Source organism: Marinobacter sp. C1S70, assembly GCF_000475355.1.
In the GTDB taxonomy this organism is placed as follows: Bacteria; Pseudomonadota; Gammaproteobacteria; order Pseudomonadales; family Oleiphilaceae; genus Marinobacter; species Marinobacter nauticus.
The window spans coordinates 1-56,418 of sequence record NZ_AXBW01000018.1 but is presented as its reverse complement, the minus strand read 5'-3'; the positions used below and the strand labels follow the sequence as shown (position 1 = coordinate 56,418).

Below are 56,418 nucleotides of genomic sequence, written 5' to 3'. Positions count from 1 at the left end.
ACGCAACTGGCTGCGCCGGAAGCGGCCATTGCCAGTTATCTGGATGAGTTGCTGCACACCGCCACCAGCACTGCGTTGCAGGAAGAGCAGGTACAGCCTGAGCCGGAGCCGTTAGTGGCGCAACCGGAACCGGAGCCGCCGAAACCGGTAAAAACCGAAGCAAAGCCTGTCACCAGAGCCCGTCCTCGCCCAATCGTTCAGGCACCTGTGGTGGAACAGAAAGCGCCGGAGCCGGTTCAGACGGAGGCGCCGGTCACGGCCCCGGGCAACGATGGCGAGGTGCCACCGGCGCGCCCGGACTGGTCGGAAGAGCCGTTCGAGTGCCTGATTTTTACGGTGGCCGGGCTGCAGTTGGCGGTGCCGCTGGTTCTGTTGGGCGCCATCCATCGTATTGAAGAAGAGATCCGGCCAATTCCTGGCAGTCCCCGGTGGTACATGGGGATACGGCCGGATCGGGACCACAACCTGCGGGTTGTGGACACCGCCGAGTGGATTATGGCTGGCCGGGTACCGGCTGGTGCCCGGGACAATTATCGGTTTGTGATCCGGCTGGATGACAGTGAGTGGGGGCTGGCCTGTGACGATGTGGCCCAGTCTTTCACGCTGCGGCCGGATGAAGTGCGCTGGCGCACAGCGCGCAGCAAGCGCCCCTGGCTGGCGGGCACCGTGGTTGACCACATGTGTGCGTTGATCGATGTGCGCACCATGGCGCATCTGCTGGTGCGGGCAGAGCGTGAACACCATCTGGATCTGAGTTAAACAGGTCCGTTACTCAATGAAACCGTGTGAGGCTGGCACGGTTTGTGCCCTTAACTATAGTATTGGGCACTGATGATGAATTTTTGACGATCAGGTTGCCCGCCGGGCAGCCGAGAAGGAGAGAGTGCTATGGCATCCCCGAGCGGACAGCAAAATCAGGCCCAGGACGATCAGGTACTGCAGTACGTGACTTTCCGCCTGGATGACGAAACCTATGGCATCAACGTGATGCAGATCCAGGAAGTGCTGCGTTACACGGAAATCGCGCCGGTTCCCGGAGCCCCGGATTATGTGCTGGGGATCATCAACCTGCGGGGTAACGTGGTTACGGTCATCGATACCCGTCGCCGGTTCGGGTTGGCGGACGCGGAAGTGACCGATGCCACCCGGATTGTGGTCATGGAGTCGTCCAGCCAGGTGATGGGCATTCTGGTGGATTCTGTGGCAGAGGTGGTCTATCTCAAGGCCAGTGAAATTGAAACTGCACCGAACGTGGGGAACGAGGAAAGTGCCAAGTTCATCCAGGGCGTGTGCAACAAGAACGGCGAGCTGATCATTCTCGTCGAATTCGACAAGATGCTGTCAGACCACGAGTGGGCTGAAATCGCGTCGCTGTAACCGGCTTTTCACAGCGCAGTGATGGACGTCTCCCGGGGTCACCAACAACGGAGACGTCCATTATGAGTTTCACCATTCCCTCCTGGCTCCCCTGGGGCCTGACCGCTGCAGCCATCACTCTGGTTCTGGTTCAGGGTGTTATCCATGGCCGGCGTATCCGGGCCTTACAGGCTTCTGTCAAGCAGCGTTGCGATACCCTTGGCCGTGAACTGCATGCCACTACCAGTGGCAGCCTCGGCGTGGGGCAGCGCCTGGTAGCCTGTGAGCGGCAGATTCATGAGCTCAAGAACACTCTGGAAGAAATGCGGCAGAATGATCCGTTGCGAATTTCCTACGACGAAGCCGCGCGACTGGTTGATCTTGGCGCGGATATCGACGATCTTATGAATACCTGCGGAATTTCCCGTCCGGAGGCCGAACTGGTATCTGCCCTGAAGCGGCGACAGGCGGCCTGATCCGGCGTTTTATCGGATGCTGCTGAATGAAGAAGCTCTATCAGAGGGCCGTTGAGGCCCTCGCTGTTGTTTCCCGCCCTGATTTTGTTTCTGGTGCCGATCTCGTCCCCTCCATCACCGGCCACTCAATACCCAGAGAAGAAACGGTTCGCCACCTGCTGAGCCTGATGCCAGAGATCGAGCCTGACCAGGTCGTCATGCACGTTGGGGGCGGCTCAGGTTATGTGACCGCCGTGCTGGCGGATCTGGCTCACCGAGTGGTTTATGTTGACCGCAACCCGGCACTGGTGGAAAAAGCCCGCGAGCGCTTTTTCAAGCACGGCGTCCATAATGTGGATGTTGTTCAGGCCTCGGCAGATACCGGGCTGGAACTGGACGCGCCCTGTGACCTGATTCTGTGTACGACCTTTATCCAGGATCCCAAGGCGCTTCTGCCGAACCTGCGCGAGGGCGGGAACCTGGTGTGCCTGGAGGGTCGGGCGGGGCCGGTGCCCAGTGTCGCCATGTTCCAGCGCAGGGGCGACAAGCTGGAGCGGGTCAGAACCCTGGGCTGGGTGGATTTCAACCGTAACTCTGAACAGATTCTGATTGATCTTGGCGTGGTCTCCGAAGCGGCACTGGCAGATGCCCGCACCGAGGCGGCGACCAAAAACGAACGGGTACTGGATGTCCTGCGTCGCCGGTTGAATCTGGAAGAGATTGATCTCTACCGGTCTCTTGCCCAGCAGCGTGGCATGACGTTTACCGATGGTGATGACGTACTCAGTCATCTGAATACGGACCTGTTCCGGCGTTTTTCCCGAACCTTTCTGGATCTCTCCCGCGTGATCCCGGTGTCGGAAGAGGACAGCACGTTGACCGTGGTCACCGACGACCCGGATGCACGTACCGATCAGATGGAACGGCTGACACCCAAGCATCGAATTGTCTGTCTGCTGGTGACACCGACGGACTTCCGGCGGATCTGGTCGGCGCTGGATCTGACTGTCAAAGGCAGCCGCTTTGTGGCGGAGCATGGCGTGTCGGTGGGCAGCACCGAAAAACCGGATACATCGGGCAAGGATCTGCTCGGCAAGGACAGCAACAAACACATCAGCCCGTATCTGGTGTCTGTGTATGAGGCTATTCTGCTGGATGCCGTCAGCGAGAAGGCCAGCGATATTCATATCGAACAGTATGAGAACCGGGTGCGTATTCGCTTGCGGGTGGATGGCGATCTGCACGATTTACCGCAATACCAGTTGTCGGCCCGGGAAATTCGTGGCGTTATCAACGTCATCAAGCTCCGGGCGGAGTTGAATATCGCTGAGCACCGGTTGCCTCAGGGTGGGCGTTCCAGGCTGCAGCTCGGAGACACCTCCTACGATTTGCGGATCCAGACCCAGCCCTCACTGCACGGTGAGAATGCGATTATCCGCCTGTTGCCGCAAACCGGTCGAGCAATGACCATCGCTGAGTTGGGGATGTCATCGGCCATTGGTTCCCGTTATCAGCGCCTGCTGGATAACCCGGCTGGACTGGTGCTGGTGGTCGGGCCGACCGGATCTGGTAAATCCACCACACTCTATGCGGGCCTGCAGACCCTGGCTGATGATGGCCGCCGTAAGGTGATTACCGTGGAGGATCCCATTGAGTACTCCATCGACAACATCCAGCAAACCCGCGTACGTTCTGAAATCGGATTCAGTTTTGCCGATGCCATGCGGGCGTTTGTTCGGGAAGACCCGGATGTCATCCTTGTCGGTGAAATCCGGGATCAGGAGACCGCACTGGAAGCCATTCGCGCCTCTCAGACCGGTCACGTGGTGCTCTCCACGCTGCACTGTAATGACGCCGTGGATTCCCTGCAGAGACTTTACGACCTGGGCGTTCATCCCAACTCCATCGCCGGCGAATTGCTGGCAGTGATTGCGCAACGGTTGGCGAAGCGAATCTGCAAGCATTGCCGCAAGCCGGCCAGGCCCGATCCTGCCATTCTGGCGGAGGTTTTCCCGGACGGTGCGCCAGCGGATTTCCGGTGTTTTGAAGGGGAGGGTTGCGACAAGTGTAACGGCCGGGGTACCCAGGGCCGGGTTGCGATTGTGGAGTACATGGAGGTGGACTCGGACATCCGTAATGCCATCTCCAGTCAGCCTCCCATTGGTGAGCTGCGTTGGCGAGCGCTGGATGCCGGCCTCGTGACCATGCGGGATAGTGCCCTGGATCATGTCATCGAGGGCATCATTCCGCTGGCTGAGTTGCCCCGCATTCTGCCCAGGGAGCGCATGGCTCCGGAAGTTCGTGGTGGCCGCAGGAGTATCGGATGAAAAATACCAGATCCAACAACAAGGCAGCCCAGCGCGAGCCGGCAGAAGTAACCTATCGCGAGGAAATGGACAAACTGATGTCCATGGATCCGGGCCCGATGCCTCCTGGCTGGCTGATGTCGCCCCGGGGCGTCGAGAAGTTTCTGCTGGGCGATGAAAAACTGGGTATAGAGCGTAAGTTTGTCGCCGACCGGGCCATGGTGGTCCGGATCATCATTTCCCTGTGTACGTCCCGGGGGTGCTTGCTGGTGGGGGAGCCGGGTACGGCCAAATCCTGGCTGTCGGAGCTGCTCGCTGCGGCGATTTCGGGTAATTCCACGCTGACCTTGCAGGGCGGCGCCATCAGCCAGGTCAGCCAGTTGCTCTATAGCTGGAACGAAGCTCTGCTTCGTACCGAGGGCCCCAGCCGAAAGGCGCTGGTGCCAACCCCGCTGTTGCGGGGCATGATGGAGGGGCAGCTGGTCCGGTTTGAAGAAATCGCCCGCTGCCCGCAGGCGCTGCAGGATGCCATGCTGTCTGTACTTTCCGACAGGGTCGTGGTGATCCCGGAATTGCCGGGGGAAGACGGCGTTATTCTGGCACGGGAAGGCTTTAACCTGGTGGCCACCTCGAACAGTGTTGATGAGGGTGTTCACAGCATGAGTGCGGCCCTGAAACGACGGATGGACTTTGAGGAAATCCGGCCGATACGGCACCTGAACGATGAGATCGATGTGGTTCTTCGGGAAGTGGCCAGAGCCAACCGGCGTGCCGGAATCGATGTGGCGCTGGAGCAGTCGGTGGTGGAAGTGCTGGTGACCATCTTCCACGAATTGCGTAACGGTCAGACTCTGGACGGGCGAAGCACCGACCGGCTGGCAGGGGCGGCCCTGTCCACCGCCGAGGCCGTATCCGTGGCCCACGCCGCCAGCCTTAATGCGTGGTATTACGGTGGCGGCGCCATGACCGTTGAACACATGATGCACCACGTTATAGGCTCGGCCCTGAAGGATCAGCCGGAGGACCGCCGACGCCTGAAGCATTACTTCGATACCACTGTGGCGCCACGCAAAGGTGAGCATTGGCAACAGGCCTGGGCGTTACGTTCCCTGATCCACTGACGGGTTATCTTCTTCTGGCCGGGCATCTCCGGGTGTCCGGCCCCGGATGTGGAAAGCAAACGCCAGAATCTCCGCGATCACCCGGTACAACTCTTCCGGAATCTCTTCATTCAGCGACAGACGCGCCAGAATGCCGGCAAGCTCGGCATTCTCGTACAACGGAACATTGTTGTCGCGGGCAATCCGGATGATTTCCTCGGCCAGTTCCCACGTGCCGGTTGCCGAGATAACCGGTGCCCGTTCACCGTCGTACTTGAGGGCGACAGCGGCCGGGATATTGTTCTGTGCGTTTTCGGTCATGCCTTGGTATCCACCAGTCGGTGCTCCAGCCGGGTTTGCATCTGCTGAGGGCTGCCCCTGCGACAATCCAGGTCAGCAACTTCCAGCCCGAGGTCGTTCAGGCTCTGGCGCAGCAGCGGCAGCTCGCGATGCACGGTTCTCAGGGTGGTCTGGTTTTCAGCCCAGACCATAGCGCTCACGGACGGCGGCCGGAAGGTGACATCGAAATGCAGCGGGCCCGCATCGTCCAGATCCATAGACAGGGACAATCGCCACTCACTGGCGCTGGTCCGTTCCGGTCGTTTGTTGCCGTCTTTCTCCTGTGAGTACTGTTCCAGTCGCAATTGTGCCGTTCGGGGTTCCTGTTGCGGCGTTAACCATGGCAGTTCAATCAGCAGAGTGTTCACGGGCGCGCCAGGTTCGCCGCCGGCCCTGGCATTCAAGGTCTGGCTGTGCAACTGGTTTACCGTAATCCGGTTCAACATGCCTGCAAGCAGTCGCAGGGTCTGCCCGACTGTGGCAGGCTCCCCGGTGTTCTGAGAGGCCGCTGGCGCTGGTGCCCTTGGAAACTGTAATGGCGCCTGTAGCAAATCCTGGCTGGCCAGGGGGGGCAGCCGGTTGAATTGCTCCGGCCCCTGGTTCTGGCTGGTGAGCAAAGCCGACACCACCTTTGCGAGTACCAGTTTAAGATCCGGTTGGCGGGCGGCGGAAGGGCCGGTCTGTAGCAATCGAGCCTCGGAAAACAGGCCGCTTTCAGACAACCACTGCCGCACCTGAGTGGCCATGGATTCGGTCTTGCCAGCGCCTGGCGCCAGGGCGTCAGCCTTGGGTAACTGGTTGATCAGCTGTTGCAAGGCCTGCTGTGCGGGCGCTGGCAGAGGCTGTGCGCTGGTGGTAGATGGCAATTGCCCGGGTGGGGGTGGCAGTTTCAGGCCCTGGCTCAGGGCACCGAACAGTTGTGTCAGGCCAGCCTGAAGGCTCTGTTGCCAGGGTAGTCGCTGGGCCAGGGCCCGGGCTACGGCACTCTCCTGGCCCGGCGCCAGCTTGCCTATCAGCTGCAATTCGTTACCGGCCCGCATGACCTTGATCAGATCGCCCACGGACAGATCCGGTGGCTGGTTGCCGGCAGCGACTTTCAGGGATTGTCCGCGCAGTTCCAGCAACAGCTCATGGCCCCCGCCTTTCTGCCTCAGGATCTCGGCCACTTTGGCCAACGCTGTCTCCCGATCAGCCAGCTGTAACTGGGCCAGTTGTTGTCTGGCCGAAAGCGCAGCCCCGGGCGCCGTGCTGGTGCCGGGAGTAACCGTGGCCGGACTCCGGGGGGACTGGTCCGGCGCGGGCTGTTTCGGGGGTAAGGGTGGTGGTCCGCCGTTCAGTTTCATTGGTGTCGATTTGATGTCGGGCAAGAGTAATATGCTGGCGCTTTCGTTATAATACGCCGCGCTGGCAGTGAATGCCCTGATTTCATGTTGGCACCTGTGTGTCCTTCATTACATGCACCTGATGCCTGCTGCGCATCCATCGCTCTGAAACGGAGCCCTGATGTCCGAGCCGTTACTACAGGCGATAGATCTTGAGTGTGAACGGGACGAGCGCCTGTTGTTCCAGAATCTGTCCTTTTCCATACTGCCCGGTACGGTTACTCGTGTCGAGGGCCCCAACGGTACCGGTAAGACAACATTGCTGCGAATCCTTGCTGGCCTGAACGACGCCTGGTCGGGTCAATTACTGTGGTGCGGCGAGCCCAGGGCCCGGCAACGCGAGTCTTTTCTTCGTAACACCCTTTACATTGGCCATCGGCCCGGCATCAAACCATTGCTTACCCCGGTCGAGAACCTGAAAGCGCTGATGGCCGGTCGTCGGGAGGTGAGCGACGAGGTGCTGGTTCAGGCACTGGCAGGTACCGGGCTGGCAGGATTTGAAAACGTACCATGCCGGAATCTGTCTGCCGGGCAGCAACGCCGTGTGGCATTGGCCAGGTTGCTGATTGCCGACGAGCCACTCTGGCTGCTGGACGAAGTCTTTACTGCGATTGATGCAGACGGTGTCCGAGCGATTGAGTCGCTGCTACAGCAACGTGCCGCGGAAGGGGGGGCGGTGCTGGTGACGACCCACCATGAACTCCAGTTGCCAGGTATGAAACGCATCACCCTGGGTGCCGGAGGTGTGCATGAATGCTGATCGGCGGCCGGCACTGAAGCCGGTGTCTGAATCGGTTGGCCCGATAGCCGCCATGGCGGCAGTTTTTGCCCGGGATGTCCGGGTGGCTTTCCGGCAGCGTCAGGATCTGCTGAACCCGTTGCTGTTTTTCATCATGGTAGTAACCCTTTTTCCCCTGGGAGTCAGCCCGGAAGTGGCATTTCTGAAACAGTCCGGAGCCGGTATCCTTTGGGTAGCGGCTTTGCTGTCGGTGTTGCTGTCGCTGGACCATCTGTTTCGTCACGATTTTGACGATGGAACCCTGGAGCAACTGGTACTTCAGCCCCAGCCTCTGTTTCTGCTGGTGCTGGCCAAAACAGCCGCACACTGGGTGTTGACGGGCCTGCCACTGGTGCTGTTAGCCCCGGTTTTAGGCGTTATGGTGCACCTGGACGGGAACTCTATTGCAATTCTGTGTCTAACGCTCCTGATCGGCACCCCGGTACTGAGTATGATCGGAGCTATTGGCGCCGCTTTGACCCTGGGATTGCGCTCGGCAGGCGTGCTCTTGTCACTGCTGATCATTCCGCTGTACATTCCCGTGCTGATTTTTGGTACCGGCACGGTAGCGGCGGCAGCTGAAGGCGCGCCGGTTGGCGGATACCTGGCTCTGATGGGCGCGTTTCTGGTTCTGGCGGTAACCCTGTCGCCTTTCGCCTCGGCAGCGGCCCTGAGAATCAGTCTTTCGAACAGCTGATCGGTTCTTTGGGGCCGGCAACCAACCAAACGATAACAGTGAAGATGGTGACCAACTGATGTGGCAATTCTTTCACAAACTGGGTTCTCCCAAATGGTTCTTCGGGATTGCAACCCGGTTTATGCCGTGGTTGCTGGCGATCGGTATCATTCTGCTCCTTGCCGGCCTGGTCTGGGGTCTGGCGTTTGCTCCCAAGGACTATCTGCAGGGCAACAGCTATCGCATCATTTTTATCCACGTTCCCACTGCCTTTCTCGCCCAATCCATTTACATCATGATGGCGTCCGCCGCCATCGTTACGTTGGTCTGGCGCATGAAACTGGCGGATGTCTTCGTGAAAGCCGTGGCGCCGGTTGGCCTGGTGTTTACCTTCCTATCGCTATTCACCGGCGCCGTCTGGGGTAAGCCTACCTGGGGGACCTGGTGGGTGTGGGATGCCCGGCTGACTTCCATGCTTATTCTGCTTTTCCTCTATGGCGGTGCTATCGCCCTCGATCGGGCCATCAATGACGAAAAATCCGCTGCCAGGGCGGTAGCGGTGCTGGTGCTGGTGGGGGTGGTAAATATCCCGATTATCAAATACTCCGTGGAGTGGTGGAATACACTGCACCAGCCGGCCACGTTCAAACTCACCGAAAAGCCCTCTATGCCCGTTGAGATGTGGGTTCCGCTGCTGCTTTCGGTGCTCGGGTTATACCTGTTGTTTGGCTGGCTGGCGTGTCTGCGCATGAAAACCGAAATTGTCATGCGGGAGCAAAAAACCCGCTGGGTGAGAGAGCTGGTGATGGCGGGGAGAGGCTGACCGATGGCGTTTGATTCTTTTTCAGCATTTATCGCAATGGAAGGCCATGGTCCCTATGTCTGGACCTGTTATGGCGTGTTCGCCGTTCTGCTGGTTGGCCTGATGATCTGGTCGTCCCGGCATCATCAGGCGGTTATGGCCAGTTGCAAACGCCGTTACCAGCAGCAGGAAAGCAGCAACAGTGCCCGGCCCAAACAGGCTGCTACGTTCGCCCGTGTCGAAGTTTCCCAGGAATAAACAGCAGGTAATCCATGCATCCGATCCGAAAAAAACGACTGACCATTGTGCTCTTTCTGGTGGCCGGTATTGCCATTGCGGTAGGCCTGACCACCTATGCCCTCCGACAGAATATCAACCTGTTTTACGATCCTACGGAAATTGCAGCGGGTAACGCGCCGGTTGATGTCCGGATCCGGGCCGGTGGCATGGTTGAAGAGGGCAGTGTGGCAAGGGATACCGACAGCCTGAAGGTGAACTTCCGGGTGACCGACTATGCCGCGTCGGTGCCGGTACAGTACGAGGGCATACTGCCTGATCTGTTCGCCGAAGGGCAGGGCGTGGTTGCCATGGGGCGGCTGAATGAACAGGGCGTGTTCGTGGCCGATCAGGTTCTGGCCAAGCACGATGAGAACTATATGCCACCGGAAGTGGCCGAGGCGCTGGAGCGTTCTTCCAAGGGGCAGCACAAGTCTGCTGATGTGGAAAAAGCCGCGGAAACCACGGCGTACTGAGCGCTCAATTCATTTCTGACGTTGGAGAAACCCGATGTATCCGGAACTCGGACAGCTTGCACTGATTCTCTCGTTGCTGCTGGCAGTACTTCTCTCCGTGGTGCCGCTTGCGGGCGCTCTGACCGGGCGTGACAGCCTGCAGGCATTTGCCCGGCCACTGGCGTCCGGCATGTTTGTGTTCACCGCCCTGGCGTTTGCGATCCTGACCCACGCCTTTCTGGTGGATGACTTCTCGGTGGCCTATGTGGCCAATAACAGCAACAGCATGTTGCCCTGGTACTACAAGTTCAGCGCGGTCTGGGGCGGCCATGAGGGCTCGTTGCTCTTGTGGATACTGATGCTCATAGGCTGGACGCTGGCCGTTGCTATCTTCAGCCGTAAACTGCCTTCGGTGATGGTCTCCCAGGTGTTGTCGGTTCTGGGCATGGTCTCCGTTGGCTTCCTTCTGTTTATCATTCTGACCTCCAACCCGTTTGACCGTCTGCTGCCGAACGTACCGGCAGATGGGCAGGATCTGAATCCGCTGTTGCAGGACATCGGCCTGATCATGCACCCGCCCATGCTCTATATGGGTTATGTTGGTTTTTCGGTGGCCTTTGCGTTTGCCATTGCGGCACTGATCAACGGTCGACTGGATGCGGCCTGGGCTCGCTGGTCGCGCCCCTGGACCACGGTTGCCTGGTCCTTCCTGACTGTGGGCATCGCCCTGGGCAGCTGGTGGGCCTATTACGAGCTTGGCTGGGGCGGCTGGTGGTTCTGGGACCCGGTTGAAAATGCCTCACTATTGCCCTGGCTCTCGGGTACCGCCTTGATGCACTCGCTGGCAGTCACGGAAAAGCGCGGGGTCTTCAAAAGCTGGACCGTGTTGCTGGCTATTGTCACTTTCGCACTGAGCCTGCTGGGTACCTTCCTGGTTCGTTCCGGTGTGCTCACCTCCGTTCACGCCTTCGCGTCGGATCCGGAGCGAGGCAGTTTCCTGCTGGCGTTGCTGGGCATTACCATTCTGGCCAGCCTGACACTCTATGCCTTCCGGGCGCCGGTAGTGCATGTCCGCTCCCGTTATGGCTCCCTGTCCCGGGAGATCTTCCTGCTCCTGAACAATGTCTTGCTGGTATCGGCCACGATGCTGGTGGCCATCGGCACGCTTTACCCGCTGGTGCTGGATTATCTGGACCTGGGCAAGCTGTCTATTGGTGAGCCGTTCTTCAATACCACCTTCAGTCCTCTGGCGGTGGCAACCGGCCTGCTGCTGGGCGCGGGGATTTTCTCTCGCTGGAAGAAAACCGACGGCGGCTGGCTGGCCCGCAAACTGCTGTGGCCGCTGGCTGTCAGCCTGATTGCCAGTGCCGCGGTGATGATCGGCTACGGAGGGTTTGCACCCTGGGCCTTCCTGGGTGTGTTTGCGGCCATGTGGGTAGCGGTGGCCACCGCCTGGGATCTTTGGGATAAATCCGCCTCCCGCAAAGGGCGCTGGCATGGACTGAAGCGCCAGTCCCGCAGTTACTGGGGCATGGTTCTCGGGCATCTGGGGCTTGCCATGGTGATGGCCGGTGCGACGGTGGTTTCCAACTACGGGATTGAGCGTGATGTGCGCATGCAGCCGGGTGACCGCGCTATGGTGGGGGATTATGAGATTGTATTCACCGACATTGGTGAGCGTCGTGGCCCCAACTTTACCGCCCAGTACGGCAGCTTCAATGTCTACCTGGATGGGGAGCTGGTGACTGACCTGCATCCGGAAAAGCGGCAGTATCCGGTTGGCATGAGTGTGATGACCGAAGCGGACATTGATGCCGGCCTGTTCCGGGATATATTTGTAGCCATTGGTGAGCGTATCAGTGACGATGCCTGGGCTATCCGGCTGCAGTATAAACCGTTAGTGCGATGGCTTTGGCTCGGATCCCTGGTGATGGCCATTGGTGGTTTCCTGGCGATTGCCGACAAGCGATACCGTATTCGTGTGCGCGATGAGGAAGCCGTGAAAAGCGGCGAGCCGGCAGCGCCGGGTAAAGTGGCGGAGGCGTCCTCATGAAGCGGGTATTGCTGTTCCTGCCGCTGGTGATTGCCGTCGGCGTGGGGATATTCCTGTTTGCCGGCCTGGGCAAGGACCCCACCAAACTGGAATCCGTGCTGATCGGCAAGCCCGTTCCCGAATTCAGCCTGGAGTCTCTGGACAATCCGGAGGTTCAGCTGGATCCCTCAGTGTTCCAGGGCGAAGTATCCTTGTTGAATGTATGGGCCGAGTGGTGCCCCTCTTGCTGGGATGAGCATGAATACCTGATGTATCTGGCCCGGGAACAGGGAGTTCGCATTGTGGGCTTGAACTACAAGGATCAGCGGGAATGTGCCTTCCGGTTCCTGAACCGGCTGGGTAATCCCTACGAGACCATTATCTTCGACCCGAAGGGAACGCTGGGTTTTGACCTGGGCGTGTATGGCGCGCCGGAAACCTTTGTTATCGACGCTGAGGGAGTGGTGCGCTATCGCCACGTAGGTGTTGTGAACCAGAAAGTCTGGGATGAAGTGCTCTTGCCGGTTATCGCTCGGGCCCGGGGGAACAGCTGATGCGTTTGTTGCCTGCTTTCTTTGCCGTGTTGATGATGCTCTCGGTGCCGGCAGTTGCCGAGGTGTCTGAAGTCTATGACTTCGATACCCGGGCTGAAGAACAGCGTTATCAGCAATTGATCTCAGAATTGCGCTGTCCCAAGTGTCAGAACCAGAACATCGCCGATTCCAATGCGCCGATCTCCAAGGATATGCGAGACGAGGTCTACCGCATGATGCAGGATGGGGCCTCCAATGAACAGATCGTGGGTGCTCTGGTCGACCGTTTCGGCGAGTTCGTTCAGTACAAACCGCCGGTGGATAACCGCACCATTCTACTCTGGGCCTTTCCGGCGATTGCCACCATTGGCGGTTTTCTGATTGTGGCCGGTGTGGTGTGGCGTGCCCGCAGGCGTGAAGACGAACCGCCCCTGAGTGCGGAAGACCGGGCCCGGGCAGAGCAGATTCTGGCCAGTCAAAGTGACAAGGCTGATCGCCGATAACTCCCATTCATTTCGAGACGTGACGATATTTCCATGACCGATACTTTCTGGATTGCCGGGACCGTACTCATTCTGGTGGCCCTGGCCTTTGTGCTTTATCCAGTCTTTTTTCATAAACCCCGGGCCCGCCTGGAGGCGGATCTGCGAAATCAGAATCTTCTGGCCTATCGCACCCGGCTCAAAGAGCTGGAGAACGAGCATGAGGCCGGCATACTGGATGACGAGAGCTACAAGCAGCTGAAGGAAGAGCTGGCGGGCGCCATGCTCGATGATGTACCGGAGGAGCCCGTTACCCAGCGACGAGTACCCGGGCGGCGTAGCGCCATGGTTGTCGCCTTGCTGGCGATCCTGGTCTTGCCGGTGGGCACCTATTTCGGGTATCAGGAATGGGGTTCCATGGATCAGGTGGAGCAGTTCCTTGCGATGCAGGAAATGAATGCCACGCAAGGCGACCAGACGGCCCGCATGGCGGAATTGGCCGACCAACTGCGCAAGCGACTTGAAGAAAGCCCGGACAATGCCGATGGGTGGGCGATGTTGGGGCAGACCTACATGCGTCTTGAGCGCTATGAGCAAGCGGCCGAGGCCTATCGCCGTCTTGCCGATGTGGTATCCGAGGACCGAAACGCCAGCGCGGTGGCCCTGGGGCTGGCTGCACAGGCTAACTATTTTGCCAGCGAAGGCGAGATGACCCCGGCGGTTACCGATGCCATTGCGGCTGCCCGGGCCCTGAACCCGGATGAGGTCAATGCACTGGGGCTGATGGGCATCAATGCCTTCGGTCAGCAAAACTACCGGGAAGCCATTGAATACTGGCAGCGTATTACCGAGGTAGCGCCGGACCATCCACAGCTCGGGGCCATCCGTGGAGGTATCGAGGAGGCCTACCGACGCCTGGGCGAGACCCCGCCTGAGGGAGTTGCCTCCGAGCCTCAGCAGGCTGCTGGACCGGGCGTGTCCTTACGGGTATCGCTGGACGAAGGTTTGCGCCAGCAAGTGGCTGACAATACCGTGCTGTTCATCTTTGCGCGGCCAGCGGCTGCGGCGGGCGGTGCGCCGGTTGCTGTTGCCAGGATGACAGCCGGCGATTTGCCCGCCGAGATCCGGCTGGATGATCGTTATGCCATGTCCCCTGAATCTGCGATTTCTGCACAGCAAGATGTGGTGGTGGTCGCCCGTTTGAGCCGCTCAGGCAGTGTTAATCCGCAGCCGGGAGACTGGGAAGGCCGGGTTGAGGCAGAGGTGCTGCCCCCGGCGGAAGCGGAACCACCTGTCGAGTTGGTGATTAACCAGGAACTGACCAACTGAAATTGAAAAGCCCGTCACTTCGACGGGCTTTTTTCTGGGCCGGAATCAGCGCGAGAGAGACGCGGGATACAGCGGCGGCAGGTCTGGCGATGACGCTTCGTTGTCCCGGGCGGTGTTCCGGCGCAGGCTATCCAGTGCCTGTTGCAGTTGTTGCCTCGCATTCTCTTCGTGGGTATGGTGCTGGCCCGAATACAGTCCGGCCTGAAAGCGGTCAAAGGCGGTTTTCAGTGCGCGGTCTTCTGTCAGTTTGAACAGATCCGAAACGGAATCAAATGAGAGCCTTGGGAAGCGCAGTCGGGCCCAGCGCAGCAGCAGCGTAGACGTTTCCCCGGAGCCTCGTTTGACCGCAGCCTGAAGTGCTTCAAACGCTTCACGTTCGTTGTCGATGCCGCCATCGACGGGTTCTTTGGAGCCCGGTGCTGAGGTTTGACGAGCCCGCCACCAGAGCGCCAGGGTCAGCAACCAAAGGGCCGCAAACACAACCGTAGCCCAAAGCCAGAGGCGGTTTCCGTATGGTTCTGAGCCCTCGGTTGTCTCCGGGGTTACCGGTGAACCTGTGGGCCCCGCTGAATCGTCCGTTATCTGTGCGGGCGGCGCGGAGGTGGCGTTATCGCCGGTAATCCGGAAACGGCGCTCCGGCAACACGGCGTGCTCCAACTGGTCGGTGTCGGTGTTCCACCAGGGTACACGAAGCGCGGGCAGGGTGGTTTCGCCCGCCTGGACAGGCACCAGGGCGGTCACCTGCTGCAGTGTGGCGCGAAGTCCCTCCGGAGTGGTTTCGGTATTGCGCAGGGGCTGTTCCGGGTAGCTGCGGATGGCGTCCGGTAGCTCCCGGGATATAGGCGGCAGGGCTTCGGCGGGCAATCCTAGCGCCTGCAGGGTCACTTTCCGGCTGAGATTGCTGCCGACGGCGAGTTCCTGGGTAGAGGGCAGGCCTTCGTCGCTCAGGGTCAGACTTCGTGCTGGTAACCAGGGCTGATTGTCCGGATATCCGGCAGGTACGGGTTTGACCGGAACGTCATAGAGTTGCTGCCGGTCGCGAAGGAAGCGCAACTGGCCCGAGGCATCCCTGGCCTGGCCCTCAAACCGGATAGGCTCCAGGCTGAGAGTGCCCGGTGTTTGGGGAAAGATGGCGTAACGCCGCTCAACCACCCGATACCGGATTCCGTCGCGATAGCGGGTAAACTCACGCTGTTTGCCCAGTGACTCGATGATGGCGTCCGGGTGCTCAGGCTCCGACAGCTCTCCCCGGATCAGGTTGCCGGAGAAGAACAACTGTATGGTCAGTACCAGCTGTTCCTGAACGTACACTTCCGCCTTGTCTGCGGACAGCTCGATAAAGCTGTCACGGCTGGCCGCCGGTTGATCCGGCGGGGTGCCGGAAATAACCTCGATGTCGACCGGGTCGGAAACGGAATCCTTGAACGTCAGTTCGGGAATTGTCAGTGTACCGGTGCTGGTCGGGGCGAGCTGATAGGTCCAGGTTATTTCGCCTACCATTTCGTTGTTGACGGTTTGCACGCTGTAGCGCTGGTTGCGGGCCAGGATTTCGAAATCCGGCTCGACCTTTTCGATATCTGGCGACGGCAACTGTGACAGATCGAAGCTGAACAGATTGCTCAGATTAATGTCGATTTTCATGGAACCCTTGACGGTCAGGGTCAGTACCTCACCTTCGTAGAGCTGGGTTCGATCCGGTTCCACCACCAGTCTGTCGGCAGCGTGACTGACGGCTGACAGGAGCAAAAGAATGAGTGTCGCGGCAAGGGAGAGAACGCGCGTTACCATGGTGTGTCGCCCTCATCGGGTGTTGTCTGTCGTTGTTGGTACTGTTGCAGGAACTTGCGTTGCAGTAACCCGCCGGGGTTGTCCGGTATACGGCGCAGCCACTGTTCCTGGCCCTGGCTCAGGGGCTGTTCTGATATTTCGGCGGGCGCACTGGCACCACTCTGGCGCTCTCCGGAAGGCCCGTCCGGGCCTGCCTGGGCATTCCGCTGTTGCTCCTGTGAGCCATCCTCTGGTTGTGTCTCTCCGGCGTTATCCTGTGAACTTTCGCCGTTCTCGGAGGGCTGCTGTTGCTCGCCAGGCCGGGGATCCTGATTCTCGCCATTGTTGTTTGCAGAATCCTGCCTGGCGCTGTCCTGGCTGTCATTGCCCTGGCCCTGGCCGCTGGAGCCATTCTGCTGTCCGGGATTCTGATCGTTGCTTTCCTGGTTGTTGTCGCCTTCTCCCTCGCCCTGAGACTTCTGTTGCTGGTTCAGGAGTTGCTTAACCAGTTGCTGGTTGAAGCGCGCATCTTCGAAATCCGGCTGCTGTTCCAGTGCCTGTTGATAGGCGTCAATGGCCTGTTCCAGTTGGCCGGCCCGGGCCAGGGCGTTGCCCCGGTTGTAGTCGCCGGCGGCCCCCGGTTGATTGGCAAAGGCTTCCGCAGCGTCACTGTACTGGCCATCGCGATAGAGCGCTGAGCCGCGCCAACCCGGCTGCTCCAGAATGGTAGCGGCCCTGGCCGGATCCTGCTGGATAAGATTTGGCCCACGCTGGTCTTCTCGCAGCCACAGGCTGCCCCAGTCCAGAGCCTGAACCGGGCGCGGAGCGCCTGCCAGCGGAATCAGCGCGAAGGCCAGAATGGCAAAGGCTCCCCGACGCCAGCCCAGAATGAGTAACGGCAGCACCAGCCACAGCAGCCAGTAGCCGTCGTCCTGCCAGCGATTAACGGTCATGCCGTCCTGTTCGTTCTGCCATTCATCGGTTTGTGATGGCTCCAGGGCCAGGGCGCGAATATCCCGGTCATCCAGGGTCAGTTCGTGGCTGGTTCCGCCGTTGACGCTGGCCAGTTGGGCCAGGGAGTCTGGTTCGGCCTGGCTGATGACAATCCTGCCGTTGTCCCGAATGAATCCGCGCTTTGCCAGGGGAATGGGACCGCCTTCGCGGGTGCCCACCACCAAGGTGTTCAGGGGATAGGGAGTATCTGCCAGTTGCTGACGGATTGCACTGTATTGCTGTTCCGGTACCGCCTCGGAGATCAGCAGTATGCGACCCTGGCCCGGTGCGCCCTGGTCCAGCAGGTCGACCGCCTGACGCACGGCCAGATCGGCGCGGTTGCCCTGGGCAGGCATGATGGTGGGGGCCAGCACGCTGAGCATGGCCTCAATGGTGCGGGTGTCGCCGGTAAGTGGCGTTACCGTGTGGGCGTCGCCGGAGTAAACCACCAGCGCCGTCAAACCGCCTTTTCGCTGCGTGAGGATGTCGCGGACCTTGCGCTTGGCCAGCGTCAGCCTGTCTGGTTCTACGTCGGTGGCCAGCATCGAAAGCGACAGATCCAGAAGAATGACCAGGCTGTCCTGGGTTTGTTTCAGGGGGGTGGGTGCCTGTCGCCAGCTTGGGCCGGCGAGGGCAATTGCGAGCAAAACCAGAGCCAGACTCAGGGGCAACAGGGGCGATCGGGTGGTGCCAGTGGTCTCGTTGGTTCGGGAACGAATCAAGGGCTGTAACAGGTGAGTGGGGATGTATCGGGCCCATCCGGTCTCACCCTGGCGAAGTTGATGTCGGGCCATAAACAGGACCGGAACCGCCAGCAACAGAATTAACCACAAGGGGCGCAGAAAATGGAAGTCAGCCATGGCCAGCCTCCGTAGCGGTGTTTTCCTGATAGCGGTTGGATGCCAGTCGCAGGGCAATCAATAGCAGCCAAAGCCCGGCGGCCATGCTGGCCGGCCAGGCGTAGAGTTCTGTCACCGGCCGGTAGAACTGGCCTTCCTGTTCTATCGGTTCGAGCTGATTGATGCTGTCGTAGATCATTTCCAGCTCTGGCAGGCTTCGGGCCCGGAAATACCGGCCACCGGTCTGTTCTGCCATGCGCGTGAGCAGTTCCTCATCAAGGTCCCTTGAGGGGTTGACCCGCCTTGAACCCAGCAGCCCGCGCTGGATCATGGTATCGGCGCCGATGCCGATGGTGTAAAGCCGCACGCCGGCTGCCTGGGCAATTTCCGTGGCCTTGTCCGGGCTGACCTGGCCAGCGGTATTTGCCCCGTCTGTCAGCAGGATCACCACTCGCTGTTCCTGCGGGCGTTCGCGCAGACGTTTCACCGATAATCCGATGGCGTCCCCGATGGCGGTGGCCCGGCCTGCCATGCCCAGGCCTGCCTCGAACAGGAGGGTCCGTACCGTTTCCCGGTCGAAGGTCAGTGGCGCCTGAACGTAAGGTTCGGTGCCGAACAGAATGAGCCCCAGCCGGTCGCCCTCACGCTGGTCTATGAAATCATCCAGCACCCGTTTCACCGCCTGCAAGCGGTTGATGCTGCGGCCCTGAAGCACCATGTCCTGTTCGTCCATGCTGGGAGAAATATCGACCACTAACATCAGATCGCGGCCGGTTACGGGCATCTGGATTTCTTCGCCAACATGCTGAGGGCGGGCCAGGGCTACCACCAGGCACAGCCAGGCCAGCAATAGCAGAAGCTGGCGCCAGAGCGGCGTTGATCTTCCCCGGGAGCTCACGCCCGGCATTCCGGACAACCAGTGCCCGACGGGAATGACCGGAGCATCCACCGGTTCGCTCTGGCGCTTGCGGTTACCAAGCAGCAGCGGCAGCAATGCCAGTAACAGCACCCACGGGTAAGCCAGACTGATCATGACTGGGCCTCCAACCAGGTTCTGGCGAACGCCAGCGCCTGTTCAGTCTGTGCGCCGGGCCGTGGTTGCCAGGTGCTTGTGACCATAGCCTCAACGACGGGACGGGCGGCGATGCGGTCTTTCGGCGCGGTTTCCAGGAGGAAGTCGATCCACTGCTGCCCGGTCATGGCCTCTGGATGCTTTTCCGGATGACTCTGCCGCGCCGCTCGTTTGAGCAGGGCATTGAGCGCCGCGAACCATTCCGGCGCAGGCCGGGCCTTGGTTTCAAGCTGTTGCAGTTCGGACCAGGCGCTGCGTTTCCAGCGAAGCTTTCGGCGCTCACGGCGCCACAGCCACGCAAATACCAACACAGCGGCAATCGTCAGTATCGCCAGCAGCCACCAGCCAGGGGCCGGGGGCCACCAACCACCGGTAGCTGGTAACTGGATATCACGAAGCTGTGCCAGGGGATCCTGAGGGTTCATCCGATGCGACCTCCCGGGCCCAGCAGCAGGCGCAGGGCCTTAGCCGGATCCTCTCCGGTCGACAGCGTTGCAGAAGCCACGCCGGATGCCCGAAAACAGTCGGCCAGACGTTGCTCATGGGCGTCGATTTTGCCTTGCCAGGCCTGCTGGAAGCGAGGATTAGAGGCATCGAACCAGATCGGGCCGTCCGGGCCGGCAACGGCAAACCGGCCGGAAGAAGGCAGTGCCTTTTCCAGCGGGTCCTGAATGCGGATGGCACTGACCGAGTTGTGCCGGCTCATGGCGCCCAGCAGGGTAGTGGTCTGCTCGGTGATATTCATGAAGTCACTGATGATAAAAACGCGGGAACCGGTGTGTGTGACCCGGCGGGCTTCTGCCAGCGCTGTGTCCAGCCCATGGCTGGAGTCCGTTGCAGGGGGCGGTGGTGTTTTGCCCTGGTGCTGGTGGTTGGCCAGGTGATCCAGAAGGCGCAAGACGGACTTACGGCGCCGGGCGGGCCGGAGTACGGCCAGGTCCCGGTCATTGAATACCAGGCCCCCCACCTGGTCACCTGCCCAGAGTGCCAGCCAGGCCAGCAGAGCCGCAACCTGGGCACCCCGAACCTGTTTGTAGGCGCCGGCACTGGCAAAGAACAGGGTCGGCCCGAGATCGACAATCAACAGTACCGGTCGCTCCCGCTCTTCCTCGTACAGCTTGGTGTGTGGTGCCTGGCGCCGGGCCGTTACCCGCCAGTCTATACTGCGAATGTCATCACCGGGTTGGTACTGGCGCACTTCGGAAAACGTCATTCCGCGCCCTTTCTGCCGTGACTGCCGTAGCCCGGCCTGGCGTGCCCGGACCGGTTTTACCGATGGCAGCTTCAGAGCTCGTGCATCTGCCTGCAGGCGCACCAGCTCTGGCAGGGTAATGAGAGTGGCTGGGCTGGAATCTGCCATGACGCTGTGATGGTCTCCTGTCAGCAACACCTCAGGCGGCAACCGGAACCCGGTCGATCAGCCTCTGCAACACGGAATCGGCGGTCATGCCTTCGGCCTCGGCTTCAAAGGTCAACAGAATCCGGTGGCGCAGCACATCGTAAGCCATGGTCTGAACGTCGTCCGGTGTCACGTAATCCCGTCCATCGAGCCAGGCCAGTGCCCGGGCGCATCGGTCCAGTGCGATAGTGCCGCGGGGGCTGGCGCCGAAGGCGGTCCATCGAGCGAGTTCAGGGTCCAGGGTTGCGGCATCGCGGGTGGCGAGAATCAACGCCAGCAGGTACTGCTCCACAGGTTCCGCCATGTAGATATCCGAAACCGCCTGCCGGGCGGCCATCACTTGTTCCTGGGTTAGACGAATGTCTACGTTCGGGATTCCCTGACGGTAGTCACTGCGCGCAAGGTGCAGAATCTCACGCTCGGCATCGGCAGAGGGATAGTCAATCACCACATGCATGAGGAAGCGATCAAGCTGGGCTTCCGGCAGCGGGTAGGTGCCTTCCTGTTCAATCGGGTTCTGGGTCGCCATCACCATGAACAGTTTGGGCAGGGGAAAGGTTCTCATGCCAACACTGATCTGGCGTTCGCCCATGGCCTCGAGCAGGGCCGACTGGACTTTCGCCGGTGCCCGGTTGATTTCATCGGCCAGCACCAGGTTGTGGAAAATGGGGCCGCGCTGGAATTCAAAGGTGCCGGTCTCCGCGCGGTAGATTTCGCTGCCGGTGACATCGGAAGGCAGCAGATCCGGAGTGAACTGGATCCGGTGGAAGTCACCCTCCAGATGGTCGGCCAGTGCTTTCACCGCGGTGGTTTTGGCCAGCCCCGGCGCGCCCTCAACCAGAAGATGGCCATCGGCCAGAAGGGCAATTAGTAGCCGGTCGACCAGTTTGTCCTGGCCAATAATACGCTTGGCCAGCTGTGCTCTGAGATCACCGAACGTTTGCTGTAACGACATGAAAATAACTGCTCTTGATGTATGAATGCCTGCGTAAGTGATTGCCGCAGTTTTGGCGTCTGGCCGGCAAAAATCAAGGGTTTGACTATGCTTATGTGACGATACCCTGATTACGTTTCTTTCACACAAACCAGAGGTCGGATATGAATGCGCTGACAATCGCCAGCAAGGATCAGTTTTTCGAACAGTTGGCCGATGCGTTCTCAGAAAAGATTGCAAAAACCGAGGCAAAGAAGATCGCGGATTTTGCCAGACAGCATTATGCTCATATTCCTCTGGAGGAGCTGGTCAGTCGCCGCTTCTCGGATACCTACGGTGCCGTCCTGGCGGCGTGGCAATTCCTGCAAAAACGCAGTGCCGATGAAACCCCGGTTTCGGTGTTCAACCCGGACCTGGAAAGTGACGGCTGGCAGTCTACCCACAGCGTTGTTTTCATTCTCCACCCCAATATTCCGTTCCTGATTGATTCACTGCGCATGGCCATCAATCAGCGGGAAATCGGCACCCACTCCATTCAGCATTCCATCCTGCGAGTGGAGCGGGATGACAATGGTAAGCTGAAGAAACTGCACACCACCAAAAAGGCATCGAAGGACGCAAGCTACGAAGCGTTCATCGTGCTTGAAATCGACCGCCACAGTGCCCCGGAAGACCTGCGCGACCTGGAGCAGACTCTGCAGAAAGTGCTGCATGAGGTACGCATTGCGGTGGGTGATTTCCCGATTGTGAAAGAGAAGGTCAGCGAGATCGTCAAGGAGCTGGATGCCACCACGGCTGGAATCAGTGAGGAAGGTAAGGAAGAAGCCCGGGCTTTTCTGTCTTGGCTGGTGGATGACCACTTCACATTCCTGGGGTACGACGAATACGACTTTGCCAAGGACAAGCAGGGCATGGTGGTACGCCGGGTGGAGAACTCGGAGCTGGGTATTCTTCGGGTCAACAACGAACGCCCGGATCGGGTTCGGCTGAATGAGCTGCCACAGCGTACCCGCCATGAAATGACCCGTTCCGATGACATCTTCATCTTCGCCAAATCGGCGCAGCGGTCTCGCGTGCACCGGCCGGCCTATCCGGATTACATTGCGGTCAAGAAATTCAACAGCAAGGGCGAAGTGGTGGGTGAGCGCCGCTTCCTCGGTCTATACACCGCTCGAGTCTACAACGAGCGTCCCGATGAGATTCCGCTGTTACGGCGCAAGTTCCAGAGCGTGATGAAGCGATCCGGCTTCCTGACCGACGATTACGCTGGCAAGGAGCTGGAGCAGATCCTGACGCTGTATCCGCGGGACGAGCTGTTCCAGATTGAAACCGACGAACTGCTGCGTGTTGCCAAGAACATTCTGTACATCCAGGAACGTCGCCGGATTGAGCTGTTCATGCGGGAGGATGTTTACGGCCAGTTTGTAACCTGTCTGGCCTTCTTCCCCAGGGACATCTACAACACGGAGCTGCGCCTGAAGGTGGAACAGGTGCTGCTGGATCGCCTGGAGGCCGAGGACATTGAGTTTGTTACTCATTTTTCCGAGTCGGTGCTTGCCCGGGTACAGTTCACCATCCGGGTGCCACAGGTGGAAAACCGCCAGTTGCCGCTGGCGGAGATCCGCGACAAGGTTATTGAGCTCGCCCAATCCTGGCGAGACGGCCTCTACGAGGCATTGAGCGAAGCCTATGGCGAAGAGCAGGGCAATGAGCTGTATCGCGTCTGGGCAGGCGGTTTCCCGGCCAGCTACACTGACATGTTTTCACCCCGCCGGGCGGCCATCGACCTGGAGCACATCACTGCCTCTGCCCGCGACGATGATCTGGCCATGAGCTTCTATCGGGCCCTGGAAGAAGACGAGAACACGCTGCATTTCAAACTGTTTTATCCGGACGAGCCGCTGCCACTGTCGGATGTGATGCCGATTTTCGACAATCTCGGTTTCCGGGTGATTGGCGAGCACCCGTTTGAGGTGATTGATCGAACGGGTAAAACGGTTTGGATTCATGACTTTACCCTGCAATCCCACACCGGCAATATGGTGGATATTCACCGTATTCGCCCGATTTTCGAAGAGTTGTTCCGCCGGGTCTGGCACGGTGAAGCCGAAAACGACGCCTTTAACCGCCTGTTGTTGTCCTCCTACATGAGCTGGCGTGAGATCGCGTTGCTGCGTACTTACGCCCGCTACATGCGCCAGATCCGGTTCTCCAACAGTCAGACGTTCATTTCCAACACGTTGGTCAACCACGTCAACCTGACACGGATCCTGCTGGAATACTTTGAGGTCCGATTCAACCCTGAGCGTTTCAAGAGTAAGGGTAAAAGCGAGGCGGCCCAGCAGAAACTGGAAATCGAATTCAACGCCGGCCTGGATGAGGTGGAAAACCTCAGTGAGGATCGGGTGCTACGGCTGTATCTGGAGCTGATGCAGGCGACGTTGCGCACCAACTACTACCAGCCGGATGGCGAGGGCCAGCCCAAGCCCTACATCAGTGTGAAATTTGACCCGTCGCAGATTCCGGACATGCCGCTGCCATTGCCCATGTTCGAGATCTTTGTGTATTCCCCTCGTGTGGAGGGGGTTCACCTGCGTGGTGGCAAAGTGGCCCGTGGTGGTTTGCGCTGGTCGGATCGGTTCGAGGACTACCGTACAGAAATCCTGGGCCTGGTAAAAGCGCAGCAAGTGAAGAACGCGGTCATTGTGCCGGTGGGTGCGAAGGGTGGCTTTGTGGCCAAGCGCCTGCCCGATCCGTCCGACCGGGAGGCATTCCAGGCAGAGGGTATTGCGGCCTACAAAACATTCATCCGGGGCTTGCTGGATATCACAGATAACCTGGTGGATTCCGGCATCCAGCCGCCGGAGCGGGTCATCCGCCATGACGAAGACGATCACTACCTCGTGGTGGCGGCTGACAAAGGCACCGCCACTTTCTCCGACATCGCTAATGGCCTGGCCGCGGAATATGGCTTCTGGATGGGAGATGCCTTCGCCTCCGGTGGCAGTAACGGTTATGACCACAAGAAAATGGGCATTACCGCCCGGGGCGCCTGGGTCTCCGTGGAACGGCATTTCCGTGAGATGGGCATCAACCCGGCCGTGGATGAATTTACCGCCATCGGCATCGGTGACATGGGGGGCGATGTGTTTGGTAATGGCCTGCTGTGCTCGGAAAAAACCCGGCTGGTGGCCGCTTTCAACCATATCCACATCTTCATTGACCCGACCCCGGACGCCGAACGCAGCTACAAGGAGCGTAAGCGCCTGTTTGAACTGCCGCGTTCCGCCTGGACCGATTACGACAGCAAGCTGATTTCCAAGGGCGGTGGCGTATTCAGCCGGAATGCCAAGTCTATTCCGGTCAGCCCGGAAATGAAGAAACTACTGGGTATCAAGGCGGACCGAGTTCCGCCCAATATGCTGATCAGTCACATCCTCAAGGCCGAAGTGGACCTGCTCTGGATTGGTGGTATTGGCACTTACGTGAAGGGCAGCGGTGAAAGCCACTCCGACGTGGGCGACAAGGCCAATGATGGCCTGCGGATCAATGGTGCCGAGCTGCGCTGCAAGGTTGTAGGTGAGGGCGGAAACCTCGGCTTCACCCAGATGGGGCGGATTGAATACGCCCTGAAGGGTGGTCGCCTGAATACTGACTTCATCGACAACTCGGGCGGCGTGGACTGCTCTGACCATGAAGTGAACATGAAGATCCTGCTCAACCGGGCGGTAGCCATGGGCGATCTGACTGGCAAGCAGCGCAACATCATGCTGGAGGAAATGACTGATGATGTTGCCTCGCTGGTGTTGAAGAACAACTACCGTCAAACCCAGGCCATCAGTATCGCCAGCGAGGATGCCGCCACCCGGCTGGAAGAGTATCGTCGGCTGATGAATACCTTCGAGAGCGAAGGCAAACTCAACCGGGCCCTGGAATTCCTGCCGGATGACGAGACCCTGTCAGAGCGCAAGCTGGCCAAGAAAGGGCTGACGCGGCCGGAACTGTCGGTGCTGATTTCCTATGTCAAAGGGGATCTGAAGCAGGTGCTGATCGACAGTAATCTGCCGGACAATCCTCTGCTGGCGGGTGAGATGTACAAGGTCTTCCCGCGGGATCTGACCAAGCGTTTCTCGAAAGAGCTGGGTGAGCACCAGCTGCGACGGGAGATCATCGCAACCCAGATCGCCAACGACATGGTTAACCACATGGGCATTACCTTTGTGGAGCGCCTGAACCAGTCTACCGGGGCGGACGCAGCATCCATTGCCCTGGCCTGGATTATTGCCCGGGATGTGTTCCGCATCGACAGCTGGTGGGACAAGATTGAAGCGCTGGATTTCCACGTTTCCGCGGATCTGCAGATGGAGCTGATGCAGGATCTGATGCGTCTGATGCGTCGGGCTGTGCGCTGGTTGCTTCGTAATCGCCGGGCAGAACTCAATATCCAGAGTCACATGGAGCGGTTTGCCGACAGCGTCTGGGCCATTACCTCGGGTCTGCCGGAATACCTTGGCGACCAGGCTCGTGCCAATTGGGAAAAACGCAATGATCAGCTGATGGCTGCGGGTTTGCCGAAGGAACTGGCGTCGGTGCTGGCAGGAACCGGCTATCTGTATTCCTCTCTTGGTATTATCGAGGCACAGGAAGCCACAGGCATGCCGCTGAAAACGGTGGCCAACCTGTACTACGATCTGGGTGACCGTCTCGACCTGACCTGGTTCGCTAATGCCATCGCAGCGTTGACGCCAAGTTCCCATTGGCAGGCCCTGGCGCGGGAAAGCTTCCGGGAGGATCTGGACTGGCAGCAACGGGCTCTGACCACCGGTGTGCTGAAAACCGCTGAAAGCCCGGAGAAAGTCACCGATAGTGTGAACGCCTGGGAGCAGCGCAACCAGCACATGATTGATCGCTGGAACGCGATGCTGGCGGAACTCAAAGGTGTAAGGGAACCGGAATACGCCATGTTCTCGGTCGCACTGCGGGAGCTGCTGGACCTGGCGCAAAGCACCATGCACCAGAGCCCGGAAGACGTAACGACCAACTGACTATTGCGTTATGTCGTTGATTCCCGTTCAATCCCGCAGCGGGAATCAATGGCAGGAGCAACAAGATAATGGCACCACTGAAACATCTACTGGACAAGAACCGGGCCTGGGCCAATGGCATCAAGTCGGTGGACCCGAAGTTCTTTGACCGGCTCTCGAACCAGCAGGCACCGGAGTACCTGTGGATCGGCTGTGCCGACAGTCGGGTACCTGCGAACCAGATTGTGGACTTGCTCCCCGGTGAACTTTTCGTGCACAGAAACGTGGCCAACGTGGTTGTACATACAGATTTCAACTGCCTGTCGGTGCTCCAGTTCGCCATCGAAGTGTTAAAGGTCAAACACGTATTGGTGGTGGGGCATTACGGTTGTGGTGGCGTGCGCGCGGCATTGCTGAACGAAGGCTTTGGCCTGATTTCAAATTGGCTCCGCCATGTTCAGGACGTGCGTGACCGTCACCAGTCCGTACTGGACGCCATTCCCAATGTACAGGACCGGGTAGACCGCCTGTGTGAGCTGAACGTGGTAGAGCAGGTGGGGCATGTGTGCCAGAACAACATCGTTCAGGAAGCCTGGCGTCGCGGCCAGCCATTGACCGTGCACGGTTTCGTTTACGACGTGGCCGACGGGTTGTTGAGGGATATGGGGCTGTCGATCGCCAGTGAGGCAGACCGGGAAACGATTCGTCAGTCCAGCCTGGATGAGCTGATCGAACGACCGGTCCGCTCCGGGCGCCAAAAAATATAATGCGAAGATTGTCAAAAACTGTCAAAAAATCGTGATGTCCGTCACTTCCTGACCCGTGGCGTCATCACAGTAGTGACCTTCTGCGTCTGTTACAGTAGCAACTGTAAGCAGTAAGGGAGGTAAACCATGAAAGAACTGATGCAGAAAGCCCTGCAGGCACTGGGAACCCGCAGAAACGAAAGTTCTGCCATGGATAGCGCAAGGGCTGAGGCCAAGCGCACCGAAGCACGCACCCCGGAAGATTGGGGAATGTCACCTGAAGACGCCCTGCGTGTGGGTACGGTTGCACGTTACAAATAATATCTGGCTCTTCCCGGGCGGCCCCAGAGGCCGACCCCGATAGCGACAGCCCCGACTGATGCCACAGGGCAGACTCGGGGCTTTTTTCCGGTTAGCATACGCGGCTCATGATTCTGGCAATGGTCCGCTACCCATGTCTGCACTGCCCAATACCCACGAAGTTCTGCTCCGCAATGCGCATCTGTTGAATGGACGCCCAGCGCTGTTAGGCGTCTCGGATGCATCGCTTTTGCCCCGATGCCCGGTTCCCGGTATCGCGATGACCGAGCACGCCGGTCTTTGGCAAATCCTGTCCCATGACACTGACTGGGCTGGCTGTTTTGGTTACGAGCCTGATCGGCAGCAGCAGGGCTCTTGCGATACCGTGGTGGTATTTTTGCCTAAAGCCCGGGCTGAGTGTGAGCTCCGCCTGGCTTTGGCCCGTTACCTCGGCAAACCAGGTGCGGCACTGGTGGTTATTGGCGAGAAGAAGGAAGGCATTGCCGGTGCCATAAAGCAGTTTTCCGTCGTCGCCGGGGAGGTTGTAAAGGTCGACAGCGCCCGCCATTGCCAGGTCTGGTGCGGCAGAAATACCCAACCCCTGACCGAATTCCGGTTGACTGACTGGCTCAGCTGGACGGAGCTTTCCTGCGCTGGCGTGGCGCTCTCTGTTGCCGGCTTGCCAGGCGTTTTCAGTCTGGGTCGACTGGACGATGGCACCCGGATGTTGTTGGAAACCCTGGCTGAGTCACCCCTGGGTGTCGATCGGGTGCTCGATTTCGCTTGCGGTGCAGGCGTTATCGGATCCTGGTTGCATGGTTTTCATCAGTTGGCGGGGAAGAAGCCGATTCGAGTAGATGGGACCGATGTTCAGGCGCAGGCCGTGTTCTGTGCCCGGGAAAGTTACCGTAAGGCAGGGGTAAACGGTGAGATTTTTGCCGCTGATGGCCTGGCTGCCGTTCAAGGCAACTGGCCGGCTGTGATCAGCAACCCGCCTTTCCACACCGGTGTAAAAACCGATACATCCATGACCGAGCAGTTCCTGGCCCAGGTGGCCGCGCATCTCGCGCACGGCGGCGAGCTGAGGCTGGTGGCCAACAGTTTTCTGCCGTATGAAGCCCTGATTCGACAACACATCGGCCCGGTTGAGAAACTTGCGCAGGACCGGCGGTTTACCGTTTACCGGGCATTTCGGAAAAAGTCGGGCTGAAAAACAGACAGAAAAAAGCCCCTGGGGTAAGGGGCAAAAGATCTTGTCCGGAAAAATGCGGCCGGCCAGCCGGGTCAGGGCTGGGGCATGACCGGAAAGGGTGTTCGGCGTGAACACCCCTAACTTAGGTTTAATTTCTAGAATAAACAGCCTAAAAGTGTTTATTTTCCCGAAAGCTGCCAACGGAAGCCCAAAATGACAACTGCCAGACTCCAGACACCTGCCGGTGAACTCCGCCTGATCCGGCCTGGCGGAACGGCTGGGCTGCGCGCCTGGGACGCTGCCGACGAGTTGTTGTTGTCGGCTGCGGAGCCTTATCTGGCAGACGGTTTGCGCGTGCTGGTGGTGGACGACCAGTTTGGTGCGCTGACCCTCGGGCTTGCCTGCTATCAGCCGCAGACAGTTGCCGACAGCGCGACTCTCGCCCACTCCCTGTTGACGAACGCTTCGCTCAATCCGGCGTTGCCCGACTGCCCCGCGGTTTTGAACTGGCGTCGGCCACCCTCAGGGCCCTTTGATCTGGTGCTGCTCCGTATTCCCCGTCAGGCCGGTTATCTGGCCTGGTTGTTACGGTGGCTCAACAGCGTGCTGGCGGAAGACGGGCGCATACTGGCGGGCGGTATGATCAAGCATCTGCCCGATCGTAGTGTTGATGTGTTCGCCAGTGCGGTGGTCACCGAACAGGTGTTGCCTGCCCGTAAAAAGGCGCGGGTAGTGGTGTGTCGTGGTGGCTCGGCCACATTGATGGAATTTCAGGAGCAATGGCGTGGCTACCCGGTGGCAGGATTGCCCGGGCCGGTCGAGGCGCTGCCCGCAGTATTTGCCAGAGATAAGCTGGATATTGGCACGCGGGAGTTGTTACCGCTGATTCCTCAGGCGGTTAGTCGAGTGCCCCCGGCCCGGCGGATTCTGGACCTGGCGTGTGGAAATGGCGTGCTCGGGCTGTCTGCGCTTGCCGGCAGGCCGGGCGCCGAAGTGCATTTCAGTGACGTATCCAGCCAGGCCATTGCCAGTGTTGAGCATAACCTGAGCCGGTATGAGGGCGGCGATTGCGTGCACTTATGGCATCAGGACGGCATCGCAGATGATTTGCCTGACTATCAGCTTATTCTGCTGAACCCACCCTTCCATGAGGGTGGCGTGGTAGGCGATCACATCGCACTGAGACTGTTCAGGGATGCCGCCCGGCATCTGGCGCCGGGCGGCCGCGTATTGATGGTGGGCAATCGCCACCTGGGGTATCACCGTTCCCTGAAACAATACTTCAGCAGCGTTGAACAGAGAGCTGCAAGCCCGAAATTCGTGGTGTTCGAAGCCCGGAATGGCGCGGTGTGAGTCTCAGGCCGTCGCCGGGCGATCGTAGCCGAGGCGCGCGAGGGTATCCACGATGGTCTGGGTTTGACTATCAATCTCGATGTTGACCTTTTGCCCCTTGGTGGCCTTCCCAAACGTGGTGGCACGCAGGGTCTCCGGGATAAGGTGGACGTTGAAGCGGTTACCTTCCACCTCGCCAATGGTCAGGCTGGCGCCATTGATGGCAATGTAGCCTTTGGGGAAGATGTACTTCGCCCAGGTTTCCGGTAGTTCGAACCATAGGGTCACGTTGTTTTCCGGCCGCAGAATATCGACGATGGTTCCGGTAGTGTGGATATGGCCACTGAGCAGATGGCCGCCGATTTCATCGCCGATTCGGGCGGCGCGCTCGAAGTTGATTTCGTCGCCGGGTTTCAGGTCGCCGAGGGTGGTCAGGCGCAGGGTTTCCTGCATGGCGTCGAAGTACAACCGGTGGCCTTCCTGGCGGGTAACCGTCAGACAGGTGCCGTTGATGGCAACCGAGGCACCGATGGTTACGCCCTGAACCCGGTCTTCCGGGAACTCGATCACGAAGGTGCTCAGGCCCGGCGCCGCGATCACGTTTTCGACCCGTGCAATGCCCTGAACGATACCGGTAAACATACATGCTCTCCTGAAAGCCGTTGATTGGCGCAAGCATACCGGCGCCTGCCAGTGTTGCCAAGAAGTCTGCAAGCCGCTTATGACGGCAAAGCCGACATTCAAGAATTGTTCGTAAAGGTCGATACTTGCATAAAGAACCTGAAGAACAGTGAGCTCAATGGCGGAAAACACAGCAGTAGACAAGACAGATCCGGCCAATGCATCCGGTGCGGTCCTTCGCCCCGGCCGGGCCGCTGATCCGGTGCCGGCAACGCCGGAATCTGCCCTCAATGCCGCGCAAAGAACCGCTGCTCTGCAGGCTGACGATGACCAGGGCCCGAACGCTGAATCTGGCAGCGAGCAGCCCGGGGCGCAGGAATCGCAGGATCGGACTGCCGAGACCGGGTCGGAGAATCCTGATATCGAGCAGGCGCTGGCGGAGTCGCGACAGCGCAAGCTGCGTCTTATGCTAAGGCAGTGTGACCGGGTTCTGCTGATGGACTTCAACTTGCTGGCTATGTCGGACTGGCCGGATAACTATCAGATGGCAGCTGCGCGGCGTAGCCGGGACCTGTGGATCTTCAGTGCCCTTTTGGCTGCGACGTTTTTCCTCAGTGGTTTGACCGGTTTTGTGCCGGCCTGGGTAGCCGGTGGAGGTTTTGGCGCTTTCGTGATTATTCTGTTGCTGGGAGTGCCGTTTATCCGTCGGATTTACACGTCCAGCCCCTCCTATATGGATTTGATCATTCGCCGTCAGCGTATGCTTCGGGATGCCCGCAAACATGCGGCCCACCTGGAGGGAAAGGACGGGCTGATATGGCAGTGTGCGCGTATGGCAGAGTACAACCCGACACTGCGTCATACCCGCTTCAGTGAATTGCTCAGACTGTCTGAGCAACGGGTGTTGCCGCGTTATCTTACCCGGCGGGAACATGTTCGGCTGTATCTTATCTATCTGCTGGAAGCCGAGAAAGCCTATGGCAAAGTCCAGCAAGCGTTTTTCGACGGCAATCAGGATGCGATCGACCGGGGGTGGCAGGCAGTGGCGGCGGTTCCTGAAGACCGAGCTTGACATGACAGGCCTTCAAACGTATGTTTCAAACAGACGTTTGCTAGAGGCTCTGACAACAAAATGGCGCAGTCTGATACCGTTGACCGCATTCTTGACGCTGCCGAAGAGCTGTTTGCCGAGCGTGGGTTCTCGGAAACATCGCTTCGTATGATTACCAGTAAGGCTAAGGTAAATCTGGCCGCTGTCAATTATCACTTTGGGTCTAAGAATGCCCTGATCCACGCCGTGTTCGCCCGGTTCCTGACGCCGTTTTCGGCCACCCTGGATACCGCCTTTGATGAACTCGAAGAGCGTTGTGATGGCCAGCCGCCCACGCTGAACCAAACCCTGTGGGCGCTTACGGAAAGTGCCGTGCGCATGCCTCAGCGTAATGAGAAAGGCATATCCATCTTCATGCGCCTGCTCGGTCTTGCCTATACCCAGTCTCAGGGCCACCTGCGTAAATTTCTCGAACAGGAATACAGTGAGCCCTTTGGTCGTTTCATGCGCTTGCTCAAAGAGGCCACGCCTGAGTTGTCCTCGGTTGATCGCTATTGGCGCATCCAGTTCATGCTGGGAGCGACGGCCTTCACCATGTCCAGCAGTGATGCCCTGATTGATATTCTCGAAAACAAGCTGGGCGTTGAAACCACGGTTCAGGAAATTGCCGCACGCCTGGTGCCGTTCCTGGCCGCAGGCATGAAGGCGCCAGACAAAATGCTGGTGCCGCCTACCGCTTCAGGCGTTTCGGTTGCCTGAACTCCCCCGCCTCGGGTAGTCTTCCCTCTGGTTCGCAGCCGGAGGGAAGTCGCTACCAATGCCCGATAACAAGCCCCCCGGGGTTACCCTGTCCATTGATATCGCCAATCAGTTCCTGACACTGGCTACTCAATCGGGTGATATCATTGCCCGCTACCCGGTATCCACTGGCCTGAATGGCCCCGGCCAGGCCGACGGCAGTGGCTGTACCCCTGTTGGCAAGCATTATGTCCGCGCCCGAATCGGGGCAGGGCAGCCATTAAATACGGTGTATCGCGGGCGCCGTCCCACTGGCGAGATCTACAGCCAGAGTCTGGCATCAGCGAATCCGGGGCGCGACTGGATTCTTACCCGTATACTCTGGCTTTGTGGCTGTGAATGGGGGCGAAACCGTGGGCCGGGGGTAGACACCTTTCGTCGTTTTATCTATATCCACGGCACGCCGGACAGTGAACCTATGGGGGTTGCCAGATCCCATGGCTGCATCCGGATGCGCAATACCGATATTGTTGAGCTTTTTGACCGGGTTCCAGCGGGGACCCCGGTCAGTATCTATTAACCCGCATAATTCAGAGGGACAGGATGATTGGCGAAGTTTTGGGTGTACTGAATGGCTGGATAGAGCAGTTCGGGTTGCTGTCTGAGGGTTGGCGGGCCGGTGTGCTCGTCTTCCTGCTCGTGCTGGGTACGGCGGCGGTTGCCTACATTGCCAGTCATGTGATTTCTGCGCTGGAGCGCAAATTCGCCAGCACTCATAACCTGTGGGACGATGCTATTCTGCACGCGGTCCGTCGGCCTGTCGTGGCTTTCGTATGGCTCCAGGGGGTGTATTGGGCTGCCGAAGTGGCACACCATTTTTCCGAGGCTGAGGTCTTCAAGGCCAACGGAACGTTGCTTCAGATCGGTTTTGTCTGGGTGGTGGTCTGGTTTTTTATCCGGCTGATCAAACAGTTCGAGAACATCCTCACCTCTCCGATCAAGATGCGCAAGCCGATGGATTACACCACGGTCAATGCCATCAGCAAGCTGTCGCGAGCGGTCGTGATTATTACCGCCGCGCTGACCGCCCTGCAAACCCTGGGCTTCAGTATTTCAGGCGTGCTGGCTTTTGGTGGTGTCGGGGGCATCGCGGTTGGTTTTGCCGCGAAAGATCTCCTGGCGAACTTTTTCGGTGGGTTCATTATCCATTTGGACCGTCCGTTCAAGGTGGGGGATTGGGTTCGATCCCCGGATCGGAGCATTGAGGGTACGGTTGAGCATATCGGATGGCGACTGACCACCATTCGCACCTTCGACAAGCGCCCGCTTTATGTCCCCAATGCGGCGTTTACCACTATTGCAGTGGAAAACCCATCACGTATGACCAATCGCCGGATCTACGAGACCATCGGCATTCGCTATGCCGATGTGCATTCCATGAAAACCATCGTGGACGAAATCCGGGAGATGCTGAAGAATCATGAAGAGATTGATGCCAACGAGACCTTGATCGTTAATTTTCTGGCATTCAATTCATCGTCACTGGATATCATGGTGTACACCTTTACCAAAACCACCCAGTGGGTGCGTTTCCATGAGGTGAAGGAAGATGTGTTACTGAAAATCAGTGACATCATCGAAAACCATGGTGCCGAGGTGGCCTTCCCGACGCGCACGCTGCATCTGCCGGATGGGGTGCGGGTAGACGGGCGTGATTCCTCAAAACGTGAGGACTCAAACGACAAGTCCTCGGACAAGGACGCTGATTCCGGAAAATCCGGAAAAAATATCGATCATGATGGCGGTTACGGTGAAGCCGATTCAGATTCCGGAGACGGGGAATGACAGTATCGAATGACAATGTACCGGTAGGCATTATCGGTGGTACGGGGCTGACCAGCCTGAGCAATATCCAGATCACCGGAGAAGAGACAGTGACAACTGCGTGGGGTGAGCCCTCCTCCACGCTGGTGCGGGGGCAACTGGGTGATCAGCCTGTTATCTTTCTGGCGCGTCATGGTAACCCGCACCGTATTCCGCCCCATCAGGTCAATTACCGGGCCAACATTCAGGCGTTGCATGATGCCGGCGCTCGGGTGCTGGTGGGTGTAAACGCGGTTGGTGGCATACATGCCAATATGGGGCCGGCCCACATCGTGATCCCGGATCAACTGATCGACTACACCTGGGGCCGGGCCAGCACTTTCTTCGAAGGCGAGCTGGAGGAAGTTACACACATTGATTTTACCTGGCCCTACGATCAGGAAGCGCGTCAGGTGTTGATTGATGCTGCTCGCGCGGCGTCGCTGTCATTTTCCGGGTTTGGTGTCTATGGCGCGACGCAGGGGCCCAGGCTGGAGACGGCGGCGGAAATCCGCAGGATGGAGCGGGATGGCTGTGACATCGTTGGTATGACCGGCATGCCCGAGGCAGTGCTGGCGGCAGAGCTGGGCTTGCGGTACGTCAGCCTCGGGCTGGTGGTGAACTGGGCTGCGGGTAAAACCGACCACATTATTACCATGGCCGAGATTGAAGAAGCGATTGCCCAGGGCATGTCCGGCGTTCGGCAGATTCTGGAGCGTTCAATGGCAAGTCTGGGGCAGCTTGCGCTTACCCCTCAATCTTCTTGAAGAAAACCAGGACGCCGACGGTGGGGGAGTCGATGAAGTGGATTTCCTCACTGCGCATCCGCCGCGTTTCACGAATCCAGGTCACCAGTTCTACTGGTGCCGGACGAAGTTGGTAAGCGGTACCGGTGCCTTCTGATGCTGAACCACCGGTTTCGCTATCAAGTGTATTGCCAGAGTCCTGATCGGAAAACTCCGCAACCGCTTCGGTCTGAGGTGGTGTTTCAGGCTCTGCCGGCACGGCCTCGGGATCGTCGCTGACGGCCCAGTGGTTAAGCTGCACATTAACGTGCAGGTAGCGTTGGCGGTCAATGGTGATCTGGCCTTCCACCGCTCGTTGGCCAGACTCGGCCAGCCAGTCACCGATTGCGACACGCAGAGGTTCGCCCTCGTAGTCGGGCGGAAAAGCTTCATACCAGCCGGCACTCGCCAGTACCCGGTAGTTACCGCTTCGCTCGAGCCGGTTGGCCGCCTCGCCCAGGTGCAGTTGGTTGCGGGGTACCAGGTTGAGTTCGGTTACCCGCTCCCCGGATTCCTGCTCCACCCAAAGGGTTTTGCCGGCCGCTTCGACAGGTTCCACCGACTTGTTCGCCATCTGCTCTTCAATGCCGGCCGGGTCCACCAGACGCTGTAAAATCACCAGCTCTGCCCGGTAGTAGTCGTTCGGGACATTGCCTGAAGCGCCCTGGGCCCACAGGGTTGCCGGTGTGAATGCAACTGAGGCGAACAGCGCGGCACTGGCCAGGGTTTGCCGGGAGCATAAAATGTGAGCTTGCAAGGGCGTTACTCCACCTGAATCCTTTTTTGTCATGATGCCTTTGCCGGGGCCTTGTCGGGCGCCAGTTCTTCGAGCATCGCTGCGATGGCGTCGAGTTTACCATCGGTTGAGTCATCATTCAGCCGGAAGCGAAAGCTGTTGGCGCCTTCGAGCCGGTATCGATCCGGAGCGGATTGCACTTTTTTAACCAGTTCGAGAGGGTCGACCGGTGTCGTTGCCCCGAACTCAAGCCGCACCCATTCCTTGCCGGCATCCACTTTCACGATGCCCAGAGTCTCTGCCTGCAAGCGTAGCTGTGCCTGGCGCATGAGGTTCTTGGCCGGGGGCGGTAATAATCCGAAGCGGTCAATCATCTCAACCTGAAGTTCTTTTAATGCCTCACGATCCTTCACGCTGGCAATACGCTTGTACAGCATCAGGCGGTTGTGGACATCTGGCAGGTAGTCGTCGGGAATCAGGGCCGGAATGCGCAGGTTCATTTCGGTGCCATGGCTGAGAGGCAGCTCGGCGTTGGGCGTGCGGCCGTCGCGAATCGCTTTTACGGCTTCGTCCAGCAGCTGCATGTAGAGGGTAAAGCCGATGCTTTCGATCTGACCGCTCTGTTCTTCACCCAGCAGCTCGCCAGCGCCCCGGATTTCCAGGTCGTGGGTGGCCAGCATGAAGCCTGCGCCCAGGTCCTGGGATTCGGAAATCGCATCCAGTCGCTTCCTGGCATCGGCGGAAATGGCCTTTGGTGGTGGTGTCAGCAGATAGGCGTACGCCTGGTGATGAGACCTGCCCACGCGACCCCGAAGCTGGTGCAGCTGCGCCAGGCCAAATTTGTCTGCCCGTTCAATAATAATGGTGTTGGCGCTGGGGATGTCGATGCCGGTTTCCACAATAGTGGTGCACACCAGTACGTTGAAACGCTTGTGGTAGAAATCCGACATGATCTGTTCCAGCTGGCGCTCGCGCATCTGGCCGTGTGCCACACCCACCCGCGCCTCCGGAATCAGTTTGCGCAGATCTTCCGCGGTTTTCTCGATGGTGGCGACATCGTTGTGCAGGAAATAGACCTGACCGCCCCGCAGGATTTCCCGCAGAATCGCTTCTTTCACCATGGCGTCGTCGCGCTGGCGCACAAAGGTTTTCACCGACAGTCGGCGGGCTGGTGGGGTGGCGATAATGGACAGGTCGCGCAGGTGGCCCATGGCCATGTTCAGGGTTCTGGGAATCGGTGTGGCGGTGAGGGTCAGCATATCCACCTCGGCCCGCAGGGATTTCAGTTTTTCCTTCTGCTGAACGCCAAACCGGTGTTCTTCGTCGATAATCACCAGCCCCAGATTCTTGAAGTTGATATCGCCTTGCAGAAGCTTGTGGGTGCCAATGACGATATCTGCCTTGCCTTCCTCTATGGCAGTGATGGCCTTGCTGGTCTGGCTGCCGCTGCGGAACCGACTCAGAAGCTCTACAGTTACCGGCGTATCCGAGAACCGGTCACGGAACGACTCGTAATGTTGCTGGGCCAGAAGAGTAGTGGGTACCAGAACGGCCACCTGTTTGCCAGACCAGGTGGCCAGAAAAGCTGCGCGCATGGCGACTTCGGTTTTACCGAAGCCGACATCGCCGCATACCAGTCGGTCCATCGGGCGTTCGCTGGTCATATCCTCGAACACCGATTCGATGGCCACCTGTTGGTCCGGCGTCTCCTCGAACGGGAATCCGGCAGCAAAGGCCCGATAGGCCTCTTTCGGGTCTTCAAACTGGAAGCCTTTCCGGGCTTCCCGGCGGGCGTAAACATCCAGCAGTTCTGCTGCGGTGTCGCGGATCTTTTCCAGCGCTTTTTGCTTGGCGTTGCTCCAGCGTTCTGTTCCGAGCTTGTGGAGCGGTGCGTGTTCCTCATCGGTGCCGGCGTAACGGGAAATCAGGTGCAGGCTGGACACCGGTACATAGAGTTTGGAGCCGCCGGCGTATTCCAGGGTCAGAAATTCGTCGGATTGGCCGCCGGCGGTGAGTGTCTCCAGCCCCTTGTAACGCCCTACGCCATGGTCGATATGCACGACCGGTGCGCCAATTCTCAGTTCAGACAGGTCCCGGTAGCCGGCATCGTCGGTTTCGGTTGGTTTCTGGCGCCGGCGACGCTGCAGCACCCGCTCGCCAAACAACGCCGTTTCGGTAATCAGTGCCAGATTCTGGTCGGGCAATACCATGCCCTGTTCCAGTGGGGCAATGGTGATGGCCAGAGTGGTGTTCTCGTTTTCGAGGAATTCCGACCAGCTCTGCACGGTTGCCAGCTTGAGCTTGTGATCGGCCAGGTTGTCGATCAGCGCCTCCCGGCGCCCGGACGATTCAGCACAGATCAGGATGCGCCCGTGGAACTCCTGGATGAACCGTTTGAGGCGCCCTGCCGGATCAGCGGCGCGCCCGTCCATGGCGACATCCGGGAGAGATTCGGTACCGCAGTTGCTGGCACCCGCGCCGTCTTCGGGCTGACTGCTGCAGGTAATGCGCGGGTAGTGTTTGAGTTGCCCGAACACTTCATCCGGCTGCAGAAACAGCTCGGTGGGGGGCAGAATAGGGCGCAGTCGATCGTGGCGGCGGTCTTCGTAACGGGCCCGCGTTTCCGCATCAAAGGCATTGACGGCATCATTGAGGCCGTTGGCAGTAAACACCAGAGTGTTGCCCGGCAGATAATCAAATAACGTGGCGGTTGCATCGAAAAACAGTGGAAGATAGTACTCAATGCCAGGCGGTGTGATGCCGTGGGTAACATCCTGGTAAACCGGCGCGTCTTTGTCGGCATTGGGGAAATATTCAAACCAGCGATTGCGAAAGCCTGAGCGGGCTTCCTTGTGCCAGGGAAATTCGTTGGCCGGCAGAAGTTCGATGCGTTCGGTTTTATCGATGGATCTCTGGGTTTCCGGGTCAAAGGTCCGGAGGGTTTCGATTTCGTCATCGAAAAGATCAATGCGGTAGGGCAGGTTAGAGCCCATGGGATAAATGTCGAGGATGGCCCCTCGTACCGCATACTCGCCGTGTTCATACACGTTGTCGGTATGATGATAACCGGCTGCCTCCAGTTGCATTCGCCAGCTGTCGATATCCAGGGTCTGGCCCACTTCCAGCAGCAGGGTGTTGCCCTGCAGATAGCTCGGGGGGGCAAGCCGGTGCATCAGGGTGCGCGCCGGTACTACGAGAATGCCGTGGCGTGTGCCGGGTAACCGGTGCAGGGAGCGAATCCGCCTCGAGGTAATGTCCTGGTGTGGCGAAAACAGATCGTAGGGCAGTGTTTCCCAGTCGGGGAGCGACAAAAGCTCAATGCCATCGGAGGAAACGGTGGCGCCGTCTTCATCCGTGGGCAGCCCCAGGAAAAACCGGATGGATTGCTCCAGCTGGATGGCTTCGCTGGTACTTTGGGTGATGACCAGTGTCAGACCTTTGTGGGCGCGGGCGCTCTCGCAGATGGCCAGGGCGTCGGCACAGCCATTCAGTTGCCCCCATTTTCTGTGGTCGGCGGCCTTTTCAGGGGCAGCGGGGGCGATAAGCGGGGCGTGGGCCTGGCCTTTGGTCATGGGGCAAGCGTTCTCCTGAATAAATGCATCATTTGCCGGGGCGGCGCTATTCTATCGCCCGGTTGTGACAGTGTCATGGTCGGGGCAGACAAACGGCTATTTGCCGTATCGCCTTTTAAGTTGGATAATGTGCGCCCCAAATTATTTCCAGTGCTATACGAGGTTCCAACCGTGAGTCACGAACAGATCAACCAGCACCTGTCCAACTGGACTGACCGGGAGTCTACCGCAGAAGCGATGATCCCGTTGATCGGCCGCCTGTACCGTAAAAACAACGTTGTTACGTCCGTATACGGCCGTGCGATCATCAACCAGTCTGTTATCGATATCATCCGCGCCCATCGTTTTGTGCGTCAGGTTGAGGACAGCGAGCTGTCTGTTCACGATACGCTGCCCATTCTCGAGGCGATGGACAAGCTGGAGCTTGGCCGCGCTCACGTGGATATTGGCAAGCTGGCGGTCAAATTCAAGGCAGAGGGCGGTGACCTCACCGAGTTCCTGAAACAGGAAATCGGCCCGGTGGTTGGCAAGTACGCCGAAGAGGCGGCCAAGGATGCCAGGGAAGAAACCAAGGATGTGGTGCTTTACGGCTTTGGCCGGATCGGCCGACTGCTGGCGCGGATCCTGGTTGAAAAGGCCGGTGGCGGCAACAACCTGCGCCTGCGTGCGATCGTTGTTCGCCAGGGTGGTGCTGACAACGATCTGGAAAAGCGTGCCAGCCTGCTGCGTCGTGACTCCGTGCATGGTCCTTTCGATGGCACCATCACGGTTGATGCCGAGAACTCTGCGCTGATCGCCAACGGCAACTTTATCAAGGTGATCTACTCTGATGGCCCGGACAAGGTGGACTACACCGAGTACGGCATCAACAACGCCATCGTGGTCGACAACACCGGTAAGTGGCGCGATGAAGCGGGCCTGGGCCTGCATCTGAAGTCCAAGGGTGTCAGTCGAGTGATTCTGACTGCGCCGGGCAAGGGCGACATCAAGAACATTGTTTATGGCATCAACAACGACTGGATCACCGACGAAGACAAGATCCTGTCTGCTGCTTCCTGTACCACCAACGCCATCACTCCGGTACTGAAGGCCATCAATGACGAGTACGGTATTGAGGATGGCCACGTTGAAACCGTTCACTCCTATACCAACGACCAGAACCTGATCGACAACTACCACAAGGGCAGTCGTCGTGGCCGCAGCGCCCCGTTGAACATGGTTATTACCGAAACCGGCGCGGCCAAAGCCGTTGCCAAAGCACTGCCGGAGCTGAAAGGCAAGCTGAGCGGTAATGCTATCCGGGTGCCGACACCGAACGTGTCCATGGCGATCCTGAATCTGAACCTGAAAAGCGACGTGGATGCCGAGCAGGTAAACGAATATCTGCGCGATATGGCGCTTCACTCCGAGCTGCAGAAGCAGATCGACTTTGTGAACTCTCCGGAAGTGGTTTCCACCGATTTCGTGGGCTCCCGTCATGCCGGTATCGTCGATGCCCAGGCTACCATCGCCAATGGCAAGCGTTTGATCCTGTACGTGTGGTACGACAACGAATTCGGCTACAGCGCCCAGGTTGTGCGTTGTGTGAACCAGATGGCCGGCGTAACCTATCCGATCTTCCCGAAGCGCGCCCGCGACTAAAGTCGTAGGCCGGTCTCGGCAGTTGATTGGCAGAAAGCCCCGGTAGCGCCAGCTGCCGGGGTTTTTTGTTACTTTGGCCGTACAAAACCATTTTTGTTACCGGTGGAAATAGGTTTCCTTAATCTCTATAATTGGCGCGATTTTGGGTATGTCTGGCACCCCGTTTCTCATCTTTTCCTGCGTCAAATGGCAAACAGCAGCAACTGCTATGGCATTTGAACCTCAAGGTGCAGCCGTTCGGCGCAATCCGGACAGGAAACCAGGGCCGCAGGGGCCGGGCGTTACAAATCCACAGAATAGTTTCTGATGATTGGATGAGGCTAATGATCAAGATCAAAAAAGGCCTGGATCTTCCCATCAGCGGCGCTCCCGAACAGACCATTACTGACGGCAAGCCGGTTCGCCACGTGGCGCTCATCGGTTTTGACTATCACGGCATGAAGCCGACGATGGCTGTGAAAGAGGGAGACCGTGTCAAGCGCGGTACGCTGCTGTTCACGGACAAGAAGACCGAAGGCGTTCGTTATACTTCCCCCGCTGCAGGCGTGGTGAAAGAAATCAATCGCGGTGAGCGTCGCGTTTTCCAGTCTGTCGTGATCGAAATTGATGGCGACGATGCGGAAACCTATGCCCGCTACAGCGATTCCGACCTCGCCGGCCTGGAACGCCAGCAGGTGGTTGATAACCTGGTAGAGTCCGGCCTGTGGACAGCTTTCCGTACACGTCCCTACAGCAAGGTTCCTGAGATCGACTCTGCGCCGAATTCGATTTTTGTGTCTGTTATGGACACCAATCCGCTGGCGGCAGACCCCACCGTTATCATCGGCGAAAATAGCAAGGCTTTTGAAAAAGGCCTGACTATTATCTCCCGCCTGACCAACGGCAAAGTGTTTGTGACCGGCAAGCCCGGCTCTAACGTTGCCGTGCCCAAGGCTGACAATATCGAAGTGCATCAGTTTGATGGCGTGCATCCGGCAGGCAATGTCGGTACCCATATCCATCACCTGGACCCGGTATCGGCCAGCAAGACTGTCTGGTCTATCAACTACCAGGATGTGATCGATATCGCCAAGCTGTTCGAAACCGGTGAAGTGCCGGTCGAGCGCATTGTCGCTATTGGTGGCCCCAAGGCTGTGAAGCCGCGCCTGGTTCGTACCCGTCTGGGTGCCAGCCTGCCGGAACTTCTGGACGGTGAAGTTGCCACAGACTGTGAAGTCCGTGCCATCTCCGGCTCTGTGTTCGGTGGCCGTCGCGGTGATGGCCCCTGTGCTTACCTGGGGCGGTTCGCCAACCAGATTACTGTTCTGGAAGAACACAGCAAACGCGAGTTCATGGGCTGGTTGTCGCCGGGTCCCAACAAGTTCTCCGTGCTGAACATCTATCTGTCCAAGCTCAATCCCGGCAAGCTGTTCAACTTCACGACCACGACCAACGGTAGTGAGCGTGCGATGGTGCCGGTGGGTGCCTATGAGCAGGTGATGCCTCTGGATATTCTGCCAACGCAGCTGCTGCGCTCGCTGATTGTGGGCGACACTGAAATGGCACAGAAACTGGGTGCCCTGGAGCTGGACGAAGAAGATCTGGCGCTGTGCACCTTCGTGTGCCCCGGCAAATATGAATACGGTCCGATTCTCCGTGAGAACCTGACCCGAATCGAGATCGAGGGCTAATACGATGGCAATCCGACAGTTTCTCGATGGAATCGAGCACCACTTTGAGAAAGGCGGCAAGTACGAGCGCTGGTATGCACTGTACGAAGCCGTTGATACCATTTTCTACTCGCCTGCGAGCGTGACCAAAACCACCGCTCATGTGCGTGACGGCATAGACCTCAAGCGCATCATGATCACGGTGTGGCTGTGTACGTTCCCGGCCATGTTCTTCGGCATGTGGAACATTGGCTTCCAGGCCAACAACTTCCTGGCTTCCAACCCGGATGCGATGATTGCCGACGGTGGACTGCGTGAGGCATTCATTACCGCACTGGCGGTAACCGGAGCCGGCGCTGGCTTGTGGGATAACTTCGTCTATGGCATGGCTTATTTCGTGCCCATTTACGCGGTTACCTTTATTGTAGGTGGCTTCTGGGAAGTCCTGTTCGCGACCGTGCGCAAGCACGAAGTGAACGAAGGTTTCTTCGTCACTTCCGTTCTGTTCGCGCTGATCTGCCCGCCGACCATCCCGCTGTGGCAGGTGGCGCTGGGTATCACCTTCGGTGTGGTTATCGGTAAGGAAGTGTTCGGCGGTACCGGCAAGAACTTCCTGAACCCGGCACTGACCGGCCGTGCTTTCCTGTACTTCGCTTATCCGGCACAGATCTCCGGCGATACCGTCTGGACGGCGGTAGACGGCTTCAGTGGCGCTACGGCCCTGAGCTGGGCTGCCTCTGGTGGCCTCGAAGCACTGGAAGCCCAGATTGGCTGGATGAACGCTTTTGTGGGCACCATTCAGGGCTCCATGGGTGAAACTTCCACTATCGCCATTCTGATTGGTGGTCTGATCCTGCTGGCCATGAAGATCGCCTCCTACCGGATTGTCGGTGGTGTGCTGATCGGCATGATCGGTATGTCGCTGCTGCTGAATCTTATCGGTTCAGAAACCAATCCGATGTTCGGCGTACCGGCACACTGGCACCTGGTTATGGGCGGCTTTGCCTTCGGTATGATGTTCATGGCAACGGATCCGGTATCTGCCGCCATGACCAACACCGGTCGCTGGTGCTTCGGTATCCTGGTGGGCGTGATGACGGTGCTGATCCGTGTGATCAACCCGGCCTTCCCTGAAGGCATCATGCTGGCGATCCTGTTCGCTAACCTGTTTGCGCCGCTGATGGACCACTACGTGGTTCAGGCCAACATCAAACGGAGGCTTGCTCGTGGCTAAAGCAAAAGATACCGTCTCCAGAACCCTGATGGTGGCGCTGGTACTGAGTATTGTGTTCTCGGTTGTGGTTTCCACGGCTGCGGTCATGCTCCGTCCCGCGCAGATCCAGAACCAGAATCTGGACATCAAAACTAACATCCTTTCTGCCGCCGGCATGCTTGAGCCAGGCTCAACCGCGCAGGACATTGAAGAGACGTTTGCACGCTTCGATGTCCGCCTGGTCGACCTCGACAAGGGCGATTTTGTAGAGCCGTCTGCTGTGGGTGTTCAGGATCCCATGAAGTACGACATGTACAAGGCTGCTTCCGATCCGGAGATGTCGACCAACATCCCGTCGTCTGAAGACAAAGCTGGCATCAAGCGTCGTCCGAACGTTGCCAAGGTCTACACCCTGAGCGAGAACGGCGAGCTGGTTCGTGTGGTGCTTCCGATTCACGGCTACGGTCTGTGGTCTACCCTGTACGGCTTCGTTTCCCTTGAAGGCGACCTCAATACTATTGAAGGTTTGGGTTTCTACGCCCACGCGGAAACGCCGGGCCTGGGTGGTGAAGTTGATAACCCGCGCTGGAAACAGCAGTGGGTAGGCAAGGAACTCTACAGTGACGATCCGACCGAACCCCAGATCCGTCTGGTGAAAGGTGGGGTCAGCGCCGATGCCAAGGACAAGGAACACAAGATTGACGCGCTCTCTGGTGCCACACTGACCAGTCGTGGTGTCGAGCAGCTCGTGAACTACTGGATGGGTGAGCGCGGCTTCGCCCCGTTCCTGAAAAAACTTCGTGAAGGGGAGGTCTGATCATGGCAGGCTCAACAGCCAAACAGGTTCTCTTCGAACCAATCTTCAGTAACAACCCGATCGCCCTTCAGATCCTTGGTATCTGTTCGGCGCTGGCGGTAACCACCAGCATGAGCGTGAGTATCGTCATGTGTCTGGCGGTTACAGCCGTTACCGCATTTTCCAACCTGGCGGTCTCTCTGGTAAGAACCCAGATCCCGGGAAGTATCCGGATCATCGTGCAGATGACCATCATTGCTTCCCTGGTCATCGTGGTAGACCAGATTCTCAAGGCCTATGCCTATGAAATCTCCAAGCAGCTATCGGTATTCGTTGGTCTGATCATCACCAACTGTATCGTTATGGGCCGCGCGGAAGGTTTCGCCATGACCAATCCGCCGCTGATGAGCTTCCTGGATGGTATCGGTAACGGCCTGGGTTATTCGGTTATTCTGCTGTTCGTGGCGTTCTTCCGTGAGCTGCTGGGTGCCGGTTCGCTGTTCGGCGTAAGCCTGATGCCTGTCGTTAACGAAGGCGGCTGGTACGTACCGAATGGTCTGCTGCTGCTGCCGCCGAGTGCGTTCTTCATCATCGGCCTGGCGATCTGGGGCCTGCGTACCTGGAAGCCGGAGCAAGTAGAAGAGCCTGACTACAAACTGTCTCGCCATACCGTCAAGGAGGCCTTCTGATGGAACACTATCTGAGCCTCCTGCTTAAGGCGATCTTTGTTGAAAACATGGCGTTGGCGTTCTTCCTGGGGATGTGTACCTTCCTGGCCATCTCCAAGAAGATCGAAGCGGCGACTGGTCTGGGTATCGCCGTTGTGGTGGTACTGACCGTCACCGTACCGGTGAATAACCTGCTTTATAACACCATCCTGCGTGAAGGTGCCCTGGACTGGGCCGGTCTGCCGAATGTGGACCTGAGCTTCCTGGGCCTGCTGACATACATCGGTGTTATCGCCGCGATCGTACAGATCATGGAAATGGTGCTGGATAAATACATTCCGGCCCTGTACGCGGCGCTGGGTGTGTTCCTGCCGCTGATTACGGTTAACTGCGCCATCCTTGGGGCGTCACTGTTCATGGTTGAGCGTGACTACACCTTTGGCGAGAGTCTGGTGTATGGCTTCGGCGCTGGCGTTGGCTGGGCTCTGGCCATCATTGCTCTGGCGGGTATCCGTGAAAAGCTCAAGTACAGCGATGTTCCGAACGGACTGCGTGGCCTTGGCATCACCTTCATTACCGTTGGTCTGATGTCACTGGGTTTCATGTCGTTCTCAGGCATCTCCCTGTAATTCACCCGGTGATTCGGTTTAACGAAAAGGCGAGACCATGAATACAGAAATTATTCTCGGCGTGGTCATGTTCACCGTTATCGTTCTGGCGCTGGTTGCGGTTATCCTCGCAGCCCGCTCCAAGCTGGTAAGCACCGGTGACGTGACCATTGAGATCAACGACGACCCCGAGCACACGCTCAAGACCGCCGCGGGCGGTAAGCTGCTGGGTACTCTGGCCAACAGCGGCATCTACCTGTCCTCTGCCTGTGGCGGTGGCGGTACCTGTGCCCAGTGCAAGTGCAAGGTTCTGGACGGCGGTGGCGCCATGCTGCCCACGGAAAAGACCCACTTCACCAACCGCGAAGAAAAAGAAGGCTGGCGCCTGTCTTGCCAGGTTCCTGTGAAGCAGGATATGAAGATTGAAGTGCCGGAAGAGTTCTTCGGTGTGAAGAAGTGGGAATGTGAGGTTATCTCCAACCACAACGTAGCTACTTTCATCAAGGAACTGGTACTGAAGTTGCCTGAAGGCGAGGAAGTAGACTTCCGCGCCGGCGGTTACGTGCAGCTGGAATGCCCTCCGTACGAAATCAACTTCAAGGATTTCGACATCGAGGAAGAGTTCCACGAGGACTGGGACAAGCACGATATCTGGCGCTACAAGGGCGTGAACAAGGAAGAAACCATCCGGGCCTATTCCATGGCGAACTACCCGGAAGAAAAAGGTCTTCTCAAGTTCAACATCCGTATCGCTACGCCGCCTCCTGGAACTGATCATCCGCCAGGTATCATGTCCACTTACGTGTTCAACCTGAAGCCGGGTGACAAGGTCACCGTCATGGGACCGTTTGGTGAGTTCTTCGCCAAGGATACCGATGCGGAAATGGTGTTTATCGGTGGTGGTGCCGGTATGGCGCCCATGCGCTCCCACATCTTCGACCAGCTCAAGCGCCTGAACTCCAAGCGCAAGATCAGCTTCTGGTACGGTGCCCGTAGTGTGCGCGAAATGTTCTATGTGGAAGACTTTGACGGTCTGGCTGCCGAGAACGACAACTTCGAGTGGCACGTGGCGCTTTCAGATCCGCTGCCGAGCGATGACTGGGATGGCCCCACCGGCTTTATCCACAATGTGTTGTACGAAAACTATCTGAAGGATCATCCTGCTCCGGAAGACTGTGAGTTCTACATGTGTGGACCCCCAATCATGAACGCGTCTGTGATCAAGATGTTGAAAGATCTTGGTGTAGAGGACGAGAACATCATGCTGGATGACTTCGGAGGTTAATCAAACCGCATGACATCCCGCATGTTCCGACCCGCCAGGGTAGCCGTGGTCAGCGTCTTTATGGCGCTGGCTCTGGCCACCCTGGCGGGTTGTTCGTTTCAGGAAGAAGAAAAAGTCTGGGAGATCTCTGGCGGGATTTTCGGGACGACCTATCACATTAACGTCGTATTGCCAGAAGATGAGCAACGGCTTCAGACTCTGGCCAAGGGCATCGAGAGCACGCTGGATCAGGTGGACAATGCCATGTCGACCTGGAAGCCGGATTCCGAGCTGTCTCAGTTGAACAGTCTGCGGGACCAGTCGGAGTGGGTTGAGCTTTCGCCGGCATTGTTCGAGGTTATCCGGCGGTCAGTCGAGATTGCTGAACTGACGGGTGGGGCGTTCGACGTGACCATTGGCCCGGTAGTGAATCTCTGGGGGTTTGGGCCCAAGGCGCGGCCTGAACAGATACCCTCCGACGATGAACTGAACACCGTACTTGGTGGCACCGGTTGGGAGCACCTGGAGTTCGATGAATTGGCCAGTGCCATTCGCAGCGAGAAGCCCCAGTACATTGATCTGTCGGGTATTGCCAAGGGCTATGGCGTGGATGCGGTGGCCCGTTACCTCGACAGTGAAGGTGTTGGCGCTTACCTTGTGGAAGTGGGCGGCGAAGTGCGTACCAATGGACGCAAGCCGGACGGTACCGCTTGGCGTCTGGCTATTGAGCAACCGATAGAGCAGGGCCGGGCAGTAAATAGTGTGGTGGCGCTGGATGCTCAGGCCATGGCGACGTCCGGCGATTATCGTAACTATTACGAATCGAACGGCCAGCGGTACTCCCATACAATAGATCCTGAGACGGGAAAGCCTATTGGTCATCGACTGGCCTCGGTTACGGTTATTGCAGAAGACTGTATGACGGCAGATGCTCTGGCAACCGGCTTTAATGTGATGGGTTTTGACAAGGCCATGGGCCTGGCAACCCGTGAAAACATTCCCGCATTTTTTATTGTGAGGGGAGACAACGGCTTTGAAACCCATCAGACACCGGCGTTCTCGTCTTACCTTGTCCAGTAAAGGAGGGCAGTAATGGGTACCTTTCTTTTGGTGTTGTTTATTGTGGTGCTGCTGATTGCCGGTATGTCGATCGGTGTGATTTTCGGTCGAAAGCCGATCAGCGGAACCTGCGGTGGTATTGGCGCTCTGGGAATCAGTACTTCCTGTGAGATTTGCGGGGGCAATACCCAGAAATGCGAAGAGAGCCGGAGCGGCTCGGATGAGCCAGTAAAAGCGGAAGACCTGGCATACGATGCCACCAAGGCCGACAAATAACCGCTCCAGGCCAACAATACATTAATAACTATAGCTACGCTTTCAGAGTGTAGATAAGGAGTCAGTGCGCGCATGGCAGAGCATCATTACGACGTGGTGGTTATTGGCGCCGGTCCTTCGGGAGAAGGGGCGGCAATGAATGCGGCGAAGCACAACAGGCGCGTCGCGATCATTGAAGACAAGCCTACGGTTGGCGGTAACTGCACCCACTGGGGCACCATTCCGTCCAAGGCACTGCGTCACTCGGTCAAGCAGATCATCACCTTCAACACCAACCAGATGTTCCGGGACATTGGTGAACCGCGCTGGTTCTCTTTTCCGCGAGTATTGCAGAACGCCCAGAAGGTGATTGGCAAACAGGTGAAGCTGCGCACTCAGTTCTATTCCCGTAACCGGGTAGACCTTATCAACGGCCGTGCCGCATTTGTCGACAAGCACCGGTTGGAAATCCGTGGCAACAAGTCCGTGGAAACCATCCATTTCAAACAGGCCATCATTGCCACCGGTTCCCGCCCGTACCTGCCGCCCGATGTCGACTTCCGTCATCATCGGATCTACAACTCAGACTCCATTCTGAATCTGTCCCACACCCCGCGTACCCTGATTATCTACGGTGCCGGTGTCATTGGGTCGGAATACGCCTCCATCTTTGCTGGACTGGGTGTGAAGGTAGACCTGATCAACCCGGGCAGTCGCTTGCTGTCGTTCCTGGATGATGAAATTTCCGATGCCCTGAGTTACCACCTGCGTAACAACGGTGTATTGGTTCGCCACAATGAGCAGTATGAATCCGTGAAAGGTGACGATCACGGCGTTGTACTGTCACTGCAATCCGGCAAGAAGATTCGGGCCGATGCGTTCCTGTGGTGTAATGGCCGTAGCGGCAATACCGAGAATCTGGGGCTTGAGAACGTGGGCCTGACACCGAACAGCCGGGGCCAGCTGGCGGTAGACGAGCATTACCGCACGGAAGTCGAGCATATCTATGCTGCCGGCGATGTGATTGGCTGGCCAAGCCTGGCCAGTGCCGCTTACGACCAGGGGCGGGCGGCCTCGTCTGACATTACCCAGGACGAGTATTTCCGCTTTGTGGACGACGTGCCTACCGGAATTTATACCATTCCGGAAATCAGCTCTGTTGGTAAAACCGAGCGCGAACTGACCGAAGCCAAAGTGCCATACGATGTCGGCCAGGCGTTCTTCAAGGATCTGGCGAGGGCGCAGATTACCGGCGAAGCCGTGGGCATGCTGAAGATTCTGTTCCACCGGGAGACCCGGGAAATTCTGGGGATACACTGCTTTGGTGACCAGGCTGCCGAGATTGTTCACATCGGCCAGGCCATTATGAATCAGGAAGGGGAAGCCAATTCCCTGAACTACTTCATCAATACCACCTTCAACTATCCGACCATGGCGGAAGCCTATCGGGTAGCTGCCCTGAACGGTCTGAACCGTATCTTCTGATCAGACCGTTGCCCACCAGAGCTTTGCTTCAGGCGGGCTCTGGTGAGGTTTCCCGGATCGGCAGATTCAACACCGCCTTGGCCCGGTTGTCGAAAAACATACGGGTGCTGGTGGGGTAATCGGTGATAATACTGTCGACCCCCATCTCTTCCAGAAGCAGCATGTCGTGGATACGGTTAACCGTCCAGGTAGAGACATGCATGTTCCGTCGATGTGCCGTCTCGACCATGCCTTTGGTCAGAATTTTCCAGTTCACACAGAAATATTCGCAGCCCAGCCGGGTGGCCAGGTTCAGTGGCTTGGGAAACTTGCGCTCGGCTACCAGGCCGATGCGTATGTTTTTGTCGCGCCGCCGGATTTCTCGCAGAAACCAGGGATCGGACGAGGTGATGGCGGCCGTCTGGTACAAATCCCGGCGCTGGATGATCTCGGTCAGGCGATTGCACAGGATGTTCAGCCTGTGCCGTGCATCCTTTTTCACTTCCAGTTGAAGGTGCTCAATGTCATCAAACTGATCGAGCAGATTCTCCAGCGAGGGAATACCGGTTTTCCGGGACCATGAGCTGGTATTGCGGCGCGCATCCATCTCGGCCAGTTCGGCGGCGGTATACTTGCCGACACTGCCTTTCTGGCCGGTGGTACGGTCCACGGTCAGATCGTGCACCAGTACCGGGATGCCGTCTTTAGACAGCACCAGATCCAGCTCAAAATGCCGGATGCCATGCCGGTGGGCATGGATGAAGCCAGGCATGGTGTTTTCCGGAGCCTCTCCTTTGGCTCCACGGTGACCATAAACGATCATTCTGCTGTAGTTTCCCTGAGGCGTTGGTAGATGGCCTGGCGTTTCTTCCAGGTCTCGTGGCACAGGCGAATATCTTCCAGGTAGGCCGGCAGTTCGCTCATCAGAAGCGCCTGAGGGCCGTCAACCAGGGCTTTCTCCGGTTTTGGGTGGAAGTCCACCAGCACCATGTTGGCGCCGGCAATGACGCCCTGTGCGGTCGCATGCATCACATCAAGAATACCATCCGGTGACTGGTCCCGGCTGCCCACGGAGTGTGATGGGTCCACACACACCGGCATGCGGGTCAGGCGTTTTACCGCAGGCACATGGGCAAAATCCACCATATTGCGGTGGGGCAGGCCGGCCTCGGTTTTCATGCCGCGTAAACAGAAAATGACGTTGGCGTTGCCCTCGCTGGCCAGATACTCGGCTGCGTTCAGGGATTCGTTCAGGGTGATACCGAAACCACGTTTGAGGAGCACCGGATAGGTGCTCTGCCGGCCAATGGCCTTGAGCAGTTCGAAGTTCTGGGTGTTGCGGGTGCCTACCTGCAGCATCACGCCGGTTGGCCGGCCGAGTTTTTCCAGGCAAGTGTCGATTTCCTCGATATGGCTTTCGTGGGTGATTTCCATGGCAATCACCTTGATACCATGCTTGCCTGCTTTCTCGAACACCCAGGGTAGACAGCCCTTGCCGTGGCCCTGGAAGGAGTAAGGGTTGGTGCGCGGCTTGTAGGCCCCCATTCGGGTACATACCTCACCGTTGTCTTCCAGCGCCTGCAGCATCATTTCCACATGCTCGGGCACGTCCACCGCACAAAGGCCGGCGAAAATGTTCAGGTTGTTCTGGCTGAACTCCACGCCATTATAAGTAAACCCACTCTGGCGTTGGTCATCCTTGTGGCGGCCAAGAATCCTGTAATCCTCGGAAATCCGGATGGCGCGTTCCACCGCCGGCAGGGCTTCAATTTCTGCTTTTTCCAGGGATTTGGTGTCGCCCAGCAGGTAGATTTCGGTCAGTCGCTGGCTGGCACCCTGAATTTCGTGTACCCGGATACTGACGCCCGGAAGGTTTTCCAGGTATTCCATGGTCTGGCGATAGGCTTCACTATCGAGCGCGGTATTGGGGTGAAGAATGGCTAACATGGAATCTCCTTGAATCAGGATGCGGATTCTTCCGCCCGGTGCCGGGCCTGCATGAACTCGCGATGATTAAGATGCAGCAGGTCTGCCATTCGGCGAATAAGGTGTTCCTCGTATTTGTCGATACGGCCGTCGGCAAAGGCTACCCGCCAGATGCTCTCCAACAGGGATTGCTTCTGTTGCTGATCCAGATGATCGTTAATCTGCCCGGTAAACTGATACAACGACGTGGCGTCCTCGGCGTGGGCGAGGGCATCGTGCAGGATTTCCTCAGCCTCTTCCCGGGTAATCTGATGAGCCCTCACTGCACAGTCGACAATGGTCTTCAGTTCCCGCTCATCTTCCTGGTTGTCGACCCGTGACAGTTGCACCATCAGGGCCGTGGCTGCCACGGCTAGTTGATGTGCATCCGGCTCGACCGGCTCTGACTCGGCAACGGAAAACAGTTTCTTCAGGCGTTCGATCATGGTCAGTTACTTCGTTTCAACAAATGTCAGGCCGCCTGGGCGAGCTGGCGGACCCGGTGCTCCAGTTCGATCTGGTCTGCCGCAAAACGGCGAATGCCATCAGCCAGCTTTTCGGTGGCCATGGCGTCATCGTTGGATTCCCAGCGGAACTGCTTCTCGTTAATCTGGCCTGGCTTGTCGTGCGAGGAGGCCGTCTCCGGGTTGAGTTTCCTGGCCAGAGTGCCCTGATCATCCTTCAACTCCTGCAGCAGTGCCGGACTGATGGTGAGCCGGTCGCAGCCGGCCAGCATTTCGATTTCGCCGGTGTTGCGGAAGCTGGCACCCATTACCACCGTGTTGAAGCCATTGGCCTTGTAGTAATTGTAGATGCGTGAAACCGAAAGTACGCCAGGATCTTCCTCGGCCGGATAGCTGTCGCGCCCGGAGCTGGCCAGGTGCCAGTCGAGGATACGGCCAACGAACGGTGAAATCAGATGGGCGCCGGCCTGGGCGCACGCCACTGCCTGCACAAAAGAGAAGAGCAGCGTCAGATTGCAGCGGATGCCTTCTTTCTCAAGCTGCTCTGCTGCACGGATACCCTCCCAGGTGGAGGCAATCTTGATCAAAACACGGTTAGTGTCCACGCCCTGGCGGTCGTAAAAGTCCACCAGGCGGCGGGCACGTTCCAGAGTGGCGGAGGTGTCGAAGGACAAACGGGCATCTACCTCGGTGGAGACCACGCCCGGAATCAGCCCGAGAATTTCCTTGCCCGCCAACACTGCCAGCATGTCGGTTGCGACCGTCAGCTGTTCGGCATCCGAGCCACCGTGTTTGGCCGCATAGGCCACGGCCTTTTCCAGCATGGGTCGATACGCCTCTGAGGCCGCGGCCTTCAGCAGCAGGGAAGGGTTGGTGGTGGCGTCTTCCGGGCGCCACTGCCGGATAGCATCAATATCGCCGGTGTCGGCCACAACCGTGGTCATGGTTTTAAGCTGTTCGAGTTTGCTGTTCATTCGTCCTGTCATCCCGATGGTTCGGTGTTATCCGGGCATTCATCCACAATGCCCTTTTAACTCCTACAATAACGGCAGCTTACGACAGTAACAAGACAACAATAGGTATGGTGGCAATCAGGTTTCCAAACTGGGTTCCGGTTCTCTGACTTTCGCCAGCGCCTGTTCGACCACTTCCAGCCCGGAGCCGGGTTTGTTGGCATTCTCACTCAGGTGACGGCGGAACTGCCGTCCCCCCGGCTGCCCGAGGAACAGGCCCATGATATGGCGGGTAATGTGGGTGAGGTACACGCCCCGGTCCAGTTCCTGCTGAATGAACGGGAACATGGCCCGGAGGGCCTCATGGCGGCTGGTAACGGCCGGTGGCTCACCAAATAGTTCAGTGTCTACCTCGGCCAGCAACCAGGGATTGTGGTAGGCCTCTCGCCCCAGCATCACGCCATCGGTGTGGGCCAGATGCTCATGGCAGTCCTCGAAGGTCTTGATGCCGCCATTGATGATAATCTCCAGGTCTGGATAGGCCTGTTTCAGACGATACACCCAGTCGTATTTGAGGGGTGGAATATCGCGGTTCTCCTTCGGGCTCAAGCCTTCAAGAACGGCGATGCGGGCATGCACAATGAACGTTTTGCAGCCGGCTGCTGACACGGTTTCAATAAACTCGCACAGCTCCTCCCAGGATTCCCGGCCGTTGATACCAATGCGGTGCTTTACCGTAACCGGAAGGTCGGTGGCTTCAATCATTGCGGCCACGCCCTCTGCTACCTTGTCTGGATGGCCCATCAGGCAGGCACCGATCATGTTGTTCTGCACCCGGTCGCTGGGGCAACCCACGTTCAGGTTAACCTCGCTGAACCCGAACTGTTGCGCCAGCCGCGCGCAATGGGCCAACTCGTTAGCATCGCTGCCGCCGAGCTGAAGTGCCAGCGGATATTCTGAGGCATCGTGGCGCAGAAAGCGCTCGGTATCGCCATGGATGAGCGCACCTGTGGTGACCATTTCTGTATAAAGCAGTGCCCGCTTGCTGAGGATGCGGGCCAGGTAACGAAAGTGCGGGGTGGTCCAGTCCATCATGGGGGCGACGCAGAACCGGCGGGACGGACGTTGGATGATTTGTTGAGACGTCATGAAATCCTGAGATCAAGGCAATTTAGGGCACCAATTCTACCACGATCCCAATTCGGGAGCAGGCATCCCGGATGCGTTTGGTGGGATCAAATAAAGATGGCGGGGCCTTGCTTCTACGAACTGGTTGAACCTATTGCCTGCGGATCCAGTAGTCAGGTTCTCGATGTAGATTCATGACTGCAAGAATATAAATCCCACTGTTTTTTTCAACATAAAGAATGCCATATGGAAAACGTTTGACGAGTGAGCGTCTTACAGGTTCTCGAATGAAGCTCCAGGCTTTCGGGTATTTGACGGCCCTGCCTATCGCAAGTAGAGCTTCATCCGCCAACTCTATGCCGAGACCGGGTTGTATGGATTCGTAATAGTCAATTGCATCGTTGAACTCCGCTTCCGCTGCGGGATGAAAACTGTATTCCATTACTTTCCGAGCCGGCTCCTGATTTTGTTGAAAACTTCTTCACCTGGAATAGCCTCGACTGCCCCTGAATCCAATTCTGCTAACCGCTTCTCAGCTACGTTAGCCCATTTCTCGTCGACGTCTGACTCTATGGGGTTGAGACTTTTCAGAAGAGACTCGATCATAAGTGCGCGTTCATCAACAGGAAGGGCGTTAGCCTCGTCTATCAGTTCCTGTATTCGCATTGTCCCACTCCTCCAAAAACGCAATTCTTGATATCTATAGCCTCTTTCGACAAGGCATGAAATTCATCAAACTGCCTTATTCTGGCAGACCTCTAAACCCTAATCCATATCTCTCTGTAGCTCATCGCAGACCTGTAAGCCTGAATCATCAAAGGATTCGGGGTGGAGCAAGTACTGGCCTGAGGCCAGCTCCACAACATAAAAGAAGCTATCTCCCGGAGAGCCGCCCAGGACCCTCTCAAATACACTACTGTCGCGCCGAACCACTGTTCCGGTGAAGAGAATTTGCCCCGCGGGCATTGGGCGCTCATCATTGAAAAGGTCACGGTCAAATATGACCCCCCGGAAACCGTGGCGGCGGGCGAGAATGGATTCTGTTGCATCAAGCTCGGGAGTGGCGAGGGCGATAAACAGCTGTCCTCCCTTGGTTAGCTTCAGGAGGTCGAGACCATTTACTTTGGCAGGCTCTGTGCACTCGGGATAGACCTCATAGTGAGGGTTCAGCCATCCACCCACGGAGATGGATGGGGCAATCAGAAAAAGGGAGAACAGAACAAGGTTGGTTATTCTGAGGCAATTCATCACGCGATCCTTGCGTTGTCGGGATGTTTATCACGATGGACGAAGATCATATCACCAAGCCAGCACACGATGGTTAAGTCTTTGGCGTTGTTTGATGGGGCTGACAGGTGTTTTATCGCTGATGACTTTCGGCTTGCCCGCAAACGCCACCCCATGGGCGTTCTCGCTCCAACAAGGTCGGATGGACCTGGCGCTGCCTGACTATGAAATCGCCGGCTGGAAAGCGACGGGCATTCACGCAGATATCGTCAATTCTGTTGAAGCAAGTAACAAGCAGGTCGGCGTTACCTTCCGCCCGGGGTCCCGGCTGACAATAGCCCGCATTGCCCGGCAATCCGGAAGCACCCCCGCAGAGTTAATAGATGTTCAGCTGGATCTCGCGGATACCGAGGTAGCCGTTGATCTTGGCGCCCCCGGTGCTATGCCGGAACGCACGCGCATCTCCGGAAATGTGCGCATCGACGTAGCGGAGATCCGCCACCCGAGCCTGAAGCCCCAACGCTGGTGGTTTCAGGGCGAGACGAGCGGAACGCTGGCAGATCTGAAACTTGAAGGGACGCTGAATGCCAGCTCGGGCCTGACAGCCGATCTGGTCTTGCGCAACCAGTTGGCGAGCAACTTGGCTGCCCACATCAGCACGACCATGGCTGCGCAGAACGCAGGAGAGGCGCTTGCGGCCACGCTCCTGAACTGGCCGGAACTGCTCGCCCTGGACAGCGGTGAACTGACACTTCAGGCAAATCTCAGGTTGAATTCCACCTGAATCAGTGACTCCGCT

The 56,418-nt window shown here is 58.1% G+C and carries 54 protein-coding genes (1 of these 54 only partly in view); 35 read left to right on the top strand and 19 right to left on the bottom strand.

From position 1 onward, the window contains the following. The 5 genes from Q669_RS06050 to Q669_RS06030 all read left to right on the top strand — a co-directional run. Window positions 1-759, top strand: the 3' portion of a protein-coding gene (locus Q669_RS06050; protein WP_022991607.1) for a chemotaxis protein CheW. The gene continues 18 nt to the left of window position 1, outside the view; the window shows 759 of its 777 coding nt (coding positions 19-777); its start codon lies beyond the left edge, outside the window; its stop codon occupies window positions 757-759. A 129-nt stretch (window positions 760-888) separates the two neighbouring features. Then, window positions 889-1,377: a chemotaxis protein CheW gene (locus tag Q669_RS06045; protein WP_011785440.1), complete on the top strand. Its 489-nt coding sequence runs from the start codon at window positions 889-891 to the stop codon at window positions 1,375-1,377. Window positions 1,378-1,439: 62 nt separating this feature from the next. Then, window positions 1,440-1,832 carry a DUF2802 domain-containing protein gene (locus Q669_RS06040; protein WP_011785439.1) on the top strand — a complete coding sequence of 131 codons (393 nt, stop codon included), beginning with the start codon at window positions 1,440-1,442 and terminating at the stop codon, window positions 1,830-1,832. A 26-nt stretch (window positions 1,833-1,858) separates the two neighbouring features. Next, window positions 1,859-4,138, top strand: a complete 2,280-nt coding sequence (locus Q669_RS06035) for an ATPase, T2SS/T4P/T4SS family (RefSeq protein WP_022991606.1) — start codon at window positions 1,859-1,861, stop codon at window positions 4,136-4,138. After that, on the top strand, window positions 4,135-5,238 hold the full coding sequence (locus Q669_RS06030) for an ATP-binding protein (RefSeq protein WP_022991605.1): 1,104 nt from the start codon (window positions 4,135-4,137) through the stop codon (window positions 5,236-5,238). Before Q669_RS06035 ends, Q669_RS06030 begins: the two co-directional genes overlap by 4 nt. On the opposite strand, the gene Q669_RS06025 is transcribed toward Q669_RS06030, so the two are convergent. Both Q669_RS06025 and Q669_RS06020 read right to left on the bottom strand, forming a co-directional pair. Continuing rightward, window positions 5,218-5,538, bottom strand: a complete 321-nt coding sequence (locus tag Q669_RS06025; protein WP_011785436.1) for an EscU/YscU/HrcU family type III secretion system export apparatus switch protein — start codon at window positions 5,536-5,538, stop codon at window positions 5,218-5,220. The genes Q669_RS06030 and Q669_RS06025 overlap by 21 nt on opposite strands. Further along, a complete protein-coding gene (locus tag Q669_RS06020; RefSeq protein ID WP_036148963.1) occupies window positions 5,535-6,899 on the bottom strand; it encodes a flagellar hook-length control protein FliK in 1,365 nt (454 codons plus the stop codon). Before Q669_RS06020 ends, Q669_RS06025 begins: the two co-directional genes overlap by 4 nt. Before the next feature lie 160 nt (window positions 6,900-7,059). Between Q669_RS06020 and ccmA the strand changes: the two genes are divergently transcribed. Genes ccmA through ccmI form a run of 9 tightly spaced genes read left to right on the top strand, consistent with a single transcriptional unit; the run spans window position 7,060 to window position 14,301 of the window. After that, window positions 7,060-7,698 (top strand): cytochrome c biogenesis heme-transporting ATPase CcmA, encoded by a 639-nt coding sequence (gene ccmA / locus Q669_RS06015; RefSeq protein WP_022991602.1) that lies wholly within the window; start codon window positions 7,060-7,062, stop codon window positions 7,696-7,698. Continuing rightward, window positions 7,688-8,413: a heme exporter protein CcmB gene (gene ccmB, locus Q669_RS06010; protein ID WP_011785433.1), complete on the top strand. Its 726-nt coding sequence runs from the start codon at window positions 7,688-7,690 to the stop codon at window positions 8,411-8,413. The genes ccmA and ccmB overlap by 11 nt, the downstream gene beginning before the upstream one ends. Window positions 8,414-8,471: 58 nt before the next feature. Then, complete coding sequence (locus Q669_RS06005; protein WP_022991601.1) at window positions 8,472-9,215, top strand: heme ABC transporter permease; 744 nt, start codon at window positions 8,472-8,474, stop codon at window positions 9,213-9,215. A 3-nt stretch (window positions 9,216-9,218) separates the two neighbouring features. Next, window positions 9,219-9,452: a heme exporter protein CcmD gene (ccmD, locus tag Q669_RS06000; protein ID WP_022991600.1), complete on the top strand. Its 234-nt coding sequence runs from the start codon at window positions 9,219-9,221 to the stop codon at window positions 9,450-9,452. Between the two features lie 14 nt (window positions 9,453-9,466). Continuing rightward, on the top strand, window positions 9,467-9,946 hold the full coding sequence (ccmE, locus tag Q669_RS05995) for a cytochrome c maturation protein CcmE (RefSeq protein ID WP_014421059.1): 480 nt from the start codon (window positions 9,467-9,469) through the stop codon (window positions 9,944-9,946). Window positions 9,947-9,980: 34 nt separating this feature from the next. Then, a complete protein-coding gene (locus tag Q669_RS05990) occupies window positions 9,981-11,978 on the top strand; it encodes a heme lyase CcmF/NrfE family subunit (RefSeq protein WP_022991599.1) in 1,998 nt (665 codons plus the stop codon). Further along, window positions 11,975-12,511 (top strand): DsbE family thiol:disulfide interchange protein, encoded by a 537-nt coding sequence (locus Q669_RS05985; protein WP_022991598.1) that lies wholly within the window; start codon window positions 11,975-11,977, stop codon window positions 12,509-12,511. Before Q669_RS05990 ends, Q669_RS05985 begins: the two co-directional genes overlap by 4 nt. After that, complete coding sequence (locus tag Q669_RS05980) at window positions 12,511-12,993, top strand: cytochrome c-type biogenesis protein CcmH (RefSeq protein ID WP_022991597.1); 483 nt, start codon at window positions 12,511-12,513, stop codon at window positions 12,991-12,993. Before Q669_RS05985 ends, Q669_RS05980 begins: the two co-directional genes overlap by 1 nt. Window positions 12,994-13,026: 33 nt before the next feature. Beyond that, window positions 13,027-14,301: a c-type cytochrome biogenesis protein CcmI gene (gene ccmI, locus Q669_RS05975; protein ID WP_022991596.1), complete on the top strand. Its 1,275-nt coding sequence runs from the start codon at window positions 13,027-13,029 to the stop codon at window positions 14,299-14,301. A 45-nt stretch (window positions 14,302-14,346) separates the two neighbouring features. Here ccmI and Q669_RS05970 read toward each other — a convergent pair whose 3' ends face one another. From Q669_RS05970 to Q669_RS05945, 6 genes are read right to left on the bottom strand one after another with little or no spacing between them, the layout of a single operon-like run. Continuing rightward, complete coding sequence (locus tag Q669_RS05970; RefSeq protein ID WP_022991595.1) at window positions 14,347-16,089, bottom strand: BatD family protein; 1,743 nt, start codon at window positions 16,087-16,089, stop codon at window positions 14,347-14,349. Further along, complete coding sequence (locus tag Q669_RS05965) at window positions 16,083-17,921, bottom strand: VWA domain-containing protein (protein ID WP_022991594.1); 1,839 nt, start codon at window positions 17,919-17,921, stop codon at window positions 16,083-16,085. Before Q669_RS05965 ends, Q669_RS05970 begins: the two co-directional genes overlap by 7 nt. Next, window positions 17,914-18,933, bottom strand: coding sequence for a vWA domain-containing protein (locus Q669_RS05960; protein WP_022991593.1), 1,020 nt, complete (start codon window positions 18,931-18,933; stop codon window positions 17,914-17,916). The genes Q669_RS05965 and Q669_RS05960 overlap by 8 nt, the downstream gene beginning before the upstream one ends. Further along, window positions 18,930-19,397 carry a DUF4381 domain-containing protein gene (locus tag Q669_RS05955; RefSeq protein WP_022991592.1) on the bottom strand — a complete coding sequence of 156 codons (468 nt, stop codon included), beginning with the start codon at window positions 19,395-19,397 and terminating at the stop codon, window positions 18,930-18,932. The genes Q669_RS05960 and Q669_RS05955 overlap by 4 nt, the downstream gene beginning before the upstream one ends. Continuing rightward, on the bottom strand, window positions 19,394-20,332 hold the full coding sequence (locus Q669_RS05950) for a DUF58 domain-containing protein (RefSeq protein WP_022991591.1): 939 nt from the start codon (window positions 20,330-20,332) through the stop codon (window positions 19,394-19,396). Before Q669_RS05950 ends, Q669_RS05955 begins: the two co-directional genes overlap by 4 nt. A 31-nt stretch (window positions 20,333-20,363) precedes the next feature. Continuing rightward, entirely contained in the window at window positions 20,364-21,326 is a 963-nt protein-coding gene (locus Q669_RS05945) for an AAA family ATPase (RefSeq protein WP_011785419.1), read from the bottom strand. Window positions 21,327-21,469: 143 nt separating this feature from the next. Between Q669_RS05945 and Q669_RS05940 the strand changes: the two genes are divergently transcribed. The 5 genes from Q669_RS05940 to Q669_RS05925 all read left to right on the top strand — a co-directional run bounded on the left by Q669_RS05940 (window position 21,470) and on the right by Q669_RS05925 (window position 29,920). Beyond that, a complete protein-coding gene (locus tag Q669_RS05940; RefSeq protein WP_022991590.1) occupies window positions 21,470-26,350 on the top strand; it encodes an NAD-glutamate dehydrogenase in 4,881 nt (1,626 codons plus the stop codon). Between the two features lie 68 nt (window positions 26,351-26,418). After that, complete coding sequence (gene can / locus Q669_RS05935; protein ID WP_011785417.1) at window positions 26,419-27,096, top strand: carbonate dehydratase; 678 nt, start codon at window positions 26,419-26,421, stop codon at window positions 27,094-27,096. A gap of 126 nt (window positions 27,097-27,222) precedes the next feature. Next, window positions 27,223-27,396: a hypothetical protein gene (locus Q669_RS19700; protein ID WP_014421070.1), complete on the top strand. Its 174-nt coding sequence runs from the start codon at window positions 27,223-27,225 to the stop codon at window positions 27,394-27,396. Between the two features lie 133 nt (window positions 27,397-27,529). Continuing rightward, complete coding sequence (locus Q669_RS05930; protein WP_031210457.1) at window positions 27,530-28,585, top strand: class I SAM-dependent methyltransferase; 1,056 nt, start codon at window positions 27,530-27,532, stop codon at window positions 28,583-28,585. A 195-nt stretch (window positions 28,586-28,780) separates the two neighbouring features. Further along, window positions 28,781-29,920 (top strand): class I SAM-dependent methyltransferase, encoded by a 1,140-nt coding sequence (locus Q669_RS05925; RefSeq protein ID WP_022991588.1) that lies wholly within the window; start codon window positions 28,781-28,783, stop codon window positions 29,918-29,920. Window positions 29,921-29,923: 3 nt separating this feature from the next. Here the strand turns inward: Q669_RS05925 and Q669_RS05920 are convergent, their stop codons facing one another. Beyond that, window positions 29,924-30,541: a riboflavin synthase gene (locus Q669_RS05920; RefSeq protein ID WP_022991587.1), complete on the bottom strand. Its 618-nt coding sequence runs from the start codon at window positions 30,539-30,541 to the stop codon at window positions 29,924-29,926. Between the two features lie 157 nt (window positions 30,542-30,698). On the opposite strand from Q669_RS05920, the gene Q669_RS05915 reads away from it, so the two are divergent. The 5 genes from Q669_RS05915 to Q669_RS05895 are packed head-to-tail and all read left to right on the top strand — an operon-like array spanning window position 30,699 to window position 34,939. Beyond that, window positions 30,699-31,592 (top strand): hypothetical protein, encoded by an 894-nt coding sequence (locus tag Q669_RS05915; RefSeq protein WP_022991586.1) that lies wholly within the window; start codon window positions 30,699-30,701, stop codon window positions 31,590-31,592. A 60-nt stretch (window positions 31,593-31,652) separates the two neighbouring features. Then, entirely contained in the window at window positions 31,653-32,330 is a 678-nt protein-coding gene (locus Q669_RS05910) for a TetR/AcrR family transcriptional regulator (RefSeq protein WP_011785412.1), read from the top strand. Between the two features lie 58 nt (window positions 32,331-32,388). After that, window positions 32,389-32,889 carry a L,D-transpeptidase gene (locus tag Q669_RS05905; RefSeq protein WP_022991585.1) on the top strand — a complete coding sequence of 167 codons (501 nt, stop codon included), beginning with the start codon at window positions 32,389-32,391 and terminating at the stop codon, window positions 32,887-32,889. A gap of 23 nt (window positions 32,890-32,912) precedes the next feature. Next, window positions 32,913-34,154, top strand: coding sequence for a mechanosensitive ion channel family protein (locus Q669_RS05900; RefSeq protein WP_014421076.1), 1,242 nt, complete (start codon window positions 32,913-32,915; stop codon window positions 34,152-34,154). Continuing rightward, on the top strand, window positions 34,151-34,939 hold the full coding sequence (locus Q669_RS05895; RefSeq protein ID WP_022991584.1) for an S-methyl-5'-thioinosine phosphorylase: 789 nt from the start codon (window positions 34,151-34,153) through the stop codon (window positions 34,937-34,939). Before Q669_RS05900 ends, Q669_RS05895 begins: the two co-directional genes overlap by 4 nt. Here Q669_RS05895 and Q669_RS05890 read toward each other — a convergent pair. Next, window positions 34,920-35,714 carry a CsiV family protein gene (locus Q669_RS05890; protein WP_011785408.1) on the bottom strand — a complete coding sequence of 265 codons (795 nt, stop codon included), beginning with the start codon at window positions 35,712-35,714 and terminating at the stop codon, window positions 34,920-34,922. The two genes, Q669_RS05895 and Q669_RS05890, sit on opposite strands and share 20 nt — an antisense overlap. Window positions 35,715-35,743: 29 nt before the next feature. Then, window positions 35,744-39,265 (bottom strand): transcription-repair coupling factor, encoded by a 3,522-nt coding sequence (mfd, locus tag Q669_RS05885; protein WP_022991582.1) that lies wholly within the window; start codon window positions 39,263-39,265, stop codon window positions 35,744-35,746. Window positions 39,266-39,502: 237 nt separating this feature from the next. Here mfd and Q669_RS05880 point away from each other — a divergent pair, with 237 nt between their 5' ends. The 10 genes from Q669_RS05880 (at window position 39,503) to sthA (ending at window position 49,903) form a co-directional block, all read left to right on the top strand. Then, window positions 39,503-40,906, top strand: a complete 1,404-nt coding sequence (locus Q669_RS05880; protein ID WP_413771510.1) for a glyceraldehyde-3-phosphate dehydrogenase — start codon at window positions 39,503-39,505, stop codon at window positions 40,904-40,906. Window positions 40,907-41,229: 323 nt separating this feature from the next. Then, entirely contained in the window at window positions 41,230-42,576 is a 1,347-nt protein-coding gene (locus tag Q669_RS05875) for a Na(+)-translocating NADH-quinone reductase subunit A (protein ID WP_014421081.1), read from the top strand. A gap of 4 nt (window positions 42,577-42,580) precedes the next feature. Further along, entirely contained in the window at window positions 42,581-43,789 is a 1,209-nt protein-coding gene (locus Q669_RS05870; protein ID WP_011785404.1) for an NADH:ubiquinone reductase (Na(+)-transporting) subunit B, read from the top strand. Further along, window positions 43,782-44,585: a Na(+)-translocating NADH-quinone reductase subunit C gene (locus tag Q669_RS05865; protein WP_022991580.1), complete on the top strand. Its 804-nt coding sequence runs from the start codon at window positions 43,782-43,784 to the stop codon at window positions 44,583-44,585. The genes Q669_RS05870 and Q669_RS05865 overlap by 8 nt, the downstream gene beginning before the upstream one ends. Before the next feature lie 2 nt (window positions 44,586-44,587). Next, window positions 44,588-45,253: an NADH:ubiquinone reductase (Na(+)-transporting) subunit D gene (locus tag Q669_RS05860; RefSeq protein ID WP_014421083.1), complete on the top strand. Its 666-nt coding sequence runs from the start codon at window positions 44,588-44,590 to the stop codon at window positions 45,251-45,253. Then, the gene (gene nqrE, locus Q669_RS05855) at window positions 45,253-45,861 is read left to right on the top strand and encodes an NADH:ubiquinone reductase (Na(+)-transporting) subunit E (protein ID WP_011785401.1); all 609 of its coding nucleotides are present in this window, start codon (window positions 45,253-45,255) and stop codon (window positions 45,859-45,861) included. The genes Q669_RS05860 and nqrE overlap by 1 nt, the downstream gene beginning before the upstream one ends. Window positions 45,862-45,898: 37 nt before the next feature. Continuing rightward, window positions 45,899-47,125 carry an NADH:ubiquinone reductase (Na(+)-transporting) subunit F gene (gene nqrF / locus Q669_RS05850; protein ID WP_022991579.1) on the top strand — a complete coding sequence of 409 codons (1,227 nt, stop codon included), beginning with the start codon at window positions 45,899-45,901 and terminating at the stop codon, window positions 47,123-47,125. 9 nt (window positions 47,126-47,134) lie between these two features. Beyond that, the gene (locus Q669_RS05845; protein ID WP_036148958.1) at window positions 47,135-48,184 is read left to right on the top strand and encodes an FAD:protein FMN transferase; all 1,050 of its coding nucleotides are present in this window, start codon (window positions 47,135-47,137) and stop codon (window positions 48,182-48,184) included. 12 nt (window positions 48,185-48,196) lie between these two features. Then, window positions 48,197-48,439 carry a (Na+)-NQR maturation NqrM gene (nqrM, locus tag Q669_RS05840; RefSeq protein ID WP_011785398.1) on the top strand — a complete coding sequence of 81 codons (243 nt, stop codon included), beginning with the start codon at window positions 48,197-48,199 and terminating at the stop codon, window positions 48,437-48,439. A 72-nt stretch (window positions 48,440-48,511) separates the two neighbouring features. Beyond that, the gene (gene sthA / locus Q669_RS05835; protein WP_011785397.1) at window positions 48,512-49,903 is read left to right on the top strand and encodes a Si-specific NAD(P)(+) transhydrogenase; all 1,392 of its coding nucleotides are present in this window, start codon (window positions 48,512-48,514) and stop codon (window positions 49,901-49,903) included. A gap of 28 nt (window positions 49,904-49,931) precedes the next feature. Here sthA and Q669_RS05830 read toward each other — a convergent pair whose 3' ends face one another. The 8 genes from Q669_RS05830 to Q669_RS05795 form a co-directional block, all read right to left on the bottom strand. Further along, a complete protein-coding gene (locus tag Q669_RS05830; protein WP_011785396.1) occupies window positions 49,932-50,705 on the bottom strand; it encodes a glycerophosphodiester phosphodiesterase in 774 nt (257 codons plus the stop codon). After that, a complete protein-coding gene (locus Q669_RS05825) occupies window positions 50,702-51,829 on the bottom strand; it encodes a 3-deoxy-7-phosphoheptulonate synthase (RefSeq protein ID WP_014421087.1) in 1,128 nt (375 codons plus the stop codon). The genes Q669_RS05830 and Q669_RS05825 overlap by 4 nt, the downstream gene beginning before the upstream one ends. 14 nt (window positions 51,830-51,843) lie before the next feature. Continuing rightward, the gene (locus tag Q669_RS05820; RefSeq protein ID WP_022991577.1) at window positions 51,844-52,293 is read right to left on the bottom strand and encodes a TerB family tellurite resistance protein; all 450 of its coding nucleotides are present in this window, start codon (window positions 52,291-52,293) and stop codon (window positions 51,844-51,846) included. 26 nt (window positions 52,294-52,319) lie between these two features. After that, a complete protein-coding gene (tal, locus tag Q669_RS05815) occupies window positions 52,320-53,285 on the bottom strand; it encodes a transaldolase (protein ID WP_022991576.1) in 966 nt (321 codons plus the stop codon). Window positions 53,286-53,402: 117 nt separating this feature from the next. Continuing rightward, the gene (gene dusA, locus Q669_RS05810; protein ID WP_036148955.1) at window positions 53,403-54,413 is read right to left on the bottom strand and encodes a tRNA dihydrouridine(20/20a) synthase DusA; all 1,011 of its coding nucleotides are present in this window, start codon (window positions 54,411-54,413) and stop codon (window positions 53,403-53,405) included. Window positions 54,414-54,543: 130 nt separating this feature from the next. After that, window positions 54,544-54,834 (bottom strand): hypothetical protein, encoded by a 291-nt coding sequence (locus tag Q669_RS05805; RefSeq protein WP_022991574.1) that lies wholly within the window; start codon window positions 54,832-54,834, stop codon window positions 54,544-54,546. Then, entirely contained in the window at window positions 54,834-55,058 is a 225-nt protein-coding gene (locus tag Q669_RS05800; RefSeq protein WP_022991573.1) for an addiction module protein, read from the bottom strand. Before Q669_RS05800 ends, Q669_RS05805 begins: the two co-directional genes overlap by 1 nt. Before the next feature lie 99 nt (window positions 55,059-55,157). Then, window positions 55,158-55,640: a hypothetical protein gene (locus tag Q669_RS05795; protein ID WP_022991572.1), complete on the bottom strand. Its 483-nt coding sequence runs from the start codon at window positions 55,638-55,640 to the stop codon at window positions 55,158-55,160. A 121-nt stretch (window positions 55,641-55,761) separates the two neighbouring features. Between Q669_RS05795 and Q669_RS05790 the strand changes: the two genes are divergently transcribed. After that, window positions 55,762-56,403 carry a hypothetical protein gene (locus Q669_RS05790; protein WP_227501057.1) on the top strand — a complete coding sequence of 214 codons (642 nt, stop codon included), beginning with the start codon at window positions 55,762-55,764 and terminating at the stop codon, window positions 56,401-56,403. Window positions 56,404-56,418: the final 15 nt, after the last annotated feature.

Coding starts and splice junctions, on each gene's coding strand:
- Q669_RS05875 (WP_014421081.1), top strand. CDS start 41,230: ATGATCAAGATCAAAAAAGGCCTGGATCTTCCCATCAGCGGCGCTCCC.
- Q669_RS05795 (WP_022991572.1), bottom strand. CDS start 55,640: ATGAATTGCCTCAGAATAACCAACCTTGTTCTGTTCTCCCTTTTTCTG.
- Q669_RS05940 (WP_022991590.1), top strand. CDS start 21,470: ATGAATGCGCTGACAATCGCCAGCAAGGATCAGTTTTTCGAACAGTTG.
- Q669_RS05910 (WP_011785412.1), top strand. CDS start 31,653: ATGGCGCAGTCTGATACCGTTGACCGCATTCTTGACGCTGCCGAAGAG.
- Q669_RS05790 (WP_227501057.1), top strand. CDS start 55,762: ATGACTTTCGGCTTGCCCGCAAACGCCACCCCATGGGCGTTCTCGCTC.
- Q669_RS05955 (WP_022991592.1), bottom strand. CDS start 19,397: ATGAACCCTCAGGATCCCCTGGCACAGCTTCGTGATATCCAGTTACCA.
- Q669_RS05825 (WP_014421087.1), bottom strand. CDS start 51,829: ATGTTAGCCATTCTTCACCCCAATACCGCGCTCGATAGTGAAGCCTAT.
- Q669_RS05970 (WP_022991595.1), bottom strand. CDS start 16,089: ATGGTAACGCGCGTTCTCTCCCTTGCCGCGACACTCATTCTTTTGCTC.
- Q669_RS05925 (WP_022991588.1), top strand. CDS start 28,781: ATGACAACTGCCAGACTCCAGACACCTGCCGGTGAACTCCGCCTGATC.
- nqrM (WP_011785398.1), top strand. CDS start 48,197: ATGGGTACCTTTCTTTTGGTGTTGTTTATTGTGGTGCTGCTGATTGCC.
- Q669_RS06020 (WP_036148963.1), bottom strand. CDS start 6,899: ATGAAACTGAACGGCGGACCACCACCCTTACCCCCGAAACAGCCCGCG.
- Q669_RS05915 (WP_022991586.1), top strand. CDS start 30,699: ATGGCGGAAAACACAGCAGTAGACAAGACAGATCCGGCCAATGCATCC.
- sthA (WP_011785397.1), top strand. CDS start 48,512: ATGGCAGAGCATCATTACGACGTGGTGGTTATTGGCGCCGGTCCTTCG.
- Q669_RS05905 (WP_022991585.1), top strand. CDS start 32,389: ATGCCCGATAACAAGCCCCCCGGGGTTACCCTGTCCATTGATATCGCC.
- tal (WP_022991576.1), bottom strand. CDS start 53,285: ATGAACAGCAAACTCGAACAGCTTAAAACCATGACCACGGTTGTGGCC.
- nqrE (WP_011785401.1), top strand. CDS start 45,253: ATGGAACACTATCTGAGCCTCCTGCTTAAGGCGATCTTTGTTGAAAAC.
- Q669_RS06045 (WP_011785440.1), top strand. CDS start 889: ATGGCATCCCCGAGCGGACAGCAAAATCAGGCCCAGGACGATCAGGTA.
- Q669_RS05880 (WP_413771510.1), top strand. CDS start 39,503: ATGATCCCGTTGATCGGCCGCCTGTACCGTAAAAACAACGTTGTTACG.
- Q669_RS05870 (WP_011785404.1), top strand. CDS start 42,581: ATGGCAATCCGACAGTTTCTCGATGGAATCGAGCACCACTTTGAGAAA.
- Q669_RS06040 (WP_011785439.1), top strand. CDS start 1,440: ATGAGTTTCACCATTCCCTCCTGGCTCCCCTGGGGCCTGACCGCTGCA.
- ccmA (WP_022991602.1), top strand. CDS start 7,060: ATGTCCGAGCCGTTACTACAGGCGATAGATCTTGAGTGTGAACGGGAC.
- Q669_RS05945 (WP_011785419.1), bottom strand. CDS start 21,326: ATGTCGTTACAGCAAACGTTCGGTGATCTCAGAGCACAGCTGGCCAAG.
- Q669_RS05805 (WP_022991574.1), bottom strand. CDS start 54,834: ATGGAATACAGTTTTCATCCCGCAGCGGAAGCGGAGTTCAACGATGCA.
- nqrF (WP_022991579.1), top strand. CDS start 45,899: ATGAATACAGAAATTATTCTCGGCGTGGTCATGTTCACCGTTATCGTT.
- ccmD (WP_022991600.1), top strand. CDS start 9,219: ATGGCGTTTGATTCTTTTTCAGCATTTATCGCAATGGAAGGCCATGGT.
- Q669_RS05830 (WP_011785396.1), bottom strand. CDS start 50,705: ATGATCGTTTATGGTCACCGTGGAGCCAAAGGAGAGGCTCCGGAAAAC.
- Q669_RS05920 (WP_022991587.1), bottom strand. CDS start 30,541: ATGTTTACCGGTATCGTTCAGGGCATTGCACGGGTCGAAAACGTGATC.
- Q669_RS06025 (WP_011785436.1), bottom strand. CDS start 5,538: ATGACCGAAAACGCACAGAACAATATCCCGGCCGCTGTCGCCCTCAAG.
- Q669_RS05985 (WP_022991598.1), top strand. CDS start 11,975: ATGAAGCGGGTATTGCTGTTCCTGCCGCTGGTGATTGCCGTCGGCGTG.
- ccmI (WP_022991596.1), top strand. CDS start 13,027: ATGACCGATACTTTCTGGATTGCCGGGACCGTACTCATTCTGGTGGCC.
- ccmB (WP_011785433.1), top strand. CDS start 7,688: ATGAATGCTGATCGGCGGCCGGCACTGAAGCCGGTGTCTGAATCGGTT.
- Q669_RS05990 (WP_022991599.1), top strand. CDS start 9,981: ATGTATCCGGAACTCGGACAGCTTGCACTGATTCTCTCGTTGCTGCTG.
- Q669_RS05980 (WP_022991597.1), top strand. CDS start 12,511: ATGCGTTTGTTGCCTGCTTTCTTTGCCGTGTTGATGATGCTCTCGGTG.
- Q669_RS05895 (WP_022991584.1), top strand. CDS start 34,151: ATGACAGTATCGAATGACAATGTACCGGTAGGCATTATCGGTGGTACG.
- Q669_RS19700 (WP_014421070.1), top strand. CDS start 27,223: ATGAAAGAACTGATGCAGAAAGCCCTGCAGGCACTGGGAACCCGCAGA.
- Q669_RS05950 (WP_022991591.1), bottom strand. CDS start 20,332: ATGGCAGATTCCAGCCCAGCCACTCTCATTACCCTGCCAGAGCTGGTG.
- mfd (WP_022991582.1), bottom strand. CDS start 39,265: ATGACCAAAGGCCAGGCCCACGCCCCGCTTATCGCCCCCGCTGCCCCT.
- Q669_RS05845 (WP_036148958.1), top strand. CDS start 47,135: ATGACATCCCGCATGTTCCGACCCGCCAGGGTAGCCGTGGTCAGCGTC.
- Q669_RS06005 (WP_022991601.1), top strand. CDS start 8,472: ATGTGGCAATTCTTTCACAAACTGGGTTCTCCCAAATGGTTCTTCGGG.
- Q669_RS05965 (WP_022991594.1), bottom strand. CDS start 17,921: ATGGCTGACTTCCATTTTCTGCGCCCCTTGTGGTTAATTCTGTTGCTG.
- dusA (WP_036148955.1), bottom strand. CDS start 54,413: ATGACGTCTCAACAAATCATCCAACGTCCGTCCCGCCGGTTCTGCGTC.
- ccmE (WP_014421059.1), top strand. CDS start 9,467: ATGCATCCGATCCGAAAAAAACGACTGACCATTGTGCTCTTTCTGGTG.
- Q669_RS06030 (WP_022991605.1), top strand. CDS start 4,135: ATGAAAAATACCAGATCCAACAACAAGGCAGCCCAGCGCGAGCCGGCA.
- Q669_RS05900 (WP_014421076.1), top strand. CDS start 32,913: ATGATTGGCGAAGTTTTGGGTGTACTGAATGGCTGGATAGAGCAGTTC.
- can (WP_011785417.1), top strand. CDS start 26,419: ATGGCACCACTGAAACATCTACTGGACAAGAACCGGGCCTGGGCCAAT.
- Q669_RS05960 (WP_022991593.1), bottom strand. CDS start 18,933: ATGATCAGTCTGGCTTACCCGTGGGTGCTGTTACTGGCATTGCTGCCG.
- Q669_RS05930 (WP_031210457.1), top strand. CDS start 27,530: ATGTCTGCACTGCCCAATACCCACGAAGTTCTGCTCCGCAATGCGCAT.
- Q669_RS06035 (WP_022991606.1), top strand. CDS start 1,859: ATGAAGAAGCTCTATCAGAGGGCCGTTGAGGCCCTCGCTGTTGTTTCC.
- Q669_RS05860 (WP_014421083.1), top strand. CDS start 44,588: ATGGCAGGCTCAACAGCCAAACAGGTTCTCTTCGAACCAATCTTCAGT.
- Q669_RS05820 (WP_022991577.1), bottom strand. CDS start 52,293: ATGATCGAACGCCTGAAGAAACTGTTTTCCGTTGCCGAGTCAGAGCCG.
- Q669_RS05800 (WP_022991573.1), bottom strand. CDS start 55,058: ATGCGAATACAGGAACTGATAGACGAGGCTAACGCCCTTCCTGTTGAT.